The organism is Azospirillum lipoferum (assembly GCF_024170005.1).
Lineage (GTDB): Bacteria > Pseudomonadota > Alphaproteobacteria > Azospirillales > Azospirillaceae > Azospirillum > Azospirillum lipoferum.
In genome coordinates this window covers 1-55,989 of the sequence record NZ_JALJXJ010000015.1, presented here as the reverse complement: position 1 = coordinate 55,989, position 55,989 = coordinate 1, and the positions used below count along the sequence as shown (strand labels likewise).

Annotated in this window: 54 protein-coding genes (1 of these 54 only partly in view); 19 read left to right on the top strand and 35 right to left on the bottom strand. The window is 67.8% G+C overall.

The window, feature by feature from the left end:
* Positions 1 to 126, top strand: the end of a protein-coding gene (locus tag J2848_RS28020; protein WP_149233999.1) for a hypothetical protein. 300 nt of this gene lie to the left of the window's left edge; the window shows 126 of its 426 coding nt (coding positions 301-426); the start codon falls outside the window, past its left edge; it ends in the stop codon at positions 124 to 126.
* Between the two features lie 62 nt (positions 127 to 188).
* Here the strand turns inward: J2848_RS28020 and J2848_RS28015 are convergent, their stop codons facing one another.
* The 21 genes from J2848_RS28015 to J2848_RS27915 all read right to left on the bottom strand — a co-directional run bounded on the left by J2848_RS28015 (position 189) and on the right by J2848_RS27915 (position 24,194).
* Positions 189 to 806: a TetR/AcrR family transcriptional regulator gene (locus J2848_RS28015; RefSeq protein WP_149234000.1), complete on the bottom strand. Its 618-nt coding sequence runs from the start codon at positions 804 to 806 to the stop codon at positions 189 to 191.
* A 145-nt stretch (positions 807 to 951) separates the two neighbouring features.
* Complete coding sequence (locus J2848_RS28010) at positions 952 to 1,671, bottom strand: TetR/AcrR family transcriptional regulator (protein WP_149234001.1); 720 nt, start codon at positions 1,669 to 1,671, stop codon at positions 952 to 954.
* A 37-nt stretch (positions 1,672 to 1,708) separates the two neighbouring features.
* Complete coding sequence (locus J2848_RS28005) at positions 1,709 to 2,437, bottom strand: TetR/AcrR family transcriptional regulator (RefSeq protein ID WP_170307196.1); 729 nt, start codon at positions 2,435 to 2,437, stop codon at positions 1,709 to 1,711.
* 441 nt (positions 2,438 to 2,878) lie between these two features.
* Positions 2,879 to 3,133 carry a site-specific integrase gene (locus J2848_RS28000; RefSeq protein ID WP_246194201.1) on the bottom strand — a complete coding sequence of 85 codons (255 nt, stop codon included), beginning with the start codon at positions 3,131 to 3,133 and terminating at the stop codon, positions 2,879 to 2,881.
* A 424-nt stretch (positions 3,134 to 3,557) separates the two neighbouring features.
* Complete coding sequence (locus J2848_RS27995) at positions 3,558 to 4,145, bottom strand: glycoside hydrolase family 108 protein (RefSeq protein WP_149234004.1); 588 nt, start codon at positions 4,143 to 4,145, stop codon at positions 3,558 to 3,560.
* A gap of 240 nt (positions 4,146 to 4,385) precedes the next feature.
* Positions 4,386 to 4,745: a hypothetical protein gene (locus J2848_RS27990; protein ID WP_149234005.1), complete on the bottom strand. Its 360-nt coding sequence runs from the start codon at positions 4,743 to 4,745 to the stop codon at positions 4,386 to 4,388.
* Positions 4,745 to 5,368 (bottom strand): hypothetical protein, encoded by a 624-nt coding sequence (locus J2848_RS27985; RefSeq protein WP_149234006.1) that lies wholly within the window; start codon positions 5,366 to 5,368, stop codon positions 4,745 to 4,747. Before J2848_RS27985 ends, J2848_RS27990 begins: the two co-directional genes overlap by 1 nt.
* Entirely contained in the window at positions 5,368 to 7,719 is a 2,352-nt protein-coding gene (locus tag J2848_RS27980) for a hypothetical protein (protein ID WP_149234007.1), read from the bottom strand. The genes J2848_RS27985 and J2848_RS27980 overlap by 1 nt, the downstream gene beginning before the upstream one ends.
* On the bottom strand, positions 7,716 to 8,678 hold the full coding sequence (locus tag J2848_RS27975; protein WP_149234008.1) for a hypothetical protein: 963 nt from the start codon (positions 8,676 to 8,678) through the stop codon (positions 7,716 to 7,718). Before J2848_RS27975 ends, J2848_RS27980 begins: the two co-directional genes overlap by 4 nt.
* A 2-nt stretch (positions 8,679 to 8,680) precedes the next feature.
* A complete protein-coding gene (locus J2848_RS27970; protein WP_149234009.1) occupies positions 8,681 to 10,261 on the bottom strand; it encodes a hypothetical protein in 1,581 nt (526 codons plus the stop codon).
* A gap of 11 nt (positions 10,262 to 10,272) precedes the next feature.
* Entirely contained in the window at positions 10,273 to 17,289 is a 7,017-nt protein-coding gene (locus J2848_RS36030) for a phage tail length tape measure family protein (protein WP_149234010.1), read from the bottom strand.
* Between the two features lie 7 nt (positions 17,290 to 17,296).
* Complete coding sequence (locus J2848_RS27960) at positions 17,297 to 17,521, bottom strand: hypothetical protein (protein WP_149234011.1); 225 nt, start codon at positions 17,519 to 17,521, stop codon at positions 17,297 to 17,299.
* A 2-nt stretch (positions 17,522 to 17,523) separates the two neighbouring features.
* Positions 17,524 to 17,856, bottom strand: coding sequence for a hypothetical protein (locus tag J2848_RS27955; protein WP_246194202.1), 333 nt, complete (start codon positions 17,854 to 17,856; stop codon positions 17,524 to 17,526).
* A 50-nt stretch (positions 17,857 to 17,906) separates the two neighbouring features.
* Complete coding sequence (locus J2848_RS27950) at positions 17,907 to 18,332, bottom strand: hypothetical protein (protein WP_149234012.1); 426 nt, start codon at positions 18,330 to 18,332, stop codon at positions 17,907 to 17,909.
* A gap of 143 nt (positions 18,333 to 18,475) precedes the next feature.
* Positions 18,476 to 19,963: a phage tail tube protein gene (locus tag J2848_RS27945; RefSeq protein WP_149234013.1), complete on the bottom strand. Its 1,488-nt coding sequence runs from the start codon at positions 19,961 to 19,963 to the stop codon at positions 18,476 to 18,478.
* 105 nt (positions 19,964 to 20,068) lie between these two features.
* Entirely contained in the window at positions 20,069 to 20,263 is a 195-nt protein-coding gene (locus J2848_RS27940) for a hypothetical protein (RefSeq protein ID WP_149234014.1), read from the bottom strand.
* 4 nt (positions 20,264 to 20,267) lie between these two features.
* Positions 20,268 to 20,711, bottom strand: coding sequence for a hypothetical protein (locus J2848_RS27935; protein ID WP_149234015.1), 444 nt, complete (start codon positions 20,709 to 20,711; stop codon positions 20,268 to 20,270).
* A 136-nt stretch (positions 20,712 to 20,847) separates the two neighbouring features.
* Complete coding sequence (locus J2848_RS27930; RefSeq protein ID WP_149234016.1) at positions 20,848 to 21,138, bottom strand: hypothetical protein; 291 nt, start codon at positions 21,136 to 21,138, stop codon at positions 20,848 to 20,850.
* 311 nt (positions 21,139 to 21,449) lie between these two features.
* Positions 21,450 to 22,214 carry a DUF3750 domain-containing protein gene (locus J2848_RS27925; protein ID WP_246194203.1) on the bottom strand — a complete coding sequence of 255 codons (765 nt, stop codon included), beginning with the start codon at positions 22,212 to 22,214 and terminating at the stop codon, positions 21,450 to 21,452.
* Between the two features lie 85 nt (positions 22,215 to 22,299).
* Positions 22,300 to 23,136, bottom strand: a complete 837-nt coding sequence (cysE, locus tag J2848_RS27920; RefSeq protein ID WP_170307198.1) for a serine O-acetyltransferase — start codon at positions 23,134 to 23,136, stop codon at positions 22,300 to 22,302.
* A gap of 62 nt (positions 23,137 to 23,198) precedes the next feature.
* Positions 23,199 to 24,194, bottom strand: a complete 996-nt coding sequence (locus J2848_RS27915; protein WP_149234018.1) for a helix-turn-helix domain-containing protein — start codon at positions 24,192 to 24,194, stop codon at positions 23,199 to 23,201.
* Positions 24,195 to 24,353: 159 nt separating this feature from the next.
* Here J2848_RS27915 and pobA point away from each other — a divergent pair, with 159 nt between their 5' ends.
* From pobA to J2848_RS27895, 4 genes are all read left to right on the top strand, one after another.
* A complete protein-coding gene (pobA, locus tag J2848_RS27910) occupies positions 24,354 to 25,553 on the top strand; it encodes a 4-hydroxybenzoate 3-monooxygenase (protein WP_149234019.1) in 1,200 nt (399 codons plus the stop codon).
* 112 nt (positions 25,554 to 25,665) lie between these two features.
* Complete coding sequence (locus J2848_RS27905; RefSeq protein WP_149234020.1) at positions 25,666 to 26,022, top strand: Lin0512 family protein; 357 nt, start codon at positions 25,666 to 25,668, stop codon at positions 26,020 to 26,022.
* A 108-nt stretch (positions 26,023 to 26,130) separates the two neighbouring features.
* A complete protein-coding gene (locus tag J2848_RS27900) occupies positions 26,131 to 26,541 on the top strand; it encodes a DUF2000 domain-containing protein (RefSeq protein ID WP_149234021.1) in 411 nt (136 codons plus the stop codon).
* 10 nt (positions 26,542 to 26,551) lie between these two features.
* Positions 26,552 to 27,142 carry a LysE family translocator gene (locus J2848_RS27895; protein ID WP_149234022.1) on the top strand — a complete coding sequence of 197 codons (591 nt, stop codon included), beginning with the start codon at positions 26,552 to 26,554 and terminating at the stop codon, positions 27,140 to 27,142.
* A 27-nt stretch (positions 27,143 to 27,169) separates the two neighbouring features.
* On the opposite strand, the gene J2848_RS27890 is transcribed toward J2848_RS27895, so the two are convergent.
* The 3 genes from J2848_RS27890 to J2848_RS27880 form a co-directional block, all read right to left on the bottom strand.
* On the bottom strand, positions 27,170 to 27,985 hold the full coding sequence (locus J2848_RS27890) for a helix-turn-helix transcriptional regulator (RefSeq protein WP_149234023.1): 816 nt from the start codon (positions 27,983 to 27,985) through the stop codon (positions 27,170 to 27,172).
* Between the two features lie 57 nt (positions 27,986 to 28,042).
* The gene (qhpR, locus tag J2848_RS27885) at positions 28,043 to 29,044 is read right to left on the bottom strand and encodes an AraC-like transcriptional regulator QhpR (RefSeq protein ID WP_149234024.1); all 1,002 of its coding nucleotides are present in this window, start codon (positions 29,042 to 29,044) and stop codon (positions 28,043 to 28,045) included.
* A gap of 223 nt (positions 29,045 to 29,267) precedes the next feature.
* Entirely contained in the window at positions 29,268 to 29,771 is a 504-nt protein-coding gene (locus J2848_RS27880) for a winged helix-turn-helix transcriptional regulator (RefSeq protein WP_149234025.1), read from the bottom strand.
* 85 nt (positions 29,772 to 29,856) lie between these two features.
* On the opposite strand from J2848_RS27880, the gene J2848_RS27875 reads away from it, so the two are divergent.
* Positions 29,857 to 30,510 (top strand): glutathione S-transferase family protein, encoded by a 654-nt coding sequence (locus tag J2848_RS27875; RefSeq protein ID WP_149234026.1) that lies wholly within the window; start codon positions 29,857 to 29,859, stop codon positions 30,508 to 30,510.
* 53 nt (positions 30,511 to 30,563) lie between these two features.
* Here J2848_RS27875 and J2848_RS27870 read toward each other — a convergent pair whose 3' ends face one another.
* The 3 genes from J2848_RS27870 to J2848_RS27860 form a co-directional block, all read right to left on the bottom strand.
* Complete coding sequence (locus J2848_RS27870) at positions 30,564 to 31,229, bottom strand: HdeD family acid-resistance protein (protein WP_246194204.1); 666 nt, start codon at positions 31,227 to 31,229, stop codon at positions 30,564 to 30,566.
* Positions 31,230 to 31,312: 83 nt separating this feature from the next.
* A complete protein-coding gene (locus tag J2848_RS27865) occupies positions 31,313 to 31,984 on the bottom strand; it encodes a LolA family protein (protein WP_149234027.1) in 672 nt (223 codons plus the stop codon).
* Between the two features lie 123 nt (positions 31,985 to 32,107).
* Complete coding sequence (locus J2848_RS27860; RefSeq protein WP_149234028.1) at positions 32,108 to 33,382, bottom strand: UbiH/UbiF/VisC/COQ6 family ubiquinone biosynthesis hydroxylase; 1,275 nt, start codon at positions 33,380 to 33,382, stop codon at positions 32,108 to 32,110.
* A gap of 394 nt (positions 33,383 to 33,776) precedes the next feature.
* On the opposite strand from J2848_RS27860, the gene glnK reads away from it, so the two are divergent.
* The gene (gene glnK / locus J2848_RS27855; RefSeq protein ID WP_012977707.1) at positions 33,777 to 34,115 is read left to right on the top strand and encodes a P-II family nitrogen regulator; all 339 of its coding nucleotides are present in this window, start codon (positions 33,777 to 33,779) and stop codon (positions 34,113 to 34,115) included.
* 81 nt (positions 34,116 to 34,196) lie between these two features.
* Here the strand turns inward: glnK and J2848_RS27850 are convergent, their stop codons facing one another.
* Positions 34,197 to 34,775 (bottom strand): DUF2239 family protein, encoded by a 579-nt coding sequence (locus J2848_RS27850; protein ID WP_149234029.1) that lies wholly within the window; start codon positions 34,773 to 34,775, stop codon positions 34,197 to 34,199.
* A 256-nt stretch (positions 34,776 to 35,031) separates the two neighbouring features.
* On the opposite strand from J2848_RS27850, the gene J2848_RS27845 reads away from it, so the two are divergent.
* Both J2848_RS27845 and J2848_RS27840 read left to right on the top strand, forming a co-directional pair.
* Positions 35,032 to 36,288 (top strand): aminotransferase class I/II-fold pyridoxal phosphate-dependent enzyme, encoded by a 1,257-nt coding sequence (locus J2848_RS27845; protein ID WP_149234030.1) that lies wholly within the window; start codon positions 35,032 to 35,034, stop codon positions 36,286 to 36,288.
* A gap of 239 nt (positions 36,289 to 36,527) precedes the next feature.
* A complete protein-coding gene (locus J2848_RS27840; RefSeq protein ID WP_149234056.1) occupies positions 36,528 to 38,969 on the top strand; it encodes a DNA translocase FtsK in 2,442 nt (813 codons plus the stop codon).
* Positions 38,970 to 39,299: 330 nt separating this feature from the next.
* Here J2848_RS27840 and znuB read toward each other — a convergent pair whose 3' ends face one another.
* Both znuB and znuC read right to left on the bottom strand, forming a co-directional pair.
* Positions 39,300 to 40,085 carry a zinc ABC transporter permease subunit ZnuB gene (znuB, locus tag J2848_RS27835; protein ID WP_149234031.1) on the bottom strand — a complete coding sequence of 262 codons (786 nt, stop codon included), beginning with the start codon at positions 40,083 to 40,085 and terminating at the stop codon, positions 39,300 to 39,302.
* Positions 40,078 to 40,878, bottom strand: a complete 801-nt coding sequence (gene znuC / locus J2848_RS27830) for a zinc ABC transporter ATP-binding protein ZnuC (RefSeq protein WP_211103278.1) — start codon at positions 40,876 to 40,878, stop codon at positions 40,078 to 40,080. The genes znuB and znuC overlap by 8 nt, the downstream gene beginning before the upstream one ends.
* Positions 40,879 to 40,967: 89 nt before the next feature.
* Between znuC and znuA the strand changes: the two genes are divergently transcribed.
* A complete protein-coding gene (gene znuA / locus J2848_RS27825; RefSeq protein WP_149234032.1) occupies positions 40,968 to 41,954 on the top strand; it encodes a zinc ABC transporter substrate-binding protein ZnuA in 987 nt (328 codons plus the stop codon).
* Positions 41,955 to 42,031: 77 nt separating this feature from the next.
* Positions 42,032 to 42,829, top strand: coding sequence for a 4-hydroxy-tetrahydrodipicolinate reductase (gene dapB / locus J2848_RS27820; RefSeq protein ID WP_149234033.1), 798 nt, complete (start codon positions 42,032 to 42,034; stop codon positions 42,827 to 42,829).
* A gap of 24 nt (positions 42,830 to 42,853) precedes the next feature.
* On the opposite strand, the gene J2848_RS27815 is transcribed toward dapB, so the two are convergent.
* Both J2848_RS27815 and J2848_RS27810 read right to left on the bottom strand, forming a co-directional pair.
* The gene (locus J2848_RS27815; protein WP_246194206.1) at positions 42,854 to 44,419 is read right to left on the bottom strand and encodes an HD domain-containing phosphohydrolase; all 1,566 of its coding nucleotides are present in this window, start codon (positions 44,417 to 44,419) and stop codon (positions 42,854 to 42,856) included.
* Positions 44,420 to 44,611: 192 nt separating this feature from the next.
* Positions 44,612 to 45,250 (bottom strand): LysE family translocator, encoded by a 639-nt coding sequence (locus J2848_RS27810; RefSeq protein WP_149234035.1) that lies wholly within the window; start codon positions 45,248 to 45,250, stop codon positions 44,612 to 44,614.
* Between the two features lie 376 nt (positions 45,251 to 45,626).
* Here J2848_RS27810 and J2848_RS27805 point away from each other — a divergent pair, with 376 nt between their 5' ends.
* Entirely contained in the window at positions 45,627 to 45,875 is a 249-nt protein-coding gene (locus J2848_RS27805; RefSeq protein WP_149234036.1) for a hypothetical protein, read from the top strand.
* Positions 45,876 to 45,968: 93 nt separating this feature from the next.
* On the top strand, positions 45,969 to 46,259 hold the full coding sequence (locus J2848_RS27800) for a hypothetical protein (protein ID WP_149234037.1): 291 nt from the start codon (positions 45,969 to 45,971) through the stop codon (positions 46,257 to 46,259).
* A gap of 114 nt (positions 46,260 to 46,373) precedes the next feature.
* Here the strand turns inward: J2848_RS27800 and J2848_RS27795 are convergent, their stop codons facing one another.
* Positions 46,374 to 46,625: a hypothetical protein gene (locus tag J2848_RS27795; RefSeq protein WP_109048879.1), complete on the bottom strand. Its 252-nt coding sequence runs from the start codon at positions 46,623 to 46,625 to the stop codon at positions 46,374 to 46,376.
* Between the two features lie 507 nt (positions 46,626 to 47,132).
* Here J2848_RS27795 and J2848_RS27790 point away from each other — a divergent pair.
* The 4 genes from J2848_RS27790 (at position 47,133) to J2848_RS27775 (ending at position 53,236) form a co-directional block, all read left to right on the top strand.
* Entirely contained in the window at positions 47,133 to 50,699 is a 3,567-nt protein-coding gene (locus J2848_RS27790; protein ID WP_149234038.1) for a hybrid sensor histidine kinase/response regulator, read from the top strand.
* A 53-nt stretch (positions 50,700 to 50,752) separates the two neighbouring features.
* Positions 50,753 to 51,439 carry a response regulator transcription factor gene (locus J2848_RS27785; protein WP_149234039.1) on the top strand — a complete coding sequence of 229 codons (687 nt, stop codon included), beginning with the start codon at positions 50,753 to 50,755 and terminating at the stop codon, positions 51,437 to 51,439.
* A gap of 101 nt (positions 51,440 to 51,540) precedes the next feature.
* The gene (locus J2848_RS27780) at positions 51,541 to 52,716 is read left to right on the top strand and encodes a DNA polymerase IV (protein WP_149234040.1); all 1,176 of its coding nucleotides are present in this window, start codon (positions 51,541 to 51,543) and stop codon (positions 52,714 to 52,716) included.
* Positions 52,717 to 52,771: 55 nt separating this feature from the next.
* Entirely contained in the window at positions 52,772 to 53,236 is a 465-nt protein-coding gene (locus J2848_RS27775; protein ID WP_149234041.1) for an HD domain-containing protein, read from the top strand.
* Positions 53,237 to 53,249: 13 nt separating this feature from the next.
* Here J2848_RS27775 and J2848_RS27770 read toward each other — a convergent pair whose 3' ends face one another.
* Positions 53,250 to 53,729, bottom strand: a complete 480-nt coding sequence (locus J2848_RS27770; RefSeq protein WP_149234042.1) for an Lrp/AsnC family transcriptional regulator — start codon at positions 53,727 to 53,729, stop codon at positions 53,250 to 53,252.
* A gap of 218 nt (positions 53,730 to 53,947) precedes the next feature.
* On the opposite strand from J2848_RS27770, the gene ald reads away from it, so the two are divergent.
* Positions 53,948 to 55,069 (top strand): alanine dehydrogenase, encoded by a 1,122-nt coding sequence (gene ald, locus J2848_RS27765; RefSeq protein WP_149234043.1) that lies wholly within the window; start codon positions 53,948 to 53,950, stop codon positions 55,067 to 55,069.
* Positions 55,070 to 55,374: 305 nt separating this feature from the next.
* On the opposite strand, the gene J2848_RS27760 is transcribed toward ald, so the two are convergent.
* Positions 55,375 to 55,653 carry a hypothetical protein gene (locus tag J2848_RS27760; protein ID WP_149234044.1) on the bottom strand — a complete coding sequence of 93 codons (279 nt, stop codon included), beginning with the start codon at positions 55,651 to 55,653 and terminating at the stop codon, positions 55,375 to 55,377.
* A gap of 190 nt (positions 55,654 to 55,843) precedes the next feature.
* Between J2848_RS27760 and J2848_RS27755 the strand changes: the two genes are divergently transcribed.
* Positions 55,844 to 55,989: ABC transporter permease subunit (locus tag J2848_RS27755; RefSeq protein WP_436232166.1), on the top strand; the 146-nt coding region annotated here is incomplete at its 3' end.

Genomic DNA, 55,989 nt, shown 5'->3' with positions numbered 1-55,989 from the left:
AAATCGGAAATGACGCAAGAACTTGCGAAGATGTTGCGCAGCGACCCGCAGGTTCGCGCCGAATTCATCGGCAAAGTGGCGACACCAGTGGCGTACAAGCTGTTCGAATGCGGAATGATCCCGTGATTACGCCGAAAGGAGGGCGGGGACAGCGGCTTTGTCGGCATCGTCCCTATCCGCACCCCGGATCAGGGTCGGCCACCTCCCGGTTGCCCGTAGGCGGCCATGAAGACGCCCAGCGCCCGGTCGACCACCGCCGCAATCTCCTCGTCGGTGGCCGGTTCCCGGACCCGCAGAACAACGGGCTCGAGCAGTTCCGCATCGAGCAGCGCCATGTAATGCAGCGCCGCGACGTCTGGATCGGCGCTGCGCAGTTGCCCGTCCTTCATGGCGGTCGCCAAAAACTGCCCGACGTCGTTGGTCACCTTCATCTTGCCGCGCAGATGGAGCAGGCGACTGACGTCCGAGCGCCCGGATTCCCCGAACACCAACCGCGTCAGGCTGACCATTTCGGGTGAAAGGCGACCCTTCAGGTAGCGTTCGCCATACCGCCGCAGCGACCGCTCGATATCTGTCCTGTCCATCATGTCAGCCTGCAAGGAGGCCGCATGCTGGGTGATGGTCCGCACCATCACCTCGACGAACAGGTCATCCTTCGATGGAAAATAGCTGTAGAGCGTCTGCTTCGATCCGCCGAGGCGAGCCACGATGGCGGACATCGACGCTCCCTCATATCCGCGTTCGGTGAATTCCAGCGTCGCGGCATCGAGGATGGCCTCGCGCTTGGCTTCCGTCTTCTTACGCATTGAAGAAATTACCCCTTTGCCTTGGGCAGACCTCCCAAGGCCACTGCAATCAGATATTTAACTGTACGGTACAGTATCATATAAAGTCAAAGTTTCCGATCCGATCCCATCCAGACGTGCCATTCGGGAGGCACACCAAGCCTCTTCACCCTTCGGACGATGTCCCGGTATGCCGCGAGTGACCGTCGGGTGTCGGGCCGTGGACTTTTCTGACGACCGCCTTTACCCGAACGGCTTTTCCCCCTGCCCTCTCATCGATCGAGGTTGTATTCAGGCCAGCCAGGATCGCTTCCATCACGGTGTCGATCAGGAGCGTGGACGGCAGAAATGGAAAGCTGGCCGAGGAGCTGGTGAGGGTCAGCACGCCATGGATGCCTGCCCACAGTGTCTGGGCGGCGAGATCGGGATCGCCGGGCCGCAACCGCCCACGCTCGATCGCCTCGGCGACACGCTGGCGGAAAAGCTCATAGGCGGCTGCGCGGACACCCGAGCTCTTCAGTTCTTCCGCCAACTCGCCCTGGTCGATGATGAACAGCACATTGAAGCGAACCGGGTTTTCCGCCGCGAACTCCGCATAGGCACGCCCGATGGCGCGGATTGCCGCGACGGGATCGGGTTCGCTGTCCGAGATGTTCTGCATGCGGAGATGCAGTTCGCTGACCGCATCCCACCACAAGGCACGCAGCAGATCACGCTTGGTCGGAAAATAGGCGTACAACGCCGAAGCCGACAGCCCCACCCGCGCCCCGAGCGCACGCATCGACACGGCTTCAATTCCAGCAGCGTCGAACAGATCCTGGGCGGCACTCAGGATGCGGCGCTGGACACTGTCGCGCTGTTCCTCGCTCTGGGGCTGTCTGGGCATGATGATGATTCCACACTTGCTTTGAAACGCGCTGCCTTCAGGCGCGCAGCTGGCGCGGTCCCCGCTCACCGCCGGTCAAATCGCGCAGAGCCGGCCCATAGCCATCGGACACGCCATATCCGCCGCCGCAGGCCTGATAACCGACCCTGGTGCGGCGAGCAAGCGTCGTAGAACCGCGACGCGATGCTTCAAGACGGCAGTCACCGGCAGCCTCGCCGCTCCACCCAGCCTCATAGGCGGTGAAGAATGCTGCCAGCAGAGCTTTTCCGGCTATCCCCGCCCACAGAGTTTGGGCGGCGAGATCAGCATTACCGGTGTCCAGCCGTCCGAGGTCGAACGCCTCGACGACGCGCTGACGGAAAATTCTGTAGGCGGCAGCGCGCATGCCTGAGCTTTTCAACTCCTCCGCCGCTTCCTTCTTATCGACGATGAAAAGCATTTTGAAACGAGCCGGGTTTTCCGCGGCGAATTCAACATAGGCGTGGGCCAGTTCCCGAATGGCCGCGACGGGATCGGGTTCGCTGATCGAGATGCCCTCCATGCGGTGATGCAGTTCATCGAACGCGTCCCGCCACATGACGCGCAGCAGATCGCGCATGGTCGGGAAATAGGTGGATAGCGCCAAGGCGGACAGCCCTGTCCGCGCCCCGAGCGCACGCATCGACACGGCTTCAATCCCGGCAGCGTCGAACACATCCCAGGCGGCATTCAGAATACGGGTTCGGATGTCGTTACGCTGTCCATTGCACCAGAGCAGCTTGGACATGGTCATGGCTTCCTCATTTAAAACGCGTTTACTGAACGCGTTTGTATAATGACGATATGCGTGGACCAGCTTCCTGTCAATGGACCGAGCGGCGCAGGGGACCATAAAATCCGGACGTGTTGCTTGTTCGGTCTCATACCGATCAACTGAAACGCTGCCTCACGGAAAATGATTCCCAAGGCTGTAAATCAGCACGAGGTTTCGACGCCGATCAGCACAATAACCTGTCGAAAAACGTGATCCATTGGAAGGCAGTGGTTTTCCCCTGAGAAATCTCACTGAAGATATTCAGTGTCAAAATCTCTTGATCGCAAGATCCAATCCGTTGGGATTTCTGCCGATTCCACTGGGCTCAGCGGGCCAGCATCCAGGAAGACTTGAATCACAAATCTGGTCGGTGCCACAGGCTCTTCAACCCCGCCTGCAGAATTCAGCCGACCGCTATTGACGCTTGCCCTTTCCCCGCCGAACCCGGGCCATCACGCCGCGCATCGCCCTCAGGTGCTCGTTGTAGCGCGCCGGCATCACCGGCGAGGACCAGCGCCCCGCCTGCATCAGCCCGGGCAGATCAACGCCGGCGGCCAGCAGGTCCTGGGCGGCACCGACATGCAAGGAATGGCCGCTGAAACCGACGGCCAGCGGGTTTGCCTCTCCGGTGCACCGTTCCACCACGCGGCGCACCGCCGCCGGGCTCATCCGTTCGCCGGCGCCACTGCGCGACAGATGGCAGAACAGGAAAGTCCCGTCGCGGCTGTGGGACCCCTTCGTGTCCGTGTCGGCCGGCCACCGCGGCTGTCAACGCCAGCTGAAAACTGGTTATTCGAAGTTTCGTTCTGCGTTTTTCCACAAAACTGCGGCTTCAGCCTCCAAAATCGCCGGCTTCTCATCGGGCAAACCCCGTTCCGTGGTCTTAACCAGCCAGAAAGGCCGGTTTATCGAGGTGTTCGGTTGCGAATATGCGTTGCGCTGCCATTCTCAATACCGTTCAGCGATATCGTAGCGGCGAGATCCTCCTCGGCCGGCTTGATCAACGCACGCGACCGACGAGGCTGCTGGCAGCGTGAGGATTAGGCCAGGAAAGGGCGGACGGTGGATTTCAGGACGGGGAACATCCGCATCTTCACACCTCCATAAACTCGGCCAACCGGTTGAGCCAGCCGGCGGCATTGAGTGCCTGATCATCGGTGCGGCCACGCTTCCGCGCGTCGCTTGAGATCAGGTCGCCGTAGAAGCACATCCGGGCCACGAAGACCGAGCGCCACAGCCCGGCCGCGTCGGCGCCGTTCACCGCGGCGAGCGTCTTCGGCCCGACGGCGCCGTCGACCTTCAGGAGCGGCCGGCCGGCAAGGTCATTCACCGCGTCCTGTAGCCATTTCCCGGCGCGGGTGGTTCCGTGGTTGACGCCGCTGTCGATCACCAGGGCGCGCAGGGCGGCGTCGGCGATGCCGACGAAGCCCGGTTCCTCGATGTACCGGGCGCGGTAGATCGCCCGCACCTCGGCCTCGTCCAGCGCGGCGACATCGGTTGCGGTGACCGGGCGCTTCCGCCATCTCGTCAGCGTTGCCAGCGTGATGCCGCCCTTCGTCGGCCCGCCGCGGTCGCTGGACCGGTCCGTGTAGCGCGGCCAGCCCTCCCGGCGGAGGATGGCGTCGATGACGGCTTCGGTGGGGTCGTGCGGGATCGCCGTGTCGGTGGACATGGTGGTCATGGGAATCTCCCGAGTGGGAATTATGCGTTACAGGGCGCCTATAACGCTTCTATCGCCGGTCGGCAGGTGGCAGGCGGCAGCAGGAGGGCGGCGTCCTTATAGCCACCGCAGGCATCCAGCGCCTGCTGCACCTCCTGCTCTGGGTGAAGGGACATCGGGCATGGGCACGCTCCGGGTATGAAAAAAGCCGCTCACAGGCGGCCGGGGATGGGCAAGGGTGGGAGTGTTTGGCGCGGTCGATCAGGCCGGCGGTACCGGAGCAACCAGCCCTTCGCTGTCGGAGCAATGAGTGGCGGTCGCGTCTCCGGTCAGCTCATACACCTGCCCGGTCAGCAGCTCCGCCAGAGCCTTGGCGCTGCCCAATGTCTTCTGATGGCAGCCAAACCACGCCAGCGCCTCAATCACCACGTCCCGATGTTCCAGCGTGTCGACGTCGATCTGGTAAAGCGCCCGGCCGTCCTTCGTCTCGTCCCAGACGATGATGTCATACCGTAGCGGCATGCCGGTGAAACTCCGCTCCAGCAGATGGCGGGGCATCAACCAAAAGCCACGCTCGGTCGGCATGTAAATCGGCCGGCACGTCACATAGAAGCGGATCATCAGGCTGCCTCCTTCTTGTCTTCCAAGGCCAGCATCTCAGCGGCCGGCCCCACCAGATGGACGTCGCCCTCCTTGGCCACCAGCACGTCATGAACGCCGATCTGATGCAGCGCCTCGATCGTACCGACCTCGATCCGGCCACCCGATTTGATCTGCATGACCGCGTTGCCGACCAGCCGGTCGATCCAGTAGCGGTGCTCCTCTTCCTCGAACTGTTGGCGGCTCTCGACCGGGGGCAGCGACTTCCATTCCTGATACATCACCTCGATCTCTGCGATGGCGTCGCGCAGCAGCTTGGCGGCGCGGGCGACACCAAGCGCTGCGCGCTCCTTCTTCAGCAGCAGCCGGCGGCGTTCGAAGGAATCGAGATCGGGATCGGTCAGCTTGTGATCGGCCTCGTCGAGATCGATCTGGTGCTCCTGCTGGAAGAAATGGTTCTCGCGCAGCGCCTGGATTTTGCTGTCGATGTTGAGCAGCAGGGCACGCACACGCCGCGCCGTGCTGCGCCCGCTTTCGTCACCGCCGGTAAAGTGGGTGGTTTGGAAAGCGGAGTTTCCGAAGGGGACATGCTCGGCCGCTTCTAGGATCTCGCGTTCCAGGGCTTCGATGTTGATGCTGGGCATCAGAGATAGCCTCCCGATTGAGTGCTGGCGCGACCGTAATAATCGCCGATGGTCTGGCCGGAAATCGCTGTGCCGGCAGCCGATGCCTCGGTCGCAAAGGTGAAGATTTGGACGTTGTTCTGGTAAGTGCTGCCGTCGTAGCCGCCGACCAGGAAAGCTTTGGTCGCATTGTTGAAAGCGCCGGGTTCCCTGCGGGCAGCGGTCATGATGTTGCCGAGGGTGGCGAAAGTCTCGCTGGCGTACGTCAGCGCTCCGGCGCGGGTCGAGAGAGAGCCGGCCCAATGGCCGGACAGCACATAGCCGCGCGTCGAGCTGGTGACGCCTGCAGCGCTGGACATGCCGGTGTCCATGCTACCCCAGCCGTTCGTGCTGGTCTCGTTGCTGGCGATCAGCTTGTTGATCGTCGCCGTCGTCTGCTCGTCGCCATAGGTGTAGCAGATCGTGCCGGAGCTGGTGACCGGTGCGACGCGCTGTTCGTTGGGGGCAGAAGCTGTGCTGACATTGCCGGCCGTCTCGGTCGACCAAGTGAAGCGCGAGACGGTGCCCCAACTTTGGTTCATATCGCCCGCCCACGGCCGCCAGCGATAGCTCTTGCCGATCGTGGCATTGAAGTCCATGCCGGCACCGACGTTGTAGCTGTCGGGCGTGGTGTTGGCGATCGTCGTCATCACCTCGGTGCCAAAGGCCATCCGATCGATCGCGTTGCTGCCGCTTGGGCTGGACGGAACGGGCGAGCCGCCGAGCGTCCAGGCGTAGGTGGAATTGTGCAGAGCGCAGACGTTGGTGCGCGACGTGCTCATGCCGGTGCCGACAAAGCGACCCGTCCCGGATCCCATGCTGTAGGACCAGACGCTCTTGAGGGCCTGGATCGGCGTCGTGCTGGCCCAATAGCTCGAGGATAGGATGTAGCCTGCGTCGCCGGAGGCTTGCGGGCTTCCTTGGCTGTCGACCACCGTGAACGCGGTGTTTGCCACCGTGCAGATCAGCTCAATGCAATCGCGGTAATCGGTCGACTGGATACCGTCGCCAATGCCGGTCGCCGTCGTCTTGCCGTTGAAATTGATATACTGGTTGGCGTTCTGTGCGATCTTCCAGCCGCCCGTGCCGGCACCGACCACCTCGAAACGGTCACCAACGGCAGCAGGCGTGGGTAGGGTAAAGGTCAAGGTAGACGCGCTGTTGGCGATGAAGCTCTGATTTCTGACCAGAGTCGCATTTCCGGTTTGCGTCACCGCGGTCAGGCCGCCAGCAATTGGATTGCCATTGACGGTAGGTGCGATTTTGTAATCGATACTCGTAACTACACCGCCAGTGCGAGTGATGGTGCGCCATGCCGTTCTAACGGTATCTGCGTCGTTGGCGGTGTAATCAGTCATTACTCCGTTGTTGATGTTCTTGTTCCAGATCTTCGAATCGGCGGTGCCGTCCGTCTCAGTCATCACGGCGCTGACGTTGGTCCCGCTCAATGACGAGTAGGCCCCCAGCAGGCCGTAAGCGATCACATCGCCGCTGCTGTTGCGTTGCACGATGCTGTTCGCTGTGGGGTTCACGTCGCCGGTAGGCGTAACGCCGGCATCGCCGGCCCGGCTGAAACCCACCCCCACTACATCACCGCTGGCAAAGCCGCCCGGCCCCGTGCCACCGGAAACCGGGATCTTGCGATACCCACCGCCATTGATCACGGCGCCCGTGACCTGGAACTCCACCCATTTCGTCAGGTCGGTCCGGTGGGCAATCCGCAGAGTGCCCTTGACGGCATTGGTGCTGGCGCCCCAGCGATCGACCACTGCGGTAACACTGGTTCCGACGACGTCGACATTGTCGATGTAGACGACGGTTGCGGCGGTCAGCGTCGCATTGTTGGCCCAGACCTTGCCGTTCCCGGCGTCCGCGTCGGCAATTGTGGTCAACCAACTACCGCGGACCGCCGCCACTGTTCCGCCGACAGCCGAAGCCAGCTGATCGGCCCATGTGGCGCTGCTGGCGGCGGCAGATGCACTGCCCGCGGCCGCACCGGCGCTGCCAGCGGCAGCGGTTGCGCTGCCGGCCGCCGATGTCGCACTTCCGGCGGCAGCGGATGCACTGCCCGCGGCGGCCACTTCGGAGGTATGGGCCGCCGTTGCGCTGTTGCCTGCTGCGATGGCAGAACCAGCGGCGGAGGTCTGGCTGGCGGTAGCCGCATCAGCCAAGGACGCCACCCCTTCGCCGACGGTGGCGACATCCTTGCTGTGGCGGGACCAATTCGCCGCCATGCCGCCGACACCGGACAGCCCGAAGAGGTTGGAGGCCGCGTTGTAGATGCCGAGATTGTACTGCCTCAGGCGATCAATCGCCTCGGTGAAGAGACTCATTCCTTGAACTCCTCCAGTTCGATACTGGTCGAGGTGTAGCGGGAGCTGACGTAGCTCTGGCTGTGGTCGGAGGATCGCCGGTAGAGGCCGCCATAGAGGAAGTTCGCGGCCGGGTCGGCGGTACGGGACGGGTTGGACGAGTCACCGATGCTGGGCAGGTAGAGCAGTGGCCGACGCTTGCCGGAGCGCAGGGCCATCTTGAACAGCTCGTCCCGCAGTTTCCGGTCGGTCACCTCGCGGCCGATGGTCACCGTCCGCTTGGCGATGCCTTCTTCCACCCATGCCGAACCGCCGGAACCGGTAATCACCTCGTCGTTGTCCTTGACCCCTTCACCGGACTTCCCGACATGCCGGGAGAAGATCAGGCCGTCGCCAGCCCAGGCGAGGCCGATCCGATAGCCGGTGTCCTCGCTGCTGTCCGGCCGGAAGGCACCTCCCCACAGGGTCCAACGGATCGCCACCACCGGAACCTGCGGCACCACGCAGTGGATGTTCGTGGGCAACAGGGCGAAGTCCCGTGGATCGAGATCACCGCGCATCTGGTTGGGCGCGCCGGCCGGCATGGTCTCCGGATCGGTCAGCGGTGGAACCACGTTGGCGTCCACCCCGTCGACCACGGACGTCGCCACCAGCTCCGTCATCCCGGCATCGCCGAACGCCTCCATCCGATAGAAGGCGTTCTGGCGGAGGTTGGTGTCGAGCAGCGACGCCACCGACAGGAAGATCGGGAACTGCCAGGTCAGGGTGACGACCACCGGATTGATCGGCGCCCCGGTGGCATAGTCCACGTCGCCCTTGGTCAGGCAAACCGCCCGGTCAGAAACCGGCGTGGTCAGCATGGAGGTCAGCGGGGCGGTGAGTGCCCAAGCGGCAGAGCTGGCGATGGTGGCCGGGTTATCGAGCGGACCGTTCTGCACCTCGTTGCGGTCGGCGAGATAGGCGTAGGTCGACCCGGGCATGATCAGCGCTCCCCATAGAGGGTGGCGCCGCCGCCCTTGTCGCGGTTGGTCCGGCCGGTGATGACCAGCGGACCGCCGGTCTCGAAGCCGGCGATGTCGTCCACCACGGTGACGGCGCCGCCGATCCAGAGCCCCGGTGCCCCGTCACGCACCTTCAGGCTGTAGGGCTGCGGCGGCCAAGCCTTCTCGGCCAGCCACAGCGGCGCCTCTGCGTCGGCGTCCGCCTTCAAGGTCAGCGCCGTCTCGATGCGATCGGTCTTCGCGCTGACCCCATAGGCGGCTTGAATTACCGGATCGGTCGCACTGTCCGACTCGCGCCATTGCTGGGTCCACAGCGCAGTGTCTGCCGGCGTGGCGTCCACAGCCGCAGCGGTCGGGCTCGGGTTTTCTGCATAAAGGACGGTGACCTTCTTCGTCGGCGTCACGCTGCCGCCAGCGGTGGGCTTCAGGCCGTCGGTCGCGCCGCTGACCTTGCTGTATGAGCGGGTCGGCGTGGCCGCCATGGCCCGCGGCAGCCGGGTCACCACCAGCCGATCCTGCAGATCGACGAACCAGCGGCCGCGCGGAACGCTGCCGACCAGCTTCCCATAGGCATCCCGGTGGGTGCGCCCGTCGCCAGCCGGCAGGTACAACCCGACGGTGCGCGGGGTCGCATCCATGCCGCCGACATCGGCCGCGCTGACGATCCCGCCATGCGTGGTGGCGAGAAACGCGATCACTTCGCCGATATAGCGCCTCCAGACCCCGCCGCTCTTGTCGCCCTTCACCTCCACCCGGAAGTCCTCGTAGTGGACCGCCGTGTGGATCCTGCCGGTCGCGACATCGACCCGGAACTGGTTGGAACCTGGGATGCCGGCCGTCTTGCTGACGGCGACCCCGCCTGACCAGCCCCGCGGCACGTCGGCGATGGGCAGGCCGCCATTCACCGACCAGACATGCAGCAGCCCGCCGGCCCCGCTCCCGAAGTCGACGATGCCGAGATAGGTCGGCTGCACCATGGGGCAGTGGCCGAAGCACCGCTCCTTCAGCGCGTTCTTCAGCGTCTCCGGACCCTCATAGCCGCCGGTCCCGGCATATTTCGCGTCCTCCTTCTGGATCGGCGTGTCGAAATCCAGCTGGCGGTCATAGACCGGCAGCCTAAGCTCGGTCACATCCGGCGAAATCATGCCGGCCTTGGCCTGCCAGACCGTCACCGCGGTGTCGAGCGGTGCCCCGGCCGCCGCCACCCGCTCCGTCACCGCCTGGACGATGTAATCGGTCAGCAGCAGGTTCAGCGGCCGGGTGCCGAGCGGCACGCGCAGCCAGACCCCCGCCGTCATGTCGTAGACGGAGGCATGGCGCGGCAGGTCGTCGGTCTGCCGGACATTGATCAGCCGCAGGTCGTCGATCTGCGCCCTGGCGCCATCGGCCGCCGCCGTGACCGCCACCGATGGCCATTGCCCGACCAGCGGCAGCCAAGTCACCGATGGCGGATTGTCGCCGCTGCGGGACTGGTAGGCGACTGATCCGGCGCAGAGCGGCCAGCGGTGCAGGTGCCCCGAGGCCTTGTGATAGGCCACGAGGTCGTAGAGGTGGATGTCCATGGAACCCTCCGTTACGCGGCGCGCTTGACCTGCTGCTCCCGCAGCTCGTCCAACTGCTGGCGCATCAGCGTGATTTCGTCCTGGGCGATGCGGCTGCGCTGGGTCTGCGCCTCGCCCTCGGCTTCGTGGATGCTCGTCTCCAGCCGCTCGATGCGGCGGGCGATGTCGCGCAGCACCGCCAGGATTTCCCGGTTGTCGGACGCCAGCGGCCCGGCCGGCGGCCGGATCGGAGCGACGGGCGGCGGGGAGCTGTCGTTCGCCGCCGTCTGGTGCATGCCGACGATCCGGAGCGAGTCCGCCGACGAGGCCACCGCCGCCCCGCCGCCCTGCCACAGCAGTTCGGGTCCGGTCTCGCCGACCCACATCGCGCCCGGCGGCGTGGACAGGGTACCGGTCCAGAATCTGGGGATGCCGGCGGCCTTTGCCCGCGCCCGGACCGCCGACTCGAAATCGGCCTGATGACCGAGCCGGACCCAGGCGTTGAGGCCGGCGTCCACGCCGCCGGGGTATCCGGCCATCCGGACGGCCAGGGCCTGCTGGTCGGCCGACAGCGCCTCCCAGGCCCGCATGATGTCGGCAGATGCCGAATAGACCGCCCCGCCGGCTATGGTCCTGACGTGGCTCTCGAAGGTGGCGGCACGGCTGCCATCGGTCGCCAGCCAGGCGTTGAAGGCCTGATCGATGGATCCGGTCCAGCCCATCGCCCGGACGATCCCGACCTGCTGGGCACCGGACAGCCCGTCCCATCCCGACTGCACGTCGGCAGGCGCGCCGTACCGCGGCGTGGATGCCCCGCCACCGGCCGCCAGGACACGCGACTCGAAATCGGATCGGCGGCTGGCCGACGAGCCGAGCCAGAAGTTGAAGGCCTCGTCCACCTGCCCGCCCCAGCCCATGGCCTGGGCAATGCCGCCCTGCTGGGCCACGGACAGGGTGTCCCACGCCGTCTGGACCGATGCCGGAGCGCTGTAGCGCGGCGTGGTGGAGGTGGTGCCGGTGAGCTGCTGGAGCGGGGACAGCGCCGCCTGCCAGACGGCGAGGCTCTGACCCATGGTGTCCTTCAGCCCGTCGAGGCTGCCCAACTGCCGCTGCCCCATCGACGCCGCGTCCGCCCGCGCCTTCTGCAGTTCCTTCAGGCTGTCCTGCGCGACCTTGATCTGGGCGTCGGCCGTCGCCGCGGCGCTGTCCGGCGCGAGGGTTCCAAGCTCCTTTTCGACCCCCAGCACCATGTCGTAGAGAGTGCGGGCGGTGCCGGCGCTGTTCTCCTTCTCGATCGACACCAGGGTCTGGCCGAGGTTGATCAGGTTCGACCGGGCGGTGTCCTTGTCCTCGTCGCTGGCGGTGGCCGACCGGACAGTCCCCAGGGCCGCGTCCCATTGCCGCTTGACCTCGGTCAGGCGCTCCTGCGGGCTGATCGGGGCATCGCTGGAGATGGCGAGGGCATCGCGGGCGGCGGCGAATTGCTTGGCCGCCTGCGCCACCTTCAACGCGCCGTCCTGCAACTCGCCGATGAAGGTCTGCCGGGCGCCGATCTCCTGATCGTACCAAGCCAGAACATCCGCCTGCGCCAGTTCGAAAGCCTTCTGGCCGCGCTCCGCCCCCTGCACCAGAGCCAGCACGGAGGTGTCGTAGCCATCGGCCTTGGCCTTGGCCATCTCCACCGACTGCTGCTGGTCCAGCGTCAGCAAGCCCGAGCCGCGGACATTCCCGACGGCCGCATGCATCCGGCTCTGGAGATCGGCGTTGTAGGCGCGAAGATTGGCCGCCGCTTCGACCGCGGCTTTGCCTGTGGTCTTCAGGGTCTGGGCGAGCGCTCCGATGTCGCCGCCGAAGCTCCTGGTGACGAGATCCAGTTCCGACGGGTTCAGGTCCGTCAGAAGGCTGGTCAGGGCGGCGTTGAAGATGTCGCCGGCAACCGAAATGTCGGCACCGGCAGCGGCCAGATTGCGCGCGCTCTTGTCGCGGGTGTCTCCCAGGTCGGTGATCTGGTTCAGGAACTCGTGGCCGGACGCGCTGTTCAAGAGCCGCTTGGCATCGGTCTCGGCCCGCTGTTTGGTGCGAGCCCGCGTCTCCGCCTCGATCTGGTCGACCGTGGTGGCGAGCGCCGGGTCCAGCTGCACCGCGGCGTCGCGGAGCGCCTGGAACTGGCCGGTCAGGGTGGCCATGTCCTGCTCGCCCTGCGTCCAGTCCACCGGGTTCTTCAACTGCTCCAGGTAGCCCTTCAACTGGGCGGTGGCGAGGCCGACATAGCTGTCGCCGATCCCGAGCTTCTTGGCCCGGTCCAGCTCCTCCAGCATCGGTTTCAGCGACTCGGTGGTCGCGTTCTTGGCCGACCGGGTGACCCCGGCCAGGGACTTGTCCAGTTCGGACAGGGCCGTGATGCCGGCGTCGATGGTGGCGCCCAGGCCGATATCCTTGGCGGCATCTTCGTACGAGGAGGCTTTCGTGTTCTGGATGGCCTTGGTGACGTTCGGCCCGGCATTCGTCAGGCCGCCCTGCTCCAGCAGCGTGTAGCGCAGCAGGTTGCCCAGCGCATCGTCGCCCTTGCCGAACTCCTTGTAGGGAACGCTGCCTGCGACGTATAGACCCTTGGTTGCGGTCTGCCCGATGCCGAAATCCTTCGCCAGCACACCGCCGCCCGAGGCGGCAGCGGTGAAGATGGCGGAGAAGGCCGAGCCGAGTTGCTGGGCGGCTTTGGGGTCACCGTCGTTATCCGTCAGGTAGTTGCCCGATGTTGCTGATTTGCCGCCGGTGTTGATCGTGATGTCGGCCGAGGCGGTCGGTCCGACGGTGGGCTTCTGAGTGCCCAGCAGGCCGCCAAGTCCACCGCTGGCACCGCCGATGAGCGCGCCGACCAAGGTGCCGATGCCTGGGATCACCGAACCGATCAGCGCACCCACCGCCGCACCGGACGCGGCACCAGCCAGACCACCCACCGCCTTGTTGCCGTTGGCGACCATCGGCCCGATCAGGCTACCGGCTGCAAAGCCGCCACCGATGGGACCGAGGTAGGATGTCAGGCCGCCGGTGACGGCGCCGTTCGCGACCGCCGCGTTTGTGATGCCACCAGGAACAGCGGCAACGCCAGCAGCTTGAGCCGCCCCACCAGCCGCCGCGGTCATCCCCGGCGCCGCCGCCGTGCCGATGCCGAGCGCCGAGGCACCCCAACTGTCGATGCTCGACGTGATCGAGGACGTCCACGACGACGGCATGAATTTGCTGCCCAGCGATAGCAAGTTGCCCACGCCGCCGGACGATCCGGAGGCCGCGCCGGCCTGCCCGCTAGTGGTCGAGGTCGCCGCGCCGCCGCCCGACACGCCGCTGAACAGTCCAGCGACCCAATTCCAGATCCCGGAGACCGCGTCAGAAAAGCCGTTGTAGACGGACTGTGCCCCGGCCAGCAGCGTGTCGCCGGCCGAGTCCGAGGCCTTCGCCAGGGCCTTGGCGCCATCCGCCGCATCGTCCAGATGACCGGCCGCGCTGATGGCGTTTTCACCGATGTGGCTGACGGCGCGGGACTGCACCTCGATGACCGACGCCGCGTTGTCGTTTGCCGCGGTGGTGCCGAGTACCGATGCCACCAGGGCCGACTGCGAGGCGTTGAGGTCTTGTGCGCTTCCAGTAGCCACCTTCGCCGTATTGGCCGCGTCGAGCTGGGCCTGCAGCGCGTCCTCCTGCGCCTTGGTGACGCCCCCCACCCGGGTGCCGAGGACCGACACGTCGGTTCCCACCGTCTTCACCGTGGCGCCGAAGCGCTCGATGTAGGTGACCGTCTCCGCCGGCAGGGCGCGGCCCTGGGTCAGGTACTGCTGCACCCGAGTCGGTCCGGCATTGTAGGCCGCCGCAGCCGTGGTCCAGTCGCCGCCGAACTGCCGACCCAACATCGCCAGATACTTGATGCCGCCCCGGACATTTTCCTGGGTATCGGTCGCATCGACGCCCAGCCACTTCGCGGTGCCGGGCATCAGCTGCATGACGCCCATGGCCCCGGCGGAACTGGTCAGCAGCCGGCCGTCGGCGTGGTACTGGCGGAAGCCGGACTCCATCTTGGCGATGGCGAGCCCCACCTCCTCCGGCACCCCTTGCGCCCGCGACTCCGACCGGATCAGGTCGGCAACCTGCCCGCCGTCCTTGATCGCCACCGGCAAAGGCGCAGCGTCGGTCACGGGCAGACCGGCGATGCCGGCGCCCTTGTCATCCTTGACCGCAACGGGCATGGGCCTGCCGGTCAGCGCCTGCGGATCGAGCGCCACCGCGGAGGCCGAACCAGCCATCCGCACCCACATGGCATTGTCCGACGACGAACCGAGGCCGCCTTTGACGGAGCCGACGATGCGGTCCAGCGTGCCGGGGTCGTTGGCCGGCTTCGGCGTATTGTCGTTCACCGGATCGATCGGCCCGGACATCAGCTTGGTCAGCGTTCCGGTCAGCCAAGTCTCGGCCGGCTTGGTGATGACCGTATGGACGAAGACCCGCCTCAGCTCCTCGGCGAGGGCCTTGCCGGCATCGCCCGCCTTCTTCGCGCCGAGGATCACATCCTCGAATGCCGTGGCGATCGGCTGCGCCACACTGGCGGCGTTCTGCGCGGCGTCCTGCATCTGGCTTTTGAAACGCGCCAGTTCGCCCGCCTGCCGGATATAGGCCTGGGTGCCGGCGTCGGTCAGGTCAACGCCCTTGTCGCGCAGCTCGTTGGTGGTCTGGAGCACGGCCAGGGTCTTGGCGCGCTCGGCATTGGACTGGCCGAGCGTGTCGTATTCGGCGTTGGCGAGATCGACCGCCCGGCGTTGCTCTGCAGCCATCTGCGCGAACTGCTGGGAACGCTGCGCGGCGTCGCGGGCCAGAATGCCGGCGCCGATGTCCCGGATCTGCCCGGCATCGCGGGAGGGGTCCAGACCGCGCTTGCGGGCCTCGGCCAGCGCTTCGTTGGCGAGACCAGCCTCGCGTGCCGCGTCGGCGCCGTTGCCCCAGGCAGCGGCCAGCCGATTGGCATCCTCGACCTGCTGGCGCAACGTGGCGTCGAAGGAGGCGGCCTGCACCTTACGCTGGGCGTCGTCCAGCAACCGCAGCCGCTTCACGATGGCGTCGTACGGCTCGATGGTGCCACGCGCCACCTCGGTCAGGGCCTTGCTCTGGATCTCGGCCTCGCGCACCGCCGCCGTGGACTGGCCGTAAGCGCGGGCGACCAGATCGGCGCCGGCCACCTCCGCGGCAGCGGCGCGGTTGTTGTCGTTGACCGCCACCGTCAACTGAAGGAGAGCCTCTTTCTGCCGGATGATGCGGATCTCGTCGGCAGCAGTGCCACGCAGCCGGCGGTTACTGATATCCTCCTCCGCTTGCATTTCGGCTTGAGCAAGGGTCCGCTGAGCGGCATTCCCCTGCATCGCCTCCGATAGACGCTCGAATGCGGTGGCCTGCTCGCTCACATACTTGGCGGCGGCAGGATCGGGCATCCCGCTCCGCGCATTGGACGTACCGGCGGTGCGCGGCGCCCCCGTGCTGATTTGCGACGGCTGGCCGGCCGAGTTCTCCTTTTCCAGTTTCGTGAGCTGCTGCATCAGGTCGATGCGACGCAGGATAATCGCCTCGTGGGTGGCCTGAATGCCGGACGTCGCCTCAGGTAGGCGGCTATACTGCGCATCCAGATCCGACAGCTCCCGGCGGATGCTGGCGACCCGCTCCGCCTTGGTCGGCTCTCCGATGCTGCCGGCCGTTCTGTCCAACAGCAGGGCCAGCGCCTCCAGTCCCTTGATGACGATGGGCCGGCTGGCGATGGAGTCCAGCAAGCGGTTGTAGCCAGCAGACAAGCGCTCCATAGCGGCGCCAGCTGGGCTGAGCGCCTTCTCGTGCAGGCCGTCGAACTGCCGATGGAGCGCATCGACCGAGGTCTTGAGCACGCCGGCCTGATCGCCATGCCGCGCCATCGCCTCGATCTGCCGGCGTTCGTCCACCGTCAGGAAATTGAACTGGTCATCCAGCTTGCGAATGCCGGTATACCCTTCTGTCAGGGTGTCTGTCAGCCCCTTGACCGATTCGGCCACGTCGTCGGTTCCGGCCGCCATGTTCCGGCCGATACTGGCGACATCGCCCAGTATGGACGATGGCAGCCCACGCGCCCCGGCGAGAGTGCGGACGGAGGCGAAGGCCGCATCACTGCTGACACCCTGCTGTCGGAGCTGCGTCTCGATGGCGCGCAGTTGCCCCGCCGATACTCCCGAGGCGTTGCCCATGGCTTGGATGTCCACCGAAAGGCGGCGGGTGTGGGCGCTGACCTCGACCGCCCGCTCGATGACAACCGCCATCGCACCGCCGAGCGCCAGCGCGCCCATGGTCGCCAGCCCTGCCGGCGACGCCAGCAGCGCCATGGCGCGCGATACGCCGCCGACGGCTTCGACGGCCTGCAGCCCCTGCTGCATCAGGATCAGGAACGGGCCCTGCCCGCCGCCGAGCTGCGACGCCGTATCCAGGATCACGGAGGCGAGGTTGCCCATCTCATTCGCCGTCAGCCGGGCGGTGCCGGCACTCTCGCGATGGATCTTGTTCAGCGTGGCCTCCTGCTGGATCAGCCTGGTGGCCGCGTCGTAATTCCTGTCCAGCGCACCCGTCCTGTCGCCGGCAGCCGCGGTGGAGGCCGCCATGCCGGCCGTCTGTGCGCCGGCTGCGGCCTCCATCGCCCGCATGCCGGCCAGATACCGTTCCTGTTGAGCGGTGACCCGCTGCACCGCCTGCTCCTGCTGCTGCAGGATGCTCGTGCGCAGCTTCTCCTTCTCGACGAGGTTCAGTTCGGAGCGGTCCAGCTCATCGAGTGCTTGGCGGAACTGCTTCGTCGCCGCGGTGACCTTCGCCGCCAGCCGTTCGGTGTCGCTGAAGGACTTGGCCAGCTGTTCGCTGCCCTTGCCGAGGCGCGCAACACGGCTCTCGGCGGTCTGGGCTTCTTCACCCAGATGCCGGATCGCGTCGGCAACCGCATTGGCGGCGGCGGAGGCACGATCCTCGTAGCCGACGCTGAGGCTTTCAACCTGTGTCGTCATGGCGGCCTCACTGGCGCGGTGTGATGATCGGGGCGGAAGCTTCCACCGACTTGCCGGCGCCACCGCGCCAGCAGCCGATGTGAGGACCGGAACGGCGATGCCGCTCCGGCCCCTGGACGAGTTGACCGCGAAAACGCGTGCTGCAGACGCGCCTGCCGCTCTTCGCTGCCGGCAACGGGATGCGGTCGATGAACAGCCTGGGCTGGCGGGCGAAGACGGCGGCTTTGGCCATGGTCAGTCCTCGGTGTCCGTCTTGGCCTGTTCGGCCTTCACCTTGTCCGTCCACCACTCGGCATGGACGGCGTCCATGGCACGCAGGAGGCGGAACAGGGTGGGGAGGTGGAGCCCGTGGTCGGCGGCGTAGGCGCGCATGACCGTCCACGGGATGTTGCAGGGCATGGCCGGCCCCATGCCGCCGGCCCGCCACTGGCGGTCGTCGGCAAGGGCGTGCCAGGCCCGCCAGGCCCATCTGGTCCAGGGCAGGGGCTGGACCGCTTCGCCGTCCTCCTCCAGAAGGTCGGCGACCATGCCCGCCGCGTCGGGTTCCTCCTCCGCAAGGTCGGCCAACAAACCGTTGTTGGCCGCCTTGGCATGGAGGTGATCGCGCAGCGCGGCGGTCAGTTTCCCTCCGCTTCCTTCAGCTCGTCGGCATCGGCATCGGTCGCCATGTTGGCGGCGATGAAGGCGAGGCCGAGCAGCTTCTGGCCCCTCGGCTCCTGGATCAGCGCGCAGAAGGCGTCGAAATCCAGCTCCTGGCCGCCGATGACGCAGTTCTCGACATTCACCAGGGCATGCTTGATCAGGCACTTGGCGTTGATCTGGCGCTTCTGCGCCGCCGGCAGGCGCGAGGTGTCGCCGCCGAAGCCCTGGGCCGCCTTGCGCTGCAGGCGGGCCTGCATGTCGGTGTAGTCGTCGCCCAGCGGCTTGGTCAGGATGCGCAGGTCACGGTCGGGATCGGGGCGGATCCAGCGGCCGTTGGTCAGCACATCCTCGTCCATCAGCAGATCGTCGAGAGCGGCGGAGGTGTTCAGCAGATCCTTCATGGCGAAAATCCTGTCGGTCGATTGGTCGGAAATGCGCGATGGATGGGCGGGCGCCGACCAAACGCCCGCCCGCGGCCCACGCGTGCCGTCCTGCCGCCCCCGGTCGGGGGCAGCCTCTTTCCCGTTGGTCGCGGGGTCTCGGATCAGCGGAAGAATTCGAGCCGGTTCACGATCAGCTGCGCGTTGGTCAGGCTGTCCGCCGACGCGGTCAGCTTCACCGGCAGCATCACGTCCTGGTTCTTGCCGCTGACGTTGGGGTCGCCTTCCTTCGGGGTCAGGCGGGGCGCTTCCCAGACCATCGCCTGGACACCCTTCTGCAGCCGCGTGTTGAGGCTGGTGGGCGTGCCGGCCATCACCTTGGCCAGCAGATCCGCATTGCCGAAGTAGGTGTCCAGCTCGACGGACACGTCGAAGGAACCGTCGGCGACATCGACGGCGGCCGGCGCGGCGTCGTCGCCGTCGGCGGCGGCGTCGATGGCGCGCAGGTTGTTGTTGATGGTGAACTTGACGCTCTTCGACCAGTTGGGCTTCTTGAGCGCCGAACCGCCCTCGCCGATCCGGCCGCAATTGACGCTGAACGCCATCACCGGGAAGAGCGCGCCGTCCGGCGCCGGATCGGGCGTGTCGTCCAGGGACACCAGCGCGGTGGTGCCCTTCAGGCCCATGAACGCGATCGAGCCGGTGGCCTTCTGCTTGGCCTGGCCGCCGAACTCCAGCGTGTTCACCCGCATGCCGGTCTGGGCGATGTAGGTGGGCGTCGCCTGCCCCATGAAGCCCCGCTCCAGGGAGAGGCCGAGCTTCTGCACGCCGTTCTTCAGCACATCGCCGAAGAAGATCCGGATCGTCTTGCCGGTGCCGGTGTCGGCGCTCCAGCCGGACGGCAGGTTGTCCAGCGTCAGCTTGCGGGCGGAGATCGCGACGATGCGGCCCCAGCCGTTGACGCCCTCGGTCGCGAAGCGGTAGGCCGCCCCGGTGTCGCCGACCTTGACCCACTGGCCGACCATCAGCCCCAGCGTGGAGAAGTCGAGCCCGCCCGCCTGGGTGGTCAGCCCGTCGGCGACCGCCTGGATATCACCGGCGGCACCCTCGCACCCGACCACCTTCATCCGAGCGGTGGCGGGCGGGGAGGCCTCGTCCACCAGGCCGCCGCCGACGAAGGCCGGGGCGGTCGCGCTGCCGGCGGTGACCTTGGCCAGCTTGCCCTTGTTGGCCGTGGCGAAGCCGCTGAAACAGACCAGATGCCCGGCGACGAAGGCGGCACCGGTGGCGACCGCGACCACCTGGGTGGAGGCCGTCACGGACTGGATCACGCTGCCGGCGGCGCCATCATTGTCTCGGCTCGGCGTATTGATCCAGACATTGCCGAAGGCCGATTCCATTTCCCGCGACAGCAGGCAGTTGTCGGCCGGATAGTGCCATTCGATACCGATCTGGCCGCCGTTGCTCTGGCCCACCATGATCGGGTCGGAGGACATGCGGTCGTCGCGGATGTCGTCGCTGTCGACATAGTCGGCCTTGTTGGTCAGGCCGATCGAGGTGACGCGCTGCTTCTGCATGCGCGGGTTGGTCGGGGTGACGCCGTAGGTGGACTCGGCGACACCCGTCAGGCGGACACGATTGGAACTGGTCATTGAGGCTTCCTTCCGGCCAAAAGAAAAGCCGCCTCGAAGGGCGGCCATGGATCACAGGATTGGGGGATCGCAGGAACGGGGGGATCGCAGGAACGGGGAGAGGGGTCAGCCAGCCGCGACGGTCCCGGCAGCGTCTTCGGCGGCCTCCTCGACGGCCTCCTCGACGAGGGCGACATGGCCGAGACGCACCCAGTCGGCGAGCGTCAGCGCGCCATCGATGTCGCGCTCGGTGACGTCCCGGCCGACCGGGAAGCGGCGGGTGGCGGTGGCGAAGGACTTGGTGACGATGTGCTTGCCCATGGGGCTAGGCTCCTCTTTTCCAGTCGATGATGATGGTCATGCCCCACCAGGCGCCGGACTCGTCCTTGGCGCGGGCGGGGTCGAAACGGCAGCCACGGAACTCCAGGCCGCCCAGACGCTGTCCGCGAACCATGCCGGCAAACGCGGTCAGCAGGTCCCGGTTCGGCCGGGAGCCAGCACCGGCAGGACTGAAAACGGTCAGCGCCAGGGTGCCCACCTCCTCCCACAGCTCCTCCGCCGGATCGCCGGCACCGATCGAGTCCTGGTCCCACAGGCTGGCGTCCACCAGCACCCGGCCCCAGCACTGCGGACGATCCTGGGCGTCGAATGGCGCCGGCGGCGTGAAGGCCTCGTTGTCCCACGCCAGCGGGCAGGACATCGGGGCCGCATCCGGCCATGCCGTACCGATGAAACTGTGAAGCGTGTCGAAGGCGTCGATACTGGCCATGCTCATCCTCCTGCATGAAGCCGCGATCCGATGCCGGCCCACAGCCCCGCTTTCCGGATGATCGGGAACCGCCCGGCACCGGGTGCAACGAGTCCTGCCGCCCGCAATGCGGCCGTGATGTCGCAGAGCCTGCGCATCACCCGCCCACCGCGACCGGCAGGCGGGCTATGATGGTCGCGTTCTGCTCGACGACCTTCTCGACCTGCTCGGCCAAGGCGTTCGTGGCCTTCGCCTGCTCGGTCATCGAGGTGATGATGAGCTGGAACGTCTCGTTGCCGGGACCGGGCTGCGGTCGGCGCGTCCAGATCCAGACGACTGCGATGCAGCCCAGCGTGATGACGGCTGCGACCTGCGCGACCGGGGACAGGATGGAGATGCGGGTGAGCGTTTCCCCGACATCGGGGATCGGCAGGGGCAGATGATCCATAAGGGTGATCCCCGAAACGACAAAACCCGCCACGGTGGATACCGGGCGGGCAGCTTGTGTCTGATTTCCTATTACAATACGGTGAAGACGTAGATTGGGCGTTGATAGGAATATATGTACACTCGCCGATCACCCACGTCAAGGCTTATCCTGAAATCACCCCGCGAGCGGCCCCCCTGTGCCGCCGTCTCAAGGTCGAGCCTTCGGCAGCAGGCACCGCGCTCCCTCCCCGGCATCGTTGGCCTCGAACAGCCTCGCCATACTGCCGAAAGCGCCGTCCGTGATGCTCCCCTTGAATTCTCTCCGTCCCCTCAACCGGCGCCGGATTCCGGCCATCCTATTCTGCCGATCCCCGGCAGTTTCACCGCAAGGCCCAGCGGGTCGATGCCCACCGTCAGCCCCAGCAGATTGACCTCCAGCCCCTCCTCCAGTGCCAGCAGCAGGCCGGCGACGCCGAACAGGCTGATCTGCCAGCCGGTGCCGCTTGGCGCCCGCGCGAACAGGCCGCGGCCCAGGTAATCCTTGCCCAGCGCCGTCGAGGGCAGGTCCAGCCGCAGCTCCGGCGCGGCGCGGGCGACCCAGGCGGCGAAGGTGTTGCTGTTGGGGCCGGGCCAGACGCGGTACTCACCGGCATAGGGATAGCTGCCGGCGGCCTTGGCGATCTTGGGGATTGCGGTTTCGGCGGCGGGGCCGCGCAGATCCGCCAGCAGGGTTGGCTGGGCGCCGAACCAGCGCCCGTCGGGGTCGCGGTTGCTGACGGAGACCACCGACAGGCCGCGATAGGCGCGCCAGCCGATCACCTCATAGACCGTATAGTTGCGGGCGCCGACCGGCTTCACGGCGAACCAGGGATGCACGCCGAAGGCACCGCGCCAGGACAGCACGCGGGCGGCATAGACCTGGACCACCGCCTCCGGCGTCGTTGCCGCATCGGGGGCGAGGCCCACCGGGCTGCGATCGATGCGGCTCCAGTCGACCGCCGTCGGCACCGCGCCGGAGGCGAGCAGGAACACCGGCCCGGCCAGCAGCAGGACCAGCGTCAACAGAAATGCCAGCAACACCCTCACGGCCCTCACGCCCCGATCTCGTCCATCTTCCATGTAGTCATTGCGCAGACGGATTTCCGGTGACAGCGGAGGGACAGGGCGCAGAAGAGACCTCTCAGATGCTGTAGTCACCCTGTTGCAGGCTCTGGTCCATGGTCAGGGCCGGCGCCGGCTCGTCGCGGCACCAGCCGACGACCTTGGCCGGCACGCCGGCCACGGTGGCGCAGCCGGGGACATCCTTCAGGACGACGCTGCCGGCGCCGACCTTGGCGTGGGCGCCGATGGTGATGTTGCCCAGCACCTTGGCGCCGGCCGACAGCAGGACGCCGTCGCGCACCTTGGGGTGACGGTCGCCATGCTCCTTGCCGGTGCCGCCCAGCGTAACGTTCTGCAGGATCGACACGTCGTTGCCGATCACCGCCGTCTCGCCGATCACCACGCCGGTGCCATGGTCGATGAACACGCCGCGCCCGACCGGCACCGCCGGGTGGATGTCGACGGCGAAGGCCTCCGACACCCGGCTTTGCAGGAAATGGGCGAGATCGTGACGACCGCCGCGCCACAGCCAATGGGCGACCCGGTGCCATTGCAGGGCGTGATAGCCCTTGAAATAGAGGAAAGGCGTCAGGCAGCCGTCGGCCGCCGGGTCGCGGGCCAGGATGGCGGCAAGGTCGGCGGCGGCGGCATCGACGATCGCCGGGTCGGCCTCCATGGCGTCGCGCACCACGGCGGCCAGCCGGTCCTCCGGCATCGCACGGTCGGCCAGCTTGCGCACGAGCAAGGCCGCCAGCGCCGGGCCGAAGCCGTCGCGCGCCAGCACCGCGTCATAGAGGAAGGGGGCGAGGCCGCTTTCCTCCTCCGCCACCCGGACGGCATCGGCGCGCAGGCGGCGCCACAGCGACTGTTCGACCGTTTCGGCCGGCTCGCGCATCGTGACGTCCAGGCTGTCCATTGCCACCACCCTTTCCCGCACACCGAACCGCTCCGCATTCCCAATTGCGGGATGCAAGGCCGTTACTGTGGTGAGACGCCCCCGGTCCGGTCAAGACCGTTCCCGTCAAGGCTGCCTCCCGTTAGGCCATCACCCTCCACGCCCCCGGCATGCGCCCGGCGGAAGGCCTGCGGCGACCGCCCCTCGCGCTTGGTGAAGAAGCGGGAGAAATAGGCCGGATCCTCGAAGCCCAGGGCATAGCCGATCTCCGCCATGCCGTGGCTGGTGTAGATCAGCGAGCGCCGGGCCTCCAGCATCAGCCGGGCATGGACCAGTTGCAGCGTCGACAGGCCGGTGACCCGGCGGCAGGCGGCGTTCAGCCGGTTGGGCGTGACGCCCAGCGCCGCGGCATAGCGCTCCACCGGCCAATGATGGCTGAAGCGCTCGTCGATCATCGGCCGCAGCCGGGCGAGCAGCCGGACGTCGGGCGACACCCCCTGCCCGTCCCGCGCCGCGCCGTCCCGCCGCCGGTCGGCCGCCAGCCGCAGCGCCGCGACCAGCAGCAGCATCACCTGGGCCGATATCGCGCTGGCCCGGCCGGCATGGTGGGCGCGGAATTCCCGCCTGATCTCGGCGAAACAGCGGTCCAGCATCGCCGCCTCGTCCGATCCCGCCTCCAGGTCCCAGGCCATCGGCAGGGCCGGCGCCTCGCGCAGCTCCGCGTCCGGCGCGGCGGCCTGCACGCCGGCCAGGAAGCCCTCCGACACGGTCAGCACATGCCCGTCGGTGCCGGGATCGAATCGGAAGCCATGCACCACCTGCGCCGGCACGGTGATCAGCGCCGGGGCGCGGAACGTCACCTCCCCTCCGTCGGCGGTCAGCCGCCCGCCGCCCTCCGTGACCAGCAACGCATGGCTCAGCCCGTCGTGGCGGTGGGGGCGGACCTCCCAATTGTACAAGCGCATCCGTTCCGGGATCGTCTCGATATGGACGAAGCGCAGTTCCGGCACCGCCGGCGGTTCGCCATACAGCCAATAGCGGGGAATGGGTTCGGTACTGTGGGCGAGATGGGCGGACATCGCACGGACTCCGGCTGACTTGCGTTGAAAAGTACAAGCCTTTTTCCGGTTCGTCTATGTCCGGCCCTCCGCCCGATGAATTAGCATGTCCAATAACATTTGGCGCACAAAGCAATCCGTCGGGAGCGGCGCCACAGCTTTGCCGAAAGGGCGAGAGACATGCACCCCACCAAGTCGACCCGTACCCAGGTCGCGATCATCGGCGCCGGCCCGGCCGGCCTGTTCCTGTCCCATCTGCTGCACCGCCAGGGCATCGAGTCGGTCATTCTCGAAAGCCGCAGCCGCGAGGAGATCGAAGGCACCATCCGCGCCGGCGTGCTGGAGCAGTGGGTGGTCGACCTGATGAACGGGATGGGCCTCGGCGACCGCATGATGCGCGAGGGCCATTTCCATTCCGGCATCACCCTGCGCTTCGACCGCCAAAGCCACCACATCGACATGGCGGAGCTGACCGGCGGCAAGCGCGTCACCGTCTATGCCCAGCACGAGGTGATCCGCGACCTCGTCTCCGCCCGGCTGGAGGATGGCGGGACCATCCTGTTCGGCGTGTCCGACGTGCAGTTCGCCGACCTCGACGGCAAGGCGCCGCGCGTGCAGTTCCGCCGCGGTCCGGACGGACCGGTGGATGAGCTGCGCTGCGACTTCATCGCCGGCTGCGACGGTTTCCACGGGCCGAGCCGGCAGGCGATCCCCGCCGCCGCGCGCACCGAATACCAGATCGTCTATCCCTTCGGCTGGCTCGGCATCCTGACCGAGGCGCCGCCGTCGCACCCCGAACTGATCTACGCCAACCACGAACGCGGTTTCGCCCTGCTCAGCACCCGCTCGCCGGAGGTGCAGCGGCTCTACATCCAGGTCGATCCCAAGGACGACATCGCCAACTGGTCCGACGACCGCATCTGGTCCGAACTGCACCGCCGGCTGGAGGACGAAAGCGGCTGGACCCTGAAGGAAGGGCCGATCTTCCAGAAGGGCATCATCGCCATGCGCAGCTTCGTCTGCGATCCGATGCAGCATGGCCGCCTGTTCATCGCCGGCGACGCCGCCCACATCGTGCCGCCCACCGGCGCCAAGGGCCTGAACCTTGCGGTCGCCGACGTGCTGGTGCTGTCGCGCGCCATGGCCGCCTACTACAAATCCGGCACGACCGAGGGGCTGGAGGGTTACAGCGCCACCTGCCTGCGCCGCATCTGGAAGGCGGAGCGCTTCTCCTGGTACATGACCACCATGCTGCACCGGAACGAGAAGGAATCGCCCTTCGAGCAGCGGGTGCATCTGGCCGAGCTGGACTATCTGGTCCACTCCCGCGCCGCCATGACGGCGCTGGCGGAGAATTACGTCGGCTTGCCAATGGAGTGAGGAGAAGGGGGGGCCTTCCGCCCCCCGGAATTCCCCATACCACCCCCTGGCCGTCTCCACCCCGCCGCGCCATCATCCCGTCGACCGACACCCAAAGGGAAAGCCCGACGCGATGAAGCAGGTGATGTTCGTGGAACTCGGCATGGGGGTGGATCTGCATGGCCAGGACGTGACCAAGGCCGCCGTCCGCGCCGTGCGCAACGCCATAGAGCGCAACTCCATGCCCGGCATGCGCGCCCTGGTGGACGGCGACACCAGCAGGATGCAGGTGCGCGTCCACCTCGCCGTGCCGGCCGATGCCGACCGGCTGGACCAGGAGGCGGTGAAGGCCGTCTTCCCCTATGGCGCAGTCAGCATCCACGTCACCGGCGGCGGCATGCTGGCGCCGAGCGGCATCTTCCTGGCCGACAAGAACGACCGCAACGAGCAGATCTACGTCGTCAACGCCGCGGTCGAGGTCGGCATCTGAGCGACGGCGACACTGCCGGGCGGTGGGTGATTTCCTTCAATACCGGCCCCCGCCCGATCCACGACAGTCCCCCGGCCTGACCTTCGTCCAACAAAGGGAATGCCGGACGTGACACGCTGTGCCTTCATCATCGACCGCGCCCTGCCACCGGGGCTGATCGCCAACACCGCCGCCGCCCTGTCGATGACGCTGGGGAAACTGCGGCCCGATCTGGTGGGCTGCGACCTGGAGGATGCCGACGGCGTCGGCCATTCCGGCATCACCACCATCGTGATGCCAATCCTGGTGTCGGACGCCGAGGCCTTGCGCACCCTGCGCCGGAACGCGGCGGAGCGCGAGGCCGAGGGACTGGGCGTAATCGGCATGACCGACGTCGCCCAGCGCGCCAAGAGCTATGACGATTATCGCCGTCGCCTCGCCGCCACCCGGCAGGAGGAGCTGCGTTATCTCGGCCTCTGCCTCCACGGCCCGGCGGCGCTGGTGCGCTCGCTGACCGGCTCGCTGCCGCTGCTGAAATAGGGCGGCAACGATGACGATGCTTTACCTGTCGATGGCCGGCTTCGCGCTGGCCGCGTCGATCTCCCCCGGCCCGGTCAATGTGGTGGCGCTATCCAGCGGGGTGGCGCACGGCCTGCGCGCCACCTTGCGCCATGTCGCTGGCGCCACCTTGGGCTTCGTCCTGCTGCTGGTTCTGGCCGGGCTGGGGCTGGCGGAGCTGCTGCACGGCTGGCCCGCCGCCGCCGCGCTCACCCGCTGGGCGGGCATGGCCTTCCTGCTGTGGATGGGCTGGAAACTATGGAGAAGCGACGGAGAGGTCACGGCCGGCGAGCCGCCCCCGGCGCCGTCCGTCCTGCAAGGGGCCGCCATGCAGTGGCTGAACCCCAAGGCCTGGGTCGCGGCGCTGGCCGGCGTCGGTGCCTATGCCGGGGACGATCCGGCCCGGCTCTGGATCTTCGCCGGGCTGTATTTCGTCATCTGTTATCTGTCCATCGGCTGCTGGGCCTATGCCGGAGCCCGGCTGCGCCATTTGCTGGCGGATGGACGGCGGATGCGCCTGTTCAACCGAGCCATGGCCTCCCTGCTCGCGGCGAGCGCCGTCCATATCGGCCTTGCCGCCTGATCGCCGCCCCCGCTTTCATGACCGCCGTCATTCCCGGCGCATGTACTGGCCGGGAGTGGCGGCGACATGCCGTTTGAAGGCGCGTTGGAAATGGGCCTGATCGGCAAAGCCCGCATCCAGCGCGACCTCCACGATCGGCCGGCCGCGTTGCAGCTCCCGCCGGCCGAACTGAATACGGCGGTTGATCTGGTAGGCGTGCGGCGTCAGCCCATAGCGCGCCTTGAAGGACCGCACCAGATAGGACGGCGACAGCCCCGACACCGCGGCGATCTCGGCCAGCCGCAGCGGCTGCGTGCAGTGGGCGGAGATGTAGTGGGCGGCCCGGTCCAACGCCACATGCTCGCCGCCTTCCCCCACGGCGGACGGCCTCCCGCCCAGCGCCTGCCGCAACCCGGTGAAGAAGGACCGGACCGCCTCCTGCTTCACGGCACTGTCGGGGACCGAATCGAACAGCAGCCCGAACAGCCGGCCCAAGCGGCCGACCAGATCCGGATCGCGGCTCAGATGCGGAGCGAAGGGCCGGAACGCCGCCTCTCCCTCCAGCGCCGCCAGCCAACCGGCATCGGCATACAGCATGCGGTAGGACCAGGGCCGGCCTTCCAGCGGGTTGCAGACATGCGCCTCGTACGGGTTCATCAGCACGATGGTGCCGGCGGTGATCCGGTGACGGTCGGCGCCGATGCGGAAATCGCTGACGCCGCCGGTGACCAGCCCGATGGAGAAGGTCGGGTGGCTGTGCCAGCCATAGCGGACCTCCTGCCCATCCTCGATGCTCCGCGCCTCCAGATGCGGAAGTGCTGGGTCCCGCCAGAAACGGTGAAGATTCCTTGATGCGCGCGCCATGCCCGCCCTGCCCCGGAAATGTCCCGGCAGCGATCTTATGACGGGAGCGCCGAAGTTTCAGCCCTTCCCGTCGCGTATCTTCGCCGGCGACACGCCGAACCAGCGGCGGAAGGCGCGGCTGAAGGCGCTGACCTCCGAATAGCCCAGCAGCGCGCCGATATCGGCGACCGGGACATGGCGCTGGCGGATATAGACCGCCGCCAGATCGCGCCGCACTCCCTCCACCAGATCGGAGAAGCTCAGCCCCTCGTCGGCCAGCCGGCGTTGCAGGGTCCAGCGGGCGATGCCCAGGCGGTCGGCGATGTCCTCGACATAGGGCGGGCCTTCCGGCAGCCGCGCCCGCACCTCCGCCTTCACGCGGTCGAGCAGCGGCGGCGTGCCGGTGCCGCGGGCGATGTCGATCAGCGTGCCGCACAGCCCGGTCAGCCGCGCCATGTCGCCGCCGGGCATGCGGCGGTCGAGATTGCGGTCGCGCAGCAGGATGGCGTTGGTGCGCTGGCCGAAATGGGCGGGCGCGTCGAACAGCGCCTCGTGCTGGCGCCAGCCCTCCGGCTTGGGATGCTCGAAATGCACCTCCTCCGGCATCCAGTGCGGGCCGAGGCAGGCGCGCACCACATTGGCGAACATGCCCATGGTCAGTTCGGCATCCTGCCGCCGCTCGACGATGCAGCCGTCGAGGATGCGGTATTCCAGCCGCAGCAGCTCGCCCTCGCGGACGAAGCGGGTTTCGGTCGCCTGCTGGTGGAAGGGGAACAGCCGGGCCAGATGGTCCAGCGCCGATCCCAGCGTCGGTGCCGCCAGCGCGATGGAGCCGATCAGCCCCAGCATCTCCGGCTGGAACTGGCGGCCGAACATCAGGCCGAAATTGTCGTTGCCGGTCTCCGCCGCCGCCACCTCCATCATCGCCACATAGGCGCGGAGGTCGAGCGCCACCGTCGGCTGGCCGAGCGCGCGCTCCTCGACGCCGACGCGGTGGAACACCTGATCGGGGCAGCCGCCCTGCGCGGCGATGAAGTCCGACACCCCGCAGGCCGCGGCGGCCAGGATGTTGTGTTGCACAGATCCTGTGCGGCCCCCGCCAAGCTGGCCGGCAGTTTGCCCAAGAGTCGGTCGGTGCGGCGTCATGACCCAGCCCCTCGCAGCCGTTTTGCCGCAACGCAGCAAACATCGTGCCGGATTTCAGGCTGACAGAAATAGTCCGTATGAGAAATTATACGATCGGCTTACGATCGCGCAGGAGAGCGGCAAGCGGATGCTCCCCGCTCCCAAGCAGATAGGCCCGTCAGTTCGGCGCCTGCCGGATGGCTTCATACGCAGCGTTCAGGCGCTGCAAGACGGACTCCGAAACCGACGGACCGCATGCCTCGGCATTCAGATGACGCACACGCAGTTCGTCCATCAACTCTGCCCACAGGGGAGGGCCGCCCTCTTCAAGAAGCTGTGCGCGGATCGACAACTCTCTGGACGCAGGCGTATGCCGTCGCCCCCACGCGCCCATCTGGGCCAGCAACGGAACAAGTTGGATCGCCGGCTCGGTCAGGCTGTAGATCACGCTCTGCCGGTGACGCGGGTCGTCAGCCTTGGTCAGCAGGCCCGCCGCGAGCAGCCGTTTGAGCCGGTCCGCCAGGACATTGGACGCGATGCCCTCTTCCGAGCGGGTAAGGAGTTCGCGATAGCGGCGCCGGTCGCCGAAAATGATGTCGCGGATGACGATCAGGCTCCAGCGGTCGCCCAGGACCTCCAGCGTCAGGTTGATCGGACACCCCGATCGATGTGCGTCCTGCAAGACCGGTCTCCTTCCGCTTGCAAAGTAGGATCAGTCGCGGTAGCTTTCAACTGCTTGCAGATTGCAAGCAGTTGGAGGTGCCCCGATGTCGCTGACGCTCTATGCACATCCCTTCTCATCCTATTCCCAGAAGGTGCTGATCGCGCTCTGGGAGAACGACATTCCCTTCACCTACCGGAATCTGGAAGAACCCGGCGCGGCGGCGGAGCGGGCGACGCTCTGGCCACTCGGACGCTTTCCGGTGCTGGTCGACAACGGCCGCACGGTCGTGGAATCCAGCATCATCATCGAACATCTGGATCTCCACCATGCCGGGCCGATCCGATGGCTTCCCGACGATGGTGACGCCGCCCTGGAGGTCCGGCTGATGGATCGGTTCTTCGACAACTACGTCATGACGGCGATGCAGGCGCCGGTGTTCGAGTCGCTGCGACCGGACGCGACGCGGCTGGACGAGGTGAAGGAAAAAGCCCGCCGGGATCTCGATACGGCCTATGCGTGGCTGGAGGAGAGGCTGTCAGGCAGACGCTGGGCGGCAGGCGAAAGCTTCACCATGGCCGACTGCGCCGCGGCTCCGTCTCTCTTTTATGCCGATTGGGTTCACCGGATCGGCCCCGGTTTCCCGCGGCTGCGGGACTATCGCTCGCGCCTGCTGGCACGGCCTTCGATCGCGCGCGCCGTCGACGAAGGGCGCCCTTACCGGTCCTACTTTCCGCTCGGTGCGCCCGACCGCGACTGATCGGCGAACACAGGGGGAGGTTCTCTCAGTAAAGTTCCTCCCCACCGGCCCCTTCAAACCGCCGCCGCCATCCCCCCGCCGGAACCGCCGCCCGAGGCGTTGTTTTCCCGGTGGCAGTGCCGCAGCCGGAAGGCGGTCACCAGCGCCAGCACCCCGAAGGCGATCAGATAGGCCGCCACCCCCCAGGCGAGCGCCAGCAGACCCAGCGCCGGCAGCACCCACATGCTGAGTCCGAACAGGATCGACATCACGCCGGCGACACCCCAGGCCCATTTGCCGTGGGTGCGGTCCATGCGCCAGGCTCCCATCACCTCGGCGAAGCCGGTGATGACCGACCAGGCGGCGATCAGGAACACCAGGGCGAACAGGCTGGCGGCCGGCCACAACGCGGCGACGATGCCGGCGATCAGGCTGACGACGCCCTCCAGGATGAAGGGCAGCGAGCGTTCATGGTGGCGGGAGGCGCGGATGCCGGCCAGGATGGCGAAGACGCCGTCCAGCAGCAGATAGGCCGAGAAGGTCAGCGCCAGCGTCGCCACCGTCACCCCCGGCATCAGCAGGGCCAGCACCCCCAGCAGGATCGCCGCCGCCCCGCGCAGGGCGAGCGCCCACCAGTTGCGCGCCAGCACCATGTTCATGCTGCGCAGACGGCCCGCCGGCCCGAGTTCCGGGTTGAGCCCTGGGTCAAGCCTGGACCGATCCGCCTGATCGTAGGACATGGAAAGCCTCCCGCTGCCGTCATATGCGCCATCGAATGACAACAGGAGGCGAAGGGGTTTGTTGCCCGCTTGCGGCCGGCCGCTCAGTTGTTCCGGCCGAAGTCCGATCCGCGCGCGGGCTCCTTGAAATAGAACATCTCGCGGTCGAAGGTGACATCGGTGCGCGGGTTCAGCAGGGCCACCTCGGTGGTCAGGCCCTGGGCGTCCAGCACCCGCCACTTGCGCAACTGGAAGGGACGGTCCTCGAACACCAGGGTCAGGGTGCCCTTGCCGGGATCCTTGGTCTCCAGCAGGCTGACCTCGATCACGCCGGGGGCCTGGAACACGTCGGTGACGGTGACGTCGCCCGACAGCCGGATGTTCTTGCGCAGGATGAAGTCGGCCAGCGTCGAGCCGATCGGCGCGCTCGACTGCTGGCGCATCTCGCCGTCCCAATAGAAGACGAAGCTGCCGTCGGCGACGATGAAGTCCTTCAGCGGCCGATCATATTCCAGCCGCATCCGGCCGGGCCGCCATAGATAGAAGGTGCCGGTGGCCTGCCGCCCGTTCGGCGCCACCTGCAGGAACTTCGATTGCAGGGTGGTGATCCCGTTCAGATACTCCTCCACCTTGGCGACGACCGCCTGGTCCTGCGCCGACAGCGAGACGGGGCTGGCCGGTGCAGCGACAGCGGACGGGGCGAAGGCCGCCGGCAGCGGGGCCAGGAGAGCGGCAAACAGCAGGGCGGCGGAAAGGCGGCGAAGCACGGTCTTCATCCTTGGTCGTTCGGAGCCCGAATCCCTTAACCGGGCGGTATGGCGGACATAAGGCGTCCGCCTCCCGCTGCCAAGGATTACCGGTGCCGGATCAAAGTGGCTGCTGCTTAAAAAAGGCCGGGTTTAAAGCGGCTGCCCCTTGATCATCCGCGGCAGGTCGCCGACCACGCCCATGGCATGCTTCATGAAGAAGCGCTTGACCGGCGGCAGCCGGTTGATCACCGCCATGCCCAGGTCGCGGGCCAGCTTCACCGGCGGGATGTTGTTGGAGAACAGATGGACCAGCCCGTCGCACACCGCCGCCAGCAGCACGGTGTCGAAGCGGCGCCAGCGCTGGAAGCGCGCCAGCACCTCCGGCCCGCCGACATCCAGCCCCAGGCGATAGGCGTCGACCACCACCTCCGCCAGTGCGGCGACGTCGCGCATGCCGAGGTTGAGCCCCTGCCCGGCGATCGGATGGATGGCGTGCGCCGCCTCGCCCACCAGGGCCAGCCGGTCGGCGATGAAGCGGTCGGCCAGCAGGACCGACAGCGGCCAGGCCTCGCGCTTGGTCAGCAGCGTGATCTCGCCGAGATAGCCGCCGGAGCGCCGTTGCAGCTCGTCGATGAACTGGTCGTCGGGCAGCTTCAGATAGGTGTCGACCAGCGAGGACTTTTCGCTCCACACGATGGAGCAGCGGTTGTCCGTCATCGGCAGGACGGCGAAGGGGCCGTTGGGCAGGAAATGCTCGACCGCGACGCCCTTGTTCGGTTCGGTGTGGCGGATGGTGCAGATGATGGCGCTCTGGTCGTAGGACCAGCGCCGCACCTTGATCCCGGCGCTTTCCCGCGCCATCGACCGCCGCCCGTCGGCGCCGACCAGCAGCCGGCCGCGCACGGTGCGCCCGTCGGCCAGCCGCACCGAAACGCCGGACCGCTTGCGCTCCACCGTCACCGCCTTGGCCGGCGCCAGATGGACCAGACCCGGCAACTCGGCCGCGCGGGTGAACAGGGCGTGACGGATGTCCTTGTTGTCCAGGATCCAGCCGAAGGGCTGGTGCTTGCCCTCCATCGCCAGTTCGGTGTGGTCGTAATGGATGAACAGGGGCGAGAACTGATCGGCGATGCGGATGTCCAGCATCGGGCCGGCCTGATCGGCCATGTGGTGCCACACGCCCGCCGCCTCCAGCACCATCTTGGAAGCGTAGGAGATCGCGGTGGTGCGGATGTCGAACTCCCGGTCGCCCATGCGTTCGGGGCTGTCCTGGTCGATGCAGACCACCGGCACGCCGGCGCTGGCCAGCGCCGCCGCCATGGTCAGACCGGCCAGACCGCCGCCCAGCACCACGACCTCCGTGGTGATGTCGCCGCCCTGCGGGGGGACGGTCGCGTTGCCCGATTCGGTGCCCGGTACGGCCATGATGCTCGCTGCCTTCTCGCTTTCGTCCATGCGCCGCGGGGACCGGTCGGGCTTGACCCTTGCCGGCGCCGCCGGCGCGGTCAAACAATTGTCGCACTGCGGCGTCCTGTCCAGTGTCCAGTCCCCGCCCGGCGCATGCTGACAGCCGGACAGATTGTCGCTGCACGATTTTAGGGCAAATGCCGCCCTTTTGGGCGCCCAATCAGCAGGCATATTCCCATCGGTCCAGCACATTTCAACCGGCACGATTCTTGTAGTCGTTGATTTTTGCGGTCGACGCGAACAGGCTTGGGCCATCGGCGGGAGGACGGTACGGTGTCAGGCCGGACTTGAACCGCAACCGGGCGGCCAAAGCCTTGCACGCGGCCGGAACAACGCTTTAAGGGGAAGCCACATGAAACTGGTTATGGCCATCATCAAGCCGTTCAAGCTCGACGAAGTGCGCGAGGCGCTGACGTCGCTCGGGATCCAGGGCCTGACCGTCAGCGAGGTCAAGGGCTTCGGCCGCCAGAAGGGCCAGACGGAAATCTACCGCGGCGCCGAATATTCCGTGAGCTTCCTGCCCAAGGTGAAGGTCGAGGTCGCCGTGTCCGACGACCAGTACGAGCAGGTGGTGGAAGCGATCCAGAAGGCCGCCAACACCGGCCGCATCGGCGACGGCAAGATCTTCGTGCTGGAGATCGCCCAGGCCGTGCGCATCCGCACCGGCGAGACCAACGCCGAGGCGCTGTAAGGCTGCCGGCCGACGGGGTCCGCTCCTTCCGGCAGGAACGGACCCGGCGGGCGCGCCCTTCGCGCGCCTGCTCGCTTGTTCTCAGCCGCCCTCGCCTGAGTTGGTGAAGGCATCGGCAGCCAGCGCACGGGCATAATCGCGTAGGTCGGCCGGCCAGTCTGCCGTCAGCGCATCGAACCGCGCCTGATCTGCCGCATAGAGCGCCCGCACAGCCTCCTCATAGCCCGGCCGGTCGCCGGCCAGTTCCAGCATGACGCGATAGGCGGCCTCCTGCGCCCGGCGCACGCGGTCCTTCGTCTCGCTTCCCTTGCGCGCCTCGTCCACCAGCTTGCGCAGCGCCACCGACGCCCCGCCCGGCTGGGCGTTCAGCCATTCCCAATGGCGCGGCAGCAGCGTCACCTCCCGCGCCACCACCCCCAGCTTCGGCCGCCCCGGCCCCCGCGGCGGGGGAGAAAGACGCCACGCAAGCTCGGCATCGTTTCCCCGCAGGTCGAGGTCGACCACCTTGCCGGTGGCATCGTCGAACACCAGCACCGGCGGTCCGTCCGGCTCCGCATCCAGTGCTGCCCGCACTGCCCGTGCGACGCTCAGCGCGTCCCCGGCGGCAAGGCGGCGCTCGCCCCGGAACGCGGTGCAGAGAGTTTCGGCGGTAACGGACATGGTCGGAACTCCAATTGTGATGAGCAAATTTTACCCGGATAAAAAACGGGCGTCAATATCGCCCGGATGAAATGAGGAGCGACTCGCAAGTACACGATCTTCTGTCTCCTGTGACCGTTCGGCCACCCGCCGCGCCCAAAGGTTCTGGGCGCTTGTGCCCCCCGTGCCCCGCCGATAGGATCGGTCCCTCACGAGACGTGGCCGCCTCCCCGGGCCGGGGCGCGGCATCCGGGGTGCGAAAAGGGTTGCGGTCGCCATGGTTCTTGCGGATTTCAGCGTCAACAGCGGTGCCGTCTTCACCGAGGCGATCGGCAACGACCGGCTCGACCTGCTGACCGACTATCCCTTCACCCGGCTCGCCAATCTGCTGGCGCCGATCACGCCGCGCGCCAACGTCGCCCCCATCCTGCTGACGGTGGGCGAGCCGCAGCACACCCCGCCCACCATCATCGAGGAGACGCTGCGCGCCAGCGCGTCGGGCTGGAACAAGTACCCGCCGGTCGGCGGCACGCCGGAGTTCCGCGCCGCGGCCGGCGACTGGCTGACCCGCCGTTACGGTCTGCCGGCCGGGCTGCTGCACGCCGACAGCTCCGTCCTGCCGCTGTCCGGCACGCGCGAAGCGCTGTTCATGCTGGCCCTGCTGGCGGTGCCGACGCAGAAGGCCGGGCGCCAGCCGGCGGTGCTGATGCCCAACCCCTTCTACGCCCCCTATGAGGGGGCGGCGGTGATGGCGGGGGCGGAGCCGGTGTTCCTGTCGGCGACGCGCGAGACCGGCTTCCTGCCCGACCTCGACGCCCTGACGCCGGAACTGCTGGAACGCACCGCCCTCTTCTATCTCTGCACCCCCGCCAACCCGCAGGGTGCCGCGGCGACGCCGGCCTATCTCGCCAAGGCCATCGGTCTGGCGCGGCAGTACGGCTTCGTGCTGGCGGTCGACGAATGCTATGCCGAGATCTGGCTGGACGCCCCGCCGGTCGGCGCATTGCAGGTTGCCGCCAGCTTGCCCCACGAGGACGGCAAGCCCTGGGCCAACCTGCTGGTCTTCCATTCCCTGTCCAAGCGGTCGAGCGCCGCCGGCCTGCGCTCCGGCTTCGTCGCCGGCGACCCGGCACTGATCGGGCGCTTCTCCCGCCTGCGCAGCTACGGCTGCGCCGGCATGCCGCTGCCGATCCTGGCCGCCAGCACCGCGCTGTGGCGCGACGAGGCGCATGTGGAGGAGAACCGCGCCGCCTACCGCGCAAAATTCGCGGCGGCGGAGGCGGAGCTGGGCGGCCGCTACGGCTATTACCGGCCGGCCGGCGGCTTCTTCCTGTGGCTGGAGGTCGGCAACGGCGAGGAGGCGGCGAAGCGGCTGTGGGCGGAGGGGGCGGTCCGCGTCCTGCCCGGCGCCTATCTGTCGCGCAGCAATCCCGGCGAGCCGAACCCCGGTGACGCCTTCATCCGCGTTGCCCTGGTTCAGGACACCGACACCGTCGCCCAGGCCTGCGCGTCCATCGTCCGCATTCTCGGCTGACCGGTTCCGATCAGCCCCCTGTATTTTTGGTTTCTACAGCACGAGGTTCCCGTCCCATGGCCCGACCCGCCGGCCCCTCCTCCGCGCGCCCCCGGCCCAGCCTGGGACGCCCCGCCCCCAGCCCGCGCAAGGGGGTGCCCAGAGACGGAGTGCCCAGAGACGCGGCGAAGGAACCGGGAAAGGACCGCATCCGTCCCGGCCGCGGCCGGCAGGATAAGCCGCCCTTCTTCTCCCCGGCCATGCGCGCCTTCGTCGTCGCCCGCGCGCGCGAGGCGATGGGCTTCGTGCTCGGCCTGTTCGGCCTGCTGCTGATGGTGCTGCTGGGCAGCTACGACCCGCATGACGCCTCGCTGAACTCGATCCCCGCCACGGCGGGAAGCGCGCGCAACCTGTTCGGCACCCCGGGCGCCTATGCCGCCGACCTGCTGATCCAGTCGCTGGGCTGGGCCGCCTTCGTCATCGCGCTGGTGCCGATGTTCTGGGGCTGGCGGCTGGGTGCCCAGCGCAAGCTCGGCAACCCGCTGTTCCGCACCGTTCTGGCCCTGTGGGGCGTGTTTCTGGTGGCGATGGCGCTGGCCGGCCTGACCGACGCCTCCACCGATCCGCTCGCCCCGCTTCCCGGCGGCAGCGTCGGTCAGGTGCTGCTTCGTGGAGTCGGCAACCTGTTCGGGGCCGAGCCGATGGTGGCGACCGCCGCCGCGGTGGGCGGCGGTCTGGTGCTGTTCCTGGCCGCCGGCCTGTCCATCGGCGAGTGGATCGCCAGCTTCCGCGCGCTCGGCCGCGGCATGGTCAATGGCGTCCGCATGGTCCGCCGTGGCTTCGGCAACGGCGTCGATGTCCTGCGCCGCCACGGCCGCAACGCGGCCCAGGCCGCCTCGGTCGCGGTGGACGATTCGCTACGCGGCGGCGATGCGCCGAAACGCAACCGCCCGCGCTTCGACGAGGCCGTTCAGGTGACCCCGCTGCCCCCGGCCGGTCTCGACGCCGGTCCGGTTCCCCTGTCCGCCGGTCCGGCTGCCGCCCCGCCTTCCCCCCTGAGTACAGCCGACAAGCCGGTCCGCGCCGTCCCCATCGTCACTCCGCCCAAATCGGCGACGTCGGAGCGCGAGGCGGCGAAGAACGACCCGCGCCAGAGCCGCCTGCCGCTGGGCGAGGAGGAGGGGCCGCAGGGCTACGAGCTGCCGCCGCTCGACCTGCTGCAGATGCCGCCCACCGGCATCCGCGGCGAACAGCTGGACGAGACGGCACTCCAGCGCAACGCCGGCCAGCTGGAAGGCGTGCTGGGCGACTTCGGTGTGCGCGGCGAGATCCAGAAGGTCCATCCCGGCCCGGTCGTCACCCTGTACGAACTGGAGCCGGCTCCCGGCACGAAGTCCTCCCGCGTCATCGGCCTTGCCGACGACATCGCCCGCTCGATGAGCGCGGTGTCGGTCCGCGTCGCCGTGGTTCCCGGCCGCAACGTCATCGGCGTCGAGCTGCCCAACGCCAAACGCGAGACCGTTCTGCTGCGCGAGCTGATGGCGGCGGAAGGCTTCGACAAGCATGGCGGCAAGCTGGCGCTGGCGCTCGGCAAGGACATCGGCGGGCAGCCGGTGGTCGCCGACCTCGCCCGCTTCCCCCATCTGCTGGTCGCCGGCACCACCGGCTCGGGCAAGTCGGTGGCGATCAACACGATGATCCTGTCGCTGCTCTACCGGCTGCCGCCGGAGCGCTGCCGCTTCATCATGATCGACCCCAAGATGCTGGAACTGTCGGTCTATGAGGGCATCCCCCACCTGCTGACACCCGTCGTCACCGACCCGAAGAAGGCCGTGGTCGCGCTGAAATGGACGGTGCGGGAGATGGAGGACCGCTACCGCAACATGTCCAAGCTGGGCGTCCGCAACATCGAGGGCTACAACGCCCGCCTGCGCGAGGCGCGCGAGGGCGGCGAGTCGCTGACCCGCCGTGTCCAGACCGGCTTCGACCCCGACACCGGCAAACCGCTGTTCGAGGAGCAGCCGCTCGACCTGACCGAACTGCCCTACATCGTGGTCATCGTCGACGAGATGGCCGACCTGATGCTGGTCGCCGGCAAGGACATCGAGGCGGCGATCCAGCGCCTTGCCCAGATGGCACGCGCCGCCGGCATCCACCTGATCATGGCGACGCAGCGCCCGTCGGTCGATGTCATCACCGGCACCATCAAGGCCAACTTCCCGACCCGCATCAGCTTCCAGGTCACCAGCAAGATCGACAGCCGAACCATCCTGGGTGAACAGGGCGCCGAGCAGCTGCTCGGCCAGGGCGACATGCTCTACATGGCTGGTGGTGGCCGCATCACCCGCGTCCACGGTCCCTTCGTCTCCGACCATGAGGTCGAGCAGATCGTCAAATTCCTCAAGGCGCAGGGCGAGCCCAACTATGTCGACGCCATCCTGGAGGATGAGGAGGGCGAGGAGTCCTTCGACGACGGCGCCCTGCCCGGCGCCGGCGGCGGGTCGGGCGACGACCTCTACGACAAGGCGGTGGCGGTGGTCTGCCGCGAGCGCAAGGCCTCGACCAGCTTCATCCAGCGCCAGCTGCGCATCGGCTACAACTCCGCCGCCCGCCTGATCGAGCGGATGGAGACCGAAGGGGTGGTCAGCAAGCCCAACCACTCCGGCAAGCGCGAGGTCCTGGCCCGCAACATCGACGAATGAGTGTTTTCGGGCTGCCCGTTGACAGCGATGGGGTGCCGCACCAATATCGGGGGTAGGCAGGCCGAGGACTGGTACTCCCCGGCCCGCCCGCCCGATCTTAGTGCATCAGAAGGTCAAGCAACCGCTTGACGATCTCCAGCACCAGGATCAGGAGAGTGAGGATCTTCTCCATCCTCCTGCCCTCCGTCAGTGCGGCGGCGATGGCGGCCCTTCCGCCATCGCGTCCGCCGGCGGACTATGGCGCAGGCTGTCACGCCCGCAAACGGGAAACACACACAAGCGTGTTCTTTTTCTGATTGCAGGCAACGCTGTCGCGCGCCGTGCTTTTGATCATCGCCGCAGCGGCACCAGCGATCCCAGCAGGAACAGCGCGGCGGCGGCCACCACCACGCTCGGGCCCCCCGGCAGATCCCAGTTCAGCGAAGCCAGCAGCCCAGCAGCGACCGCCACAACGCCCAGCACCGAGGCCAGCGCCGCCATCCCTTCCGGCGTGCGGGCGAAACGGCGGGCGGCTGCAGCCGGGATGATCAGCAGCGAGGTGATCAGCAGGATGCCGACGATCTTCATGGCGATGGCGATCACCAGCGCGATCAGCAGCATGAAGGCCAGCCGCAGGGCGTCGACCGGCATGCCCTCCACCCGCGCCAGATCCTCGTCCACCGTCACCGCCAGCAGCCGGCGCCACAGCAGCGCCAATCCCGCCATCGCCACCGCGCCGCCGCCATAGATCGCCATCAGGTCGCCGTCGGTCACCGACAGGATATCGCCGAACAGATACGCCATCAGATCGACGCGCAAGGTCTCCAGAAAGGCCAGCGCCACCAGTCCCAGCGACAGCGACCCGTGCGACAGGATGCCCAGCAGCGTGTCGGCCGCGAGATGGCGCCGCCGTTGCAGCGCCACCAGCGCCAGCGCCAGCGACACGCAGACCACCATCACGCCGATCATCGGGTTGACGCCCAGCAGGAAGCCCAGCGTCACCCCCAGCAGGGCCGAATGGGACAGCGTATCGCCGAAATAGGCCATGCGCCGCCACACCACGAAGGATCCCAGCGGCCCGGCCAGCAGGGCGATGCCGCCGCCGGCCAGCAGGGCGCGGATCACGAACTCATCCATGGCAGCAGTCCCCGTCATGGTCGTGCACGACCTTGCCGTCCTCGGCATGGGCATGGTCGTGGTGATGGACATAGACGGCGAGGTCGCGGGCATGGCCGCCGAACAGGGCATGATATTCCGGATGCCGGCTGACGTCCTCCGGCCGGCCGGAACAGCAGACATGGCCGTTCAAGCAGATCACCCGGTCGGTGCGTGCCATCACCGTGTGCAGGTCGTGGCTGACCAGCAGCACGCCGCAGCCGCGCCGCTGCCGGACCTGGGCGATGCGGTTGAACAGCTCCGCCTGCCCATGCACGTCCACCGCCTGGTCAGGCTCGTCCAGCACCAGCAGGTCGGGGTCGCCCAGCAGGGCGCGGGCCAGCAACACCCGCTGCATCTCGCCGCCGGAAATCGTCTGCACCGCCGAGTCGGCCAGCCGCGTCACCCCGGCCTCCTCCAGCGCCGCCGCCACCTGATCGGCGGTCACCGGCCGCCACAGCGCCAGGAACCGCCGCACGGTCAGCGGCAAGGTCTGGTCCACCGACAACTTCTGCGGCATGTAGCCGACGCGCAGGTTCGGGCGCCGCAGCACCCGCCCGCCGTCCGGCGCCATCAGCCCCAGCACGGCGCGGACCAGCGTCGTCTTGCCGGCGCCGTTCGGGCCGATCAGCGTCACCACCTCCCCCGGCTGGACGGCGATGTTGACGCGGTCCAGCACGGTGCGGCGACCGAAACGGACGGTCAGATCCTCGGTCCAGGCGAGCGGGCCGGCGAAGAGGGCGGAGGTATCCCGGCTTGGGTACGGTGTTGACATGTTACGTTATAACGTGACACCAAAATGACTGTGGCTTCCCTATGCTCTGAAACCGCCAGCCTGTCCAGCAAGTCGAGAGGATCCCTCCCATGCGCCTCACCGCGCTGTCCGCCATTGCGACCGCCGCCTTCGTCGCAACCGCCGCCTTGCCGGCCTGGGCCGAGGCGCCAAAGGTGGTGGTGTCGATCAAGCCGATCCACTCCCTGGTCGCGTCCGTCATGCACGGGGTGGGCGAACCGACGCTGCTGGTCCGCGGCGGCGCCTCGCCGCACAGCTACACGATGAAGCCGTCGGACGCGAAGGCGCTGTCGGCCGCCGATCTGGTGGTCTGGGTCGGTCCCGAGATGGAAGGCTTCCTGGAAAAGCCGTTGCAGGCCAACGCGCCGAAGGCGACGAAGCTGACCCTGATGGACCTGAAGGGCCTGACCCTGCTGCAAACCCGCGAGGGCGGCGCCTGGGAGCCGCATGACCATGGGCATGAGGGGCATGGACATGACAGCCACAAGGATCACGATCATAAGGACCAGGACGACCATAAGGATAGCGACGATGGCCACGACGAACTGAACACCCACATCTGGCTCGACCCCGCCAACGCCCGCGCCATCGTCACCGCGACGGCCGACGCTCTGGCCGCCAAGGATCCGGCCGATGCCGAGGCTTACCGCACCAACGCCGACCGCACGCTCCAGGCCATCGACGCCCTGGACGCCGAGCTGAAGGCCACGCTGGCGCCGCTGAAGGACAGGCCCTTCGTCGTCTTCCACGACGCCTACCAGTATTTCGAGGCGCGCTACGACCTGTCGGCGGTCGGTTCCATCACCGTCAGCCCCGATCGCCGCCCCTCGGCCAAGCGCCTGTCGGCGATCCGCGCCAAGATCGCCGGCCTGAACGCGGCCTGCGTCTTCGCCGAACCGCAGTTCGAACCGACGCTGGTCCGCACGGTGGTGGAGGGCACCAAGGCCAGGACCGGCGTGCTCGATCCCGAGGGCGCCGACCTGCCGCAGGGCGAAGCGCTCTACCCCACCTTGATGCGCAACCTCGCCGCATCGCTGCGCGGCTGCCTTGGCGCTTAAGCCCCGGCCGGGCCTGTGCTAAACCGCTGGGAGGGCGGAAAAGTCCGGCCGGAAGAGCTGAACAGAGGATGGGCGTCATGAAGATCGGTGTCGTCGGGTGCGCGGGGCGCATGGGCCAGATGCTGGTGCGCGAGATCGCGGCGACCGCGGGCTGCACGCTGGCCGGCGGGACCGAGCGGGTCGGCGGCCCGGCTCTCGGCAAGGATCTGGGCGTGCTGGCCGGGCTGGAGCCGCTGGGCGTGACCGCCATCGACGATCCGGTCGCCCTGTTCGCCGACTCCGATGCAGTGATCGACTTCACCAGCCCCGAGTCGACGGAGCGGCACGCAGCACTCGCCGCCCAGTCGGAAACCGTGCTGGTCATCGGCACCACCGGCCTGAACCCGTCGCAGCAGGCGGCCATCGCCACCGCGGCCACCCACACCGCCATCGTCCAGTCGCCCAACATGTCGTTGGGCGTCAACCTGCTGCTGGCGCTGGTCGAGCAGGTCGCCCACGCGCTGGACGACGACTTCGACATCGACATCCTGGAGATGCACCACCGCCGCAAGGTCGATGCGCCGTCGGGCACCGCACTCGGCCTCGGCCGTGCCGCGGCGGCCGGGCGCGGGGTGATGCTGGAGGATGTCTGGCAGAAGGTGCGTGACGGCCACACCGGCGCCCGCCCGCGCGGCGAGATCGGCTTCGCCACGCTGCGCGGCGGCGACGTGATCGGCGACCACACCGTGATGTTCGCCAGCGACGGCGAGCGGATCGAGCTGACCCACAAGGCGTCCGGCCGCCAGATCTACGCCAAGGGCGCCGTCCGCGCCGCCCTGTGGGCGCAGGACAAGACGCCGGGCCTCTACAGCATGCGCGACGTGCTGGGCGTCTGATCGACGTGTGGGCGGGGCGGCCGGTTACACTCCCGCCCCGTCGCGTTCCAGCACCACCAGGAAGGCGTCGACCACCCGCGGATCGAAATGGCTGCCGGCTTCGGCGCGCAGCAGGTCCAGCACCTCGCCGATGTCCCATGCCTTCTTGTAGGGCCGGCGGTGCAGCAGCGCGTCGAACACGTCGGCGACGGCGACGATGCGGCCGGCCAGCGGGATGGCGTCGCCGGCCAACCCCTGCGGATAGCCGCTGCCGTCGAACTTCTCGTGGTGGCTCTCGGCGATCTCGGCGCCCATCGACAGATAGCCGCGGCGGTCGCCGCCGGAAGCGTCGCGCAGGATGCTGCCGCCGATGGCAGCGTGCTCGCGCATGACCGCCATCTCCCCGTCATCCAGCCGGCCCGGCTTGCGCAGGATGGCGTCGGGAATGCCGACCTTGCCGACATCGTGCAGAACGCTGGCCAACCCGATGGTGTCGCAGAACCAGTCGTCCAGCTCGTCGGCGAAGGCGTTGCGGGCATGGAGTTCGCGGGCGATGGCGGTGGCCCAGCGGCCCAGCCGCCTCACATGGTCGCCGGTGACCTCGTCCTTGTATTCGGCCAGCTTGCCCAGCGCATGGACGGTGGCGATCTGCGCCTGGTTCAGCCGCTCATAGAGCCGCAGATTGTCCAGCCCGGCCGCCGCCTTGCCGCACAGCAGTTCCACCAGCGGCCGGTCGCCCTCGGCGAAGGGTCCGCCCAGCAGGCAGAGCGCCAGCGGTGCCGCATCGCGCCCGCGCAGGACCGCGATGCCGTGGCGGGCACCCCAGCGCGTCTGCCCGTCGGCCAGCGCCGCCATGATGTCGGCGGCCGCCTCCGGCGGCAGGATGTCGATGGCCGCCTCCGGCGGCAGGTCGGGCGGCAGCCCGGCCTCCGCCAGGATCGCCGGTCCGCCATCCTCGCCGACACCGCACAGCAGGGCGGATCGGGCGTCGGTCACCAGCGCCGCCGCCCGCCCGACCAGCCCGGCCAGGAACTGGGAGCGCGAGTGCAGCCCGGCCAGATGGTCGGCCGCCTCCATCACCCGCTCCAGTCCCTGCCGGCCGCGCTCGATGGCGGCGATGTGCTGGTAGGAGCGCAGGGCGGCGACGGCGGCGGTGTAGAGCTTCTGCGCCGTCAGCTCGCTCTTCGCCTTGTAGTCGTTGATGTCGTAGCTGAGGATGACATCGCGTTCCGGCGCCTGCCCCGGCTGGCCGGTGCGCAGGATGATGCGGACCTGCCGGTTGCCCATCTCCTCGCGGATGTGGCGGACCAGCTTCAGGCCGGCATCGTCGGTCTCCATCACCACGTCCAGCAGGATGGCGGCGATGCCGGGCTGCTCGGCCAGCAGCGACCGCGCCTGCCGCGCGGTGTAGGCGGACAGGAAACGGACCGGCCGCTCCTCGAACATCATTTCGCCCAGCACGACGCGGGTGATGGCGTGGACCTCGTGGTCGTCGTCAACGATCAGGATCAGCCAGGGCGGGTTGCGCCGCCCGCCGTCGGCGGACTCCTCCGCCTCGGCGGCGAATTCCAGGACATCGCCTGCGGACTCCCGCGGGGACTTTTCCGCCATGCCACCCCCGTTGACCCCGTCGGACATCACCGCCCCCGCGGTTCCAATTTGCTGCGGCCGGCTTCAGGAAAGTTACCGGCGCGTGCATCCCCAAAGTCACTGACAATTTTCAGTGAAGTTATAATGATTTGTCAACAAGCCGGCGCCGGACAGCGATCCTGGCGCGCCGGACTCCGCCTCAGGCCATTCGGGTCAGGCCGTCCGCTTCCACGCCACGGTCAGCAGTCCGGCCCCCATCAGCAGCGACCCGCCGACCCGGTTGACCGCCCGCTGCACCGACGGCGTCCGCACCGCCCGCCGCGCCGCCGAGGCCAGCAGGGCATAGCCGGCGGCGTTCAGCGTCGCCAGCACCAGGAAGGTCGCCTCCATCACCACCATCTGCCCGGCCAGCGGCCGGCCGGTGTCGAGGAACTGCGGCAGGAAGGCGACGAAGAAGACGATGCTCTTGGGGTTCAGCGCAGTGACGGCATAGGTGTGCAGCATCATGCGCCAGGGCCGCACCGCCGACTCCCCTGCCGACTCGTCGGCCATCGCCTCCGTCCCCCTGACCGGCGCCCGCCACAGCTTGAGACCTAGATAGACCAGATAGGCGGCACCCGCCCATTTCAGCCCGGTGAACAGCGCTGCCGAGGTCGACAACAGCACCCCCAGACCCAGCATGGAGGCGGTCATCGCCGTGAAGTCGCCCAGCGCCACCCCGGCCACCGTCGCCATGGCCGATTTCCGCCCATGGCCCAGCGCATAGGACACGACGATCAGCACCGTCGGCCCCGGGATCATCAGCATGATGGCGGAAGCGGCGGCGAAGGCGAGCCACAGGTCGGGGGACATGGATCGGGTCTCCGGTACGGAAGGGTCCATTCATCAATCCACAGCACGCGCGCCCGTGCAATGGCGTTGGGGCCGCCGGCCGGAAAAGCAGCACGCCCATAGGTGAAACCTTGCCCGGCGCAAGAGCGGAGTGGTAATGGGTCAGGCCGGAATTTGCCGCGTCAGACCCGCGAAACGGTCACGGGCGGAATAATTCGCCGCCACCTATGTTGGTGTCGGTATCGGCCGGTCCGCGGCGGCATCGCCAGGGCGCCGGTTGTGACAGCATCGTTGAATTGTCACAGCCGAACGTCATAGGCACCATTGTGGAAACCGATCCAAAGGTCTAGTCTGTTCGTGCCCCCAACAATCTTCCGAACATAGGAAGGTGCCATCCATGAATCTGCACAGTCTGGCCAGCGACATGGTGCAAACCGCTCTGGCCTGTGAAAAGGCGCTCCCCGGACGGGTGAACGCCGACGAACATGATCTCGCCCGGCATATCCTGGTCGAACCCGACCACGCCTGGCACGTTTGCGAGACCTATGCCCGCGCTGTCAGCATTCCGGTCGAACAGCTCCCGGTCAGCCAGCTCCGCGGCCTCATCAGCGACATCGTCCTGTCGAAGCTTCCCCGTTACGACTGAGTTTCTCGATCCCAAGGGCCGGCGCCGTATCCGGCCGATGGCCGGAACGATCCGGGTTTTCAAATCCCGCACTCCAAGTTCCGTGGTGCCACCATGGCGATCGAGCTTCATTCCTTTACCGTAACGCTGGCCGTCGCGGATGCGACCGGATGCGCCAGCGCCGCCGAACACCGCGCCCGCATCTGGAAGGCCGTGTCCGAACTGTCGGCTGCCGTCCGCAATGCCGGCATGGCGACCGAGGCCCGTTTCCGCGGCCAGGACCGCCAGGGCCATGTCCTGTTCGAGGCGACCGACACCGGCGCCGCCTTCCTGCGCGGTCTTCCCGCCATCGCCCGCGTCGACGACGCGCGCATGAATGGCGGACGCGTCCAGCTTCGTCACTGAAGCTTCGTCATTGACGGGCCGCGGTCTCCGCACCGCCTGAAAAAAGAAGGCCCGCCGCTCCGATCCGGGGCGGCGGGCCTTGCCGTGTCCTACGGCGATTTTCCTGGAGCGATTTCAGCGCGCGCGGTGGCGCAGGGGCCGGACGTTGCTTTCGGTCTCGACCTCTTCCTCGGTCGGGCGGACCTTCTTCAACTGGACAATGAAGCGCTCCGCGCCGTTCTCCATCACGGCGATGCCGGTCAGGCCATGCGCCCAGTCACAGGGAACAACGTGGATTTCCTTGATGGTGGCGGTGCCGGCGGCAAGCTCCGCGCGGTCCAGGACCACGTCCCCGACCCGGAACCCCAAATAGGCGTCGATCAGCATTCTCTTGGGCGTCCGTCTTCCGTTTCAGGCCACGCACCGGGTCCGGCACCGACGGCCGGGCTCCCTGACGATGGACCATCTTGCCATAGATTGGGCCGTTCGCGACGCTTTCCCAGCGATGACGACGCAGTAAACCGACTGGGGCCCCCGTTTGTCCACTGCCGGTGGGGCCCGGACGGCGGGCGCGGAAGCGGCCACCCCCGCACGAGGGAGGAGACGGAAGCGGCCGCTTCGGCGGTCCCCAAGCCTGAGCGGATGCCCAAGGCCGGGAGCCTGGAACACCAGCCGTCGCACCAGCGGCGACCGGGACGGCGGCGTCCGGCAGACACAGAATAGTTCGGAAGGCAAACCATATGCGCCCCCTACCTTCGTTCAACGCTGCACAGTTTTTAAGCAACGCCGAGCCCGCCCGTTGTTGGCGGACAGAAGCTTGAGATAGGGTCGCTCCAAAGCCCTCTCCTGGGACGGGAGAGGGTGATCCTCCCCACCCCAAGAGGTCCGTCGGTCGTGCAGAGTTGGCTGGTGCTGGCCGTTTCGGCGGCCTATCTGGGGGTGCTGTTCGCCATCGCCTGGTGGGGCGACCGGCGCACCGCCGGGGGCGCGCTGCTGTCGCCATCGCCGCGGTCGGCCGGCATCCTCTATGCGCTGACGCTGTGCATCTACAACACCAGCTGGAGCTTCTACGGATCGGTCGGACGGGCATCGGCCAGCGGCTTCGATTTCCTGCCGATCTATCTGGCGCCGATGATCCTGCTGCTGGCGGCGCGGCCGGTGCTGACCAAGACCATCGCCATCACCAAGGCGCAGAACGTCACCTCCATCGCCGACTTCATCGGCGCCCGTTACGGCAAGAGCCAGGCGGTGGCGGCGCTGGTGACGCTGACGGCCCTGGTCGGCGTGCTGCCCTACATCGCCTTGCAGCTGAAGGCGGTGGCCGCCAGCTTCGATGTGCTGACATCCCCGTCGCTGACGGCACCGGCCGCCCTGCCGCCGCCGATCTGGGGCGACACCGCCTTCGCGGTGGCGCTGTCGATGGCGGTCTTCACCATTCTGTTCGGCGTCCGCCACATCAACGCCAGCGAGCATCACCGCGGCCTGATGCTGGCCATCGCCTTCGAAAGCCTGGTGAAGCTGACCGTCTTCCTGGCGGTGGCGGCCTTCATCGTCTGGGGCATGTTCGACGGCTACGGCGACCTGATCACCCGGCCTCAGGCAGCCCCGCTGCTGTCGCCCGACTTCACCGACCCGACCTGGTGGTCGAACACGGCGATCTCGATCATCGCCTTCCTCTGCCTGCCGCAGATGTACCATGTGATGACGGTGGAGAACGACAGCCCCCGCCATCTGCGCGCCGCCGCCTGGATGTACCCGACCTATCTGGTGGCCCTCAGCGCGCTGATGATCCCCATCGCGGTGGCCGGCCTGATCACCTTCGAAGACGGCATCAACCCCGACACCTTCATGATCACCCTGCCGATCGCGGCGGGGGCGAGCGGTTTCAGCCTGCTGTCCTTCATCGGCGGCCTGTCGGCGGCGACCGGGATGGTCATCGTCGCCGCGGTGTCGCTCAGCACCATGCTGTGCAACGACGTGGTGATGCCGCTGCTGCTCAGCCGGCCCCGCTTCGCCGCCCGCGTCGGCCGGCGCGACATGGTCGGCACGCTGCTGCTGGTGCGCCGGCTGTCGGTGCTGGGCATCCTGCTGCTGGCCTATGTCATGCACCGGCTGGTCGACCGCGATTACCCGCTGACCGTCATCGGCCTCCTGTCCTTCGTCGCGGTGGCGCAGTTCGGTCCGGCCTTCTTCGGCGGGCTCTACTGGCCGCGCGCCAACCGGGTGGGGGCGCTGGCCGGCCTCGGGGCCGGCTTCCTGCTGTGGGTCTACACGCTGCTGGTGCCGTCGATGGCGCGCATCGTGCCGGTGCCGGACGCCTTCCTCGATCTCGGCCCCTGGGGCATCGGCTGGCTGCGCCCGCAGGCACTGTTCGGGATCGACGGGCTCGACCCCATCTCCCACGCCAGCCTGTGGAGCCTGCTCGCCAACCTGATCGCCTTCGTCGCCGGCTCGCTGCTGGCCCGACCCAGTGCCGTGGAGCGCACCCAGGCCGTCTTCTACACCACCGCCACCGCCGACCGGGACGAGGACGACACCCCCCAGGCGCTGGCCAAGCTGGCCGACCTGCGGGCACTCGCCATCCGCTTCGTCGGGGCGGAGCGCGGCAACGCCGCCTTCGATGCTTACGCCGCCAGAGGCGGCCTGCTCCATGCCGCCGGCCGCAAGGGCGAGACCGGCCCCGCCGACCTCGACGCCGTCCGCTTCACCGAGACGCTGATCGCCGGCGCCATCGGGGCGGCGTCGGCGCGGGTGGTGATGGCCGCCTCGCTCCAGGGCCGCTCGCTGTCGCGCGGCGACGCCATGGCGATGCTGGACGAGGCGTCGGAGGCTCTGCGCTTCAACCGCAAGCTTCTCCAGGCGACGCTGGAGAACATCGGCCAGGGCATCTGCGTGATCGACGCCGACCACCGCATCGCCGCCTGGAACCACCGCTATCTGGAACTGCTCGACCTGCCGGCCGACATGGTGCGGGTCGGCGTGCCCTTCGCCGAGCTGATCCGCTTCAACGAGCGGCGCGGCGAATACAGCGCCCACGACATGAAGGCGTTGCTGATCAACCGCGACACCGCCACCCAGCAATGGCCCTACCGTTACGAGCGGCGCCGGCCCGACGGCACGGTGCTGGAGATCGTCGCCAACCCGCTGCCGGAAGGCGGCTATGTTTCCACCTACACCGACGTGACCGAGCGCTACCGCGCCGCCGAGGCATTGCGCGAGGCCAACGAAAGCCTGGAGCACCGCGTGCAGGAACGCACCGACGCGCTCCAGCAGGCGAAGGCGGAGGCCGAGGCGGCCAACGCCAGCAAGACCCGCTTCCTCGCTGCCGCCAGCCACGACCTGCTGCAACCGCTGAACGCCGCCCGCCTGTTCGTCTCGGCGCTGGAGGAGAGCATGCGCGGACCGCTGCCGACACCCGACCAGCGGACGGCCGAATGCGGCATGATCGACAACGCCGCCGCCTCCCTGCGGTCGACAGAGATGCTGCTGGGCGGGCTGCTCGACATCTCCTCGCTGGACGCCGGCAACGTCCGGGTCAAGATGCGCAGCTTCGCCATCGACGAGCTGCTGGGCGGGCTGGGGGTGGAGTTCTCCGCCCTGGCGCAGGAGCGCGGCCTGACGCTGAAGGTGGTCGGCTGCGGTGCGGTGGTGCGCTCAGACCCGCAGCTTTTGCGCCGTGTCCTGCAGAATTTCCTGTCCAACGCCATCCGCTACACACCCAAGGGCCGCGTCCTGCTCGGCTGCCGCCGCCGCCGCGACCCTGTTTATGGTGATCGCCTGCGCATCGAGGTGTGGGACACCGGTCCCGGCATCCCCGAGGCCAAGCGCCACGAGGTGTTCGAGGAATTCCGCCGGCTGGGCGGCGAAAACGGCGGCGGCAACCCGGCCGACAAGGGGCTCGGCCTCGGCCTCGCCATCGTCGACCGCATCGCCCGGCTGCTCGGCCACCCCGTCAGCCTGCGCTCCACCGTCGGGCGCGGCACCGGCTTCGCGGTGGAGGTGCCGATGGAGCAGGCGCGCGCCGCCCCGGTCGACCGCCCGGTCACCACCCCCGCCACCCTGTCCGCCGGGCTGCTGGTTCTGTGCATCGACAATGAGGAGCCGATCCTCGCCGGCCTGCGCGCCCTGCTCGGCCAATGGGGCTGCCGGGTGGCGACGGCGTCGGATGTCGCCGGGGCGCTGGCGGCGCTGGCTCCCTTCGACGGGGCGCTTCCCGACGTGGTCTGCGTCGATTATCACGTCGGGGATGGGCAGACGGGGCTTGCGGTTCTGGAGCGGTTGCGGGAATTGTGGGATCGCCCGGTCAAGGGGCTGCTGCTGACCGCTGACCGCTCCGAAACGGTGCGGGCGGAGGCGGAGCGTTGCGGCTGCGGCGTGCTCTACAAACCGGTGAAGCCGGCGTCGCTGCGCCGCTTCCTGAACGGGGCGGCGCTGCAAACCGCCGCCGTGGCCGAGCGGTAAGGCCGGAACCGGACAAAAGCCGGACGGTCGCAAATGGGGGGAGTGCGGAAGCCATGGGCGAGGACAGCGCTGCGAGCGCATCGATAACGGCTGGACAAACGACCATCGTCATCGGCGACGACCATCCGCTGGTCCAGGCGGCGCTGCGCGACGCGCTGGGCAAGGCGATGCCGGAGGTGCGGGTGATCGAATGCCCGGACCTCGATTCGGTGATGACCGCGGTGGGGCAGCGGCCGGATGACATCGACCTCGTCCTTCTCGACCTCAACATGCCCGGCACCCACGGCTTCGCCGGCCTGTTCCTGATGCTGGCCCATCACCCGACGGTGCCGGTCGCCATCCTGTCGGCCTTGCAGGATTCCGACACCATCCGCCGGGCCTTGGCCTATGGCGCCTCGGGCTACATCCCGAAATCGCTGTCGATGCCGGCGATGGCCGACGCCATCCGCGCCATCCTCTCCGGCGAGACCTGGGCCCCACCGCTCTCCGCCGCCTCGGCGGAAGCCGACGAGGCCGACGCCGCCCGCCGCTTCGCCTCCCTCTCGCCGCAGCAGCTGCGCATCCTGACGATGATCGTCGACGGCAAGCTGAACAAGCAGATCGCCGGAGATCTCAACGTGTCGGAGCAGACGGTGAAGGTCCACGTCTCCAGCATCCTGCGCAAGCTGAACGTGGTCAGCCGCACCCAGGCCGCCGTCGTCGCCGGCCGGCTGGCGGTGGGCGGCGACGTGCTGCGGTGATACCCGCCGGCCTTGTTCCGATCCGCCGAACTCACCATTCGTTCTTCCTTTGTACGCATAAGCTGGCGGTTCGCGCCCCCCTTTGCTAAACTGCCGTCACCATGACCACCGCCCCGCACAGCGTCTGCCGCGACTGCGCCGCCGCCCTGCCAGGTGACGTCACGCGCTGCCCGAAATGCGGCAGCCGCCGGCTGTTCCGCCATGCCGAGCTGCACAGCCTGCCCATCGGCCACATCGACTGCGACAGCTTCTATGCCACCGTGGAAAAGCGCGACCGGCCGGAGCTGGCCAGCCGCCCGGTGATCGTCGGCGGCGACGACCATCGCGGGGTGGTCGCCGCCTGCTGCTATGTCGCACGGATGTCGGGCGTGCGCTCCGCCATGACGATCCGCGAGGCACTGGACCGCTGTCCCGACGCCACCATCATCCGCCCCAACATCGCCAAGTACAAAGAGGTCGGCCATTACGCCCGCGCGATCATGGAGGCCTTCACCCCCCTGGTCGAGCCGATCAGCATCGACGAGGCCTATCTCGACCTGACCGGCGTCGAGGATCGCCTCAGCATCAGCCCGGCCCAGGCGCTGGTGGAGATCGTCCGCCGGTTCGAGCGCGAGCTGCGCATCACCGCCTCCATCGGTCTCAGCTACAACAAGCTGCTGGCGAAGATCGCGTCCGACCTCGACAAGCCGCGCGGCTTCTCGGCACTCGGCCGGGCGGAGGCGGCAACCTTCCTGGCGCCGAAGCGGGTCACCATCCTGTGGGGCGTCGGCCCGGCGCTGGAGCGCAAGCTGTTCGCCGACGGCATCACCCGCGTCGGCGACCTCCAGGACAAGGAGGAGCATTGGCTGGTGAAGCGCTACGGCGCCATGGGCCGGGTGCTCTACAGCTACGCCCGCGGCGAGGATTCCCGCCGGGTCCATCCCGAGTCGCCGAGCAAGAGCATCTCGTCGGAGGAAACCTTCGACTGGGATGTCACCACCCTGCCCGCCCTGGCGCAGGAACTGCGCCCGCTGGCCGACAAGGTCGCCCGCCGGCTGGAGCGCGAAGGATTGCTCGGCCGCAGCGTGGTGCTGAAGCTGAAGACCAAGGATTTCCAGCAGCTGACCCGCTCCCGCCGGGTCGAGCCGACCCGCTCGGCCGAGGCGATCCTCGCCGCCGGCATCGCCCTGCTGGAGCGCGAGGTGGACGGCCGCGCCTTCCGCCTGATCGGCATCGGCTGCACCGACCTGACCCACCCGGAAACCGCCCCCGACCCGGAACTCGACCTGTTCGGCTGAACCGGGGTTATACCGTCGACGTTACGAAGCAAAGACGTGAAAAGGAGAAAGTGCGGTGCTGAACGCGGTCTGGTTTCGCGACACGTTGGAGTTCGCCAAGACCCTCCACCACGGTCAGGTCGACAAGGCCGGCGCCCCCTATTGGATGCATCTGGAACGGGTCGCCCACCGTCTGATGGAGCGGTTCCCCGACGCCACGAAGGCTGAGCTTCAGGCCGCTCTGCTCCATGATGCGATCGAGGATGCCGGCGTCAGCGCGGACGATCTCCGGACCGCCGGGATCGAGGAGGAGGCCATCACCGCCATCCAACTGGTAAGCCGGAACCTTGATCCGGACGGAACCTACCTGGACTGGATCGGACGGATCGCCGCGAGCGGCAACGTCACGGCGATCCGTGTCAAGCTGGCCGACAATCTGGACAACAGCGATCCCGCCCGCGTCGCCGCCCTCGCCGCAGGGCCCCGGATGGTTGCCGAGAAATACGCACCGGCCAGGGCGATCCTCGAACAGGCGCTGTAAGCGGCCCCCGTCTTCAGTCCGCCTGCTCCTCCAGCGCCGGCAGGCTGCCGGGGCGTACGACGCTGCGGATGGCGAAGCTCGACTGGATACGCACCACGCCGGGCAGGCGCGACAGCGAGTCCTTATAGATGCGGTCGTAATCGCTGGGGTCCTGCGCCACCACCCGCAGCAGATAGTCGGAACTGCCGGACAGCAGATAGCATTCCCGCACCTCCGGACAGCGGCGGACGGCGGCGTCGAAGCGGCGCAGATACTCCTCGGTCTGCCGTTCCAGCGTGATCTGGACGATGACCGTCACCGACCGCTCCTCGTCCACCGTCTCGATGATGGCGGTATAGCCGCGGATGACGCCGGAATGCTCCAGCATGTGCAGGCGGCGCAGGCAGGCCGATGGCGACAGCCCGACCTCCGCCGCCAGCTTGGCGTTGCTCATCCGGCCATCCTTGCGGAGCAGGCGGAGGATCTTGTGGTCCAGGGCATCCAGGGCGTGCATGCAACTTTATTCGAAGACGTGGCGGATCATGCGAAAGCTCCACCACACTATGGGGGATTCATGCAAGGCTTTGCAGAGATTCACCCGGTCCGCCGGCCTTATAGTGACATCGCTGAGACAATCAGCCCCACCGATGGTTTCCCGGGATACCAGATCGGCTGGCGGGACCTGATTGGCCGGATTGACTGAAACGGGCGTTCGGATCGGGGAGTTCTGGCATGGTCACGCGCATCGGCGTTCCCAAGGAAATCAAGAACCACGAGTACCGGGTCGGGCTGACGCCGGCATCGGTCCGCGAACTGACGGCGGACGGCCATTCCCTGCTGGTGCAGAGCGGCGCCGGCGCCGAGATCGGCTTTTCCGACGAGGCCTACCGCGCGGCGGGGGCCGAACTCGCCGAGACCGCCGAGGAGGTCTTCGCGAAGGCCGAGCTTATCGTGAAGGTCAAGGAGCCGCAGCCGGCGGAATGTCGCAGGCTGCGCCCGGATCAGGTGCTGTTCACCTATCTGCACCTCGCCCCCGATCCCGAACAGGCCCGGCTGCTGATGGAGAGCGGCTGCACCGCCATCGCCTACGAGACGGTCACCGACCGTGCCGGCCGCCTGCCGCTGCTGGCGCCGATGTCGGAGATCGCCGGCCGCATGGCGATCCAGGTCGGCGCCGTCGCCCTGCAGAAGAGCAACGGCGGCTCCGGCATCCTGCTCGGCGGCGTGCCCGGCGTGCTGCCCGGCAAGGTGCTGGTCATCGGCGGCGGCGTGGTCGGCACCAACGCCGCCCGCATGGCGATGGGGCTGGGCGCCGACGTCACCATCGCCGACCGTTCCATGCCCCGGCTGGCCCAGCTCGACGACCTGTTCGGGCCGCGGCTGAAGACCGTCTACGCCTCGGCCGACGCGGTCGACCGGCTGGTGGCCGATGCCGATCTGGTGGTCGGCGCCGTGCTGGTGCCAGGGGCGGCGGCGCCGAAGCTGGTGCGCCGCGACCAGCTCGCCGGCATGCGCCGCGGCTCGGTGCTGGTGGACGTCGCCATCGACCAGGGCGGCTGCTTCGAGACCAGCCACGCCACCACCCATTCCGACCCGACCTATGTGGTGGACGGCGTCGTCCATTACTGCGTCGCCAACATGCCGGGCGCCGTCGCCCGCACCAGCACCGAGGCGCTGAACCACGCCACCCTGCCCTTCGTCCAGGCGCTGGCCGGCAAGGGCTGGAAACGGGCGCTGGCCGAGGATCCGCACCTGCTGGCCGGGCTGAACGTCCAGGCCGGCCGGCTGACCTATCCGGCGGTCGCCGAGGCTCTGGGACAGCCCTTCACCGACCCGCGCGGACTGGTCGGCTGAGATGTGAACAGCTGTTGACAAAGAACTGAACGAAATTTCTGGGAATCGAGACATCAAAAAATTTCGTTCGGTTTTTTCTGCTGAATCCACGATGAATGTTGTTTTTTTCTGCCGTTCAAAAGAGAGTGTTGCGCACACGGATCAAGTTGCATTACCTGTCTGTCATAAGAAAAAGGGTAACATCCGCAACCGGTGCTTAAGTGCCGGGGCCAAAGACCAAGAACAGTTTTGAACAGGGTAAGGCGCGGCGCCTCTCGCCGACTGGTCCGGACCGGGCGGTCATTCCGCCCGAACTGACCCGAGATTCACGACAGGATGTCCGGCAGCGATGCCGGTGGGAACGCCACGGCCTCAAAGCCGTGCCGCGCAAGGGAGAGCTGTTGGCTATGGTCGAACGACGGAACGCCGCTCGGGTGCAGGACCGCACCCCCGCGACCTCGTCGCATATCCGGATAGCCTCGTCGCGTATCCGGATGACGGAAGACCTGATCCGCCGCCTGCTCCGCCACGCGCAGACCCGCCCCACCGACGTCGGCAGCGGTCCCCTGTAACGATTTCGCCCGAAGCCCCGCCGGATCCAGCATCCGGCGGGGCTTCGGCAGTAACCGGGTGCGGCGGCGGGATTCCAAGCGTCCCCTGCCTCGGTCCTGGATGTTCTCCCCCGTTCATCCGGATCGGAACTCCGCCGCCGCACACGGCTTAATTCAGGTTTTCGGCAAAGGTCTCGTGAGCCTGCCTATTCGGTGATCTGGGAGAGTGGGAGAAGCCTGCCTGATGGACTATTTTCTACAGCAATTGATCAACGGCCTTTCGCTTGGAGCGATCTACGGCCTGATCGCGATCGGCTACACGATGGTGTACGGCATCATCGGGATGATCAACTTCGCCCATGGCGAGATTTACATGATCGGCGCCTTCGT

What these genes read in the sequence shown, in the direction of transcription:
- znuC (WP_211103278.1), bottom strand. Translation starts at nt 40,878, where the DNA reads ATGTCAACACCGTACCCAAGCCGGGATACCTCCGCCCTCTTCGCCGGC.
- J2848_RS36030 (WP_149234010.1), bottom strand. Translation starts at nt 17,289, where the DNA reads ATGACGACACAGGTTGAAAGCCTCAGCGTCGGCTACGAGGATCGTGCC.
- J2848_RS28010 (WP_149234001.1), bottom strand. Translation starts at nt 1,671, where the DNA reads ATGCCCAGACAGCCCCAGAGCGAGGAACAGCGCGACAGTGTCCAGCGC.
- pobA (WP_149234019.1), top strand. Translation starts at nt 24,354, where the DNA reads ATGCACCCCACCAAGTCGACCCGTACCCAGGTCGCGATCATCGGCGCC.
- J2848_RS27940 (WP_149234014.1), bottom strand. Translation starts at nt 20,263, where the DNA reads ATGGGCAAGCACATCGTCACCAAGTCCTTCGCCACCGCCACCCGCCGC.
- J2848_RS27990 (WP_149234005.1), bottom strand. Translation starts at nt 4,745, where the DNA reads ATGATCCGCTTCTATGTGACGTGCCGGCCGATTTACATGCCGACCGAG.
- J2848_RS27905 (WP_149234020.1), top strand. Translation starts at nt 25,666, where the DNA reads ATGAAGCAGGTGATGTTCGTGGAACTCGGCATGGGGGTGGATCTGCAT.
- J2848_RS27770 (WP_149234042.1), bottom strand. Translation starts at nt 53,729, where the DNA reads ATGCACGCCCTGGATGCCCTGGACCACAAGATCCTCCGCCTGCTCCGC.
- J2848_RS28005 (WP_170307196.1), bottom strand. Translation starts at nt 2,437, where the DNA reads ATGTCCAAGCTGCTCTGGTGCAATGGACAGCGTAACGACATCCGAACC.
- J2848_RS27875 (WP_149234026.1), top strand. Translation starts at nt 29,857, where the DNA reads ATGTCGCTGACGCTCTATGCACATCCCTTCTCATCCTATTCCCAGAAG.
- J2848_RS27995 (WP_149234004.1), bottom strand. Translation starts at nt 4,145, where the DNA reads ATGACCACCATGTCCACCGACACGGCGATCCCGCACGACCCCACCGAA.
- J2848_RS27980 (WP_149234007.1), bottom strand. Translation starts at nt 7,719, where the DNA reads ATGAGTCTCTTCACCGAGGCGATTGATCGCCTGAGGCAGTACAATCTC.
- J2848_RS27975 (WP_149234008.1), bottom strand. Translation starts at nt 8,678, where the DNA reads ATGCCCGGGTCGACCTACGCCTATCTCGCCGACCGCAACGAGGTGCAG.
- cysE (WP_170307198.1), bottom strand. Translation starts at nt 23,136, where the DNA reads ATGGACAGCCTGGACGTCACGATGCGCGAGCCGGCCGAAACGGTCGAA.
- J2848_RS27935 (WP_149234015.1), bottom strand. Translation starts at nt 20,711, where the DNA reads ATGGCCAGTATCGACGCCTTCGACACGCTTCACAGTTTCATCGGTACG.
- J2848_RS27890 (WP_149234023.1), bottom strand. Translation starts at nt 27,985, where the DNA reads ATGGCGCGCGCATCAAGGAATCTTCACCGTTTCTGGCGGGACCCAGCA.
- znuA (WP_149234032.1), top strand. Translation starts at nt 40,968, where the DNA reads ATGCGCCTCACCGCGCTGTCCGCCATTGCGACCGCCGCCTTCGTCGCA.
- glnK (WP_012977707.1), top strand. Translation starts at nt 33,777, where the DNA reads ATGAAACTGGTTATGGCCATCATCAAGCCGTTCAAGCTCGACGAAGTG.
- J2848_RS27805 (WP_149234036.1), top strand. Translation starts at nt 45,627, where the DNA reads ATGAATCTGCACAGTCTGGCCAGCGACATGGTGCAAACCGCTCTGGCC.
- J2848_RS28015 (WP_149234000.1), bottom strand. Translation starts at nt 806, where the DNA reads ATGCGTAAGAAGACGGAAGCCAAGCGCGAGGCCATCCTCGATGCCGCG.
- J2848_RS27815 (WP_246194206.1), bottom strand. Translation starts at nt 44,419, where the DNA reads ATGGCGGAAAAGTCCCCGCGGGAGTCCGCAGGCGATGTCCTGGAATTC.
- J2848_RS27795 (WP_109048879.1), bottom strand. Translation starts at nt 46,625, where the DNA reads ATGCTGATCGACGCCTATTTGGGGTTCCGGGTCGGGGACGTGGTCCTG.
- J2848_RS27960 (WP_149234011.1), bottom strand. Translation starts at nt 17,521, where the DNA reads ATGGCCAAAGCCGCCGTCTTCGCCCGCCAGCCCAGGCTGTTCATCGAC.
- znuB (WP_149234031.1), bottom strand. Translation starts at nt 40,085, where the DNA reads ATGGATGAGTTCGTGATCCGCGCCCTGCTGGCCGGCGGCGGCATCGCC.
- J2848_RS27785 (WP_149234039.1), top strand. Translation starts at nt 50,753, where the DNA reads ATGGGCGAGGACAGCGCTGCGAGCGCATCGATAACGGCTGGACAAACG.
- J2848_RS27970 (WP_149234009.1), bottom strand. Translation starts at nt 10,261, where the DNA reads ATGGACATCCACCTCTACGACCTCGTGGCCTATCACAAGGCCTCGGGG.
- J2848_RS27850 (WP_149234029.1), bottom strand. Translation starts at nt 34,775, where the DNA reads ATGTCCGTTACCGCCGAAACTCTCTGCACCGCGTTCCGGGGCGAGCGC.
- J2848_RS27950 (WP_149234012.1), bottom strand. Translation starts at nt 18,332, where the DNA reads ATGAAGGATCTGCTGAACACCTCCGCCGCTCTCGACGATCTGCTGATG.
- J2848_RS27780 (WP_149234040.1), top strand. Translation starts at nt 51,541, where the DNA reads ATGACCACCGCCCCGCACAGCGTCTGCCGCGACTGCGCCGCCGCCCTG.
- J2848_RS27800 (WP_149234037.1), top strand. Translation starts at nt 45,969, where the DNA reads ATGGCGATCGAGCTTCATTCCTTTACCGTAACGCTGGCCGTCGCGGAT.
- J2848_RS27860 (WP_149234028.1), bottom strand. Translation starts at nt 33,382, where the DNA reads ATGGCCGTACCGGGCACCGAATCGGGCAACGCGACCGTCCCCCCGCAG.
- dapB (WP_149234033.1), top strand. Translation starts at nt 42,032, where the DNA reads ATGAAGATCGGTGTCGTCGGGTGCGCGGGGCGCATGGGCCAGATGCTG.
- J2848_RS27985 (WP_149234006.1), bottom strand. Translation starts at nt 5,368, where the DNA reads ATGCCCAGCATCAACATCGAAGCCCTGGAACGCGAGATCCTAGAAGCG.
- ald (WP_149234043.1), top strand. Translation starts at nt 53,948, where the DNA reads ATGGTCACGCGCATCGGCGTTCCCAAGGAAATCAAGAACCACGAGTAC.
- J2848_RS27895 (WP_149234022.1), top strand. Translation starts at nt 26,552, where the DNA reads ATGACGATGCTTTACCTGTCGATGGCCGGCTTCGCGCTGGCCGCGTCG.
- J2848_RS27845 (WP_149234030.1), top strand. Translation starts at nt 35,032, where the DNA reads ATGGTTCTTGCGGATTTCAGCGTCAACAGCGGTGCCGTCTTCACCGAG.
- J2848_RS27840 (WP_149234056.1), top strand. Translation starts at nt 36,528, where the DNA reads ATGCGCGCCTTCGTCGTCGCCCGCGCGCGCGAGGCGATGGGCTTCGTG.
- J2848_RS27930 (WP_149234016.1), bottom strand. Translation starts at nt 21,138, where the DNA reads ATGGATCATCTGCCCCTGCCGATCCCCGATGTCGGGGAAACGCTCACC.
- J2848_RS27870 (WP_246194204.1), bottom strand. Translation starts at nt 31,229, where the DNA reads ATGTCCTACGATCAGGCGGATCGGTCCAGGCTTGACCCAGGGCTCAAC.
- J2848_RS27915 (WP_149234018.1), bottom strand. Translation starts at nt 24,194, where the DNA reads ATGTCCGCCCATCTCGCCCACAGTACCGAACCCATTCCCCGCTATTGG.
- J2848_RS27945 (WP_149234013.1), bottom strand. Translation starts at nt 19,963, where the DNA reads ATGACCAGTTCCAATCGTGTCCGCCTGACGGGTGTCGCCGAGTCCACC.
- J2848_RS27865 (WP_149234027.1), bottom strand. Translation starts at nt 31,984, where the DNA reads ATGAAGACCGTGCTTCGCCGCCTTTCCGCCGCCCTGCTGTTTGCCGCT.
- J2848_RS28000 (WP_246194201.1), bottom strand. Translation starts at nt 3,133, where the DNA reads ATGAGCCCGGCGGCGGTGCGCCGCGTGGTGGAACGGTGCACCGGAGAG.
- J2848_RS27810 (WP_149234035.1), bottom strand. Translation starts at nt 45,250, where the DNA reads ATGTCCCCCGACCTGTGGCTCGCCTTCGCCGCCGCTTCCGCCATCATG.
- J2848_RS27760 (WP_149234044.1), bottom strand. Translation starts at nt 55,653, where the DNA reads ATGCTGGATCCGGCGGGGCTTCGGGCGAAATCGTTACAGGGGACCGCT.